The sequence below is a fragment of the Kistimonas ophiarachnellae genome, from assembly GCF_057552235.1.
Genome location: NZ_BAAJPA010000014.1, coordinates 1 through 57454, shown reverse-complemented (window position 1 = coordinate 57454; position 57454 = coordinate 1). Strand labels below are relative to the sequence as shown.

Below are 57454 nucleotides of genomic sequence, written 5' to 3'. Positions count from 1 at the left end.
AAAATTACCTTTGAAGAGATGCTGGAAATGGCCAGCCTCGGTTCAAAGGTTCTGCAGATTCGCGCGGTGGAGTTTGCCGGTAAGTACAATGTGACCCTGCGGGTACTCCACAGCTTTGAGGAAGGCCCCGGGACGCTGATAACGCTGGAGGAGCAGGACGAGATGGAGCAGCCCGTTGTATCCGGAATTGCCTTTAATCGGGATGAAGCCAAGCTGACAATCAAGGGGGTGCCTGATATCCCCGGTGTTGCTTCCCGGATTCTGGGCCCGATCAGCAAGGCCAATGTCGAAGTCGACATGATTGTGCAGAACGTGGCCGATGATAAATCCACGGATTTCACGTTCACCGTGCACCGCAATGATTTCCAGAAAGCATTGGCTGTGGTGGGGAATACCTCGGATGAGCTGGGTGCCCGTGAGTTTGACGGTGACAACAAGATTGCCAAGGTGTCCATCGTAGGTGTTGGCATGCGGTCCCATGCCGGTGTTGCGACGCGGATGTTTGAGGCGCTGGCCGCTGAAGGTATCAATATCCAGATTATCTCGACCTCAGAGATCAAGGTGTCCGTGGTAATCGCGGAAAAGTACCTCGAATTGGCCGTCAGGGCATTGCATTCGGCCTTTGAGCTGGACCAGGAACCCACCGCAGAGTAATGCGTCGCGGCGTTTTTCGTCCCGTACAAATACTCATGGAAATAGCGGTTGTTGATATTAGACTGTCGCTGTACATAGTTTGATCTATAGCGGAAACAGGTAAGACCGCATGACTGATCGTGGCGGTCTGCCCTGAGTGTTAGGGATTGGTGCGGCTTGACCCGATAGCGTTCTACCGTGATATCGACTCTGTTGCGTAGGATAGTGCGTCAGGATTTGCGTCAACGAATAACGATAGTGAGCTATGATAGTGCGGACCGGATAGTCGCACAGGGAGATTGCCAGAGACATGCGCGTTTTTTATCGCGCGGTGCTCCCGAAGGTTAGCGGAGTGTTTGAAGAATAGGGAATATGCGGGAATCTGTTGCCAAACTTCAGTCCTGTATTAATCTTATTGCTTCGGTGATATGGCACTGGCCGATTCATGGGGGTCCTGCACAGGGCTGCTGAATCAGTGAAGTGGTATGCGCTGATTAATTCGACAAGCACAAACTGGCAGATGAATAGACGATCATTGTTTGTTGGTTTTGAGACAAGGAGATTGTAATGCTGATTCTGACACGCCGTGTTGGTGAGACCCTGATGGTAGGTGATGATGTCACGGTTACCGTTCTTGGGGTGAAGGGTAACCAGGTGCGGATCGGCGTCAATGCACCGAAGGAAGTGGCAGTCCACCGTGAAGAAATCTATCAGCGTATCCAGAAAGAAAAGGAAGATAGGGACGGCCATCATTCGGGCAACCGCCAAACCTGGGTTCATGAAGTTGCAGAAGAGGAAGGCGAAGAACAGTTCTGAGCCGTGGTTTTAAAGTCGAAGTGTTCAGTCTGAAAAAACACTTTGCAAACGTCGGGAATCTGGTAATATAGCGCTCGATTCCGAGGTGAGGTGGCCGAGTGGCTGAAGGCGCTCCCCTGCTAAGGGAGTATACGTTAATCGCGTATCGAGGGTTCGAATCCCTCCCTCACCGCCAGGACATCAAACGTTCGAAGACGACGTGAAAGAGTTCTTGATTTTCTCTTCTTAAGTCTTATTCTAGGCGTCCGTAGCTCAGCTGGATAGAGTACCTGGCTACGAACCAGGCGGTCGGAGGTTCGAATCCTCCCGGACGCGCCATTTAACCCGCCAAGTTGCGGGTTTTTAATGAAATCATACGGTGAGATGGCCGAGTGGCTGAAGGCGCTCCCCTGCTAAGGGAGTATACGTTAATCGCGTATCGAGGGTTCGAATCCCTCTCTCACCGCCATAAAGAAAAAGCCCTGCATTTAATGCAGGGCTTTTTTTATTTCTGCGTTTTTTATTCCCATTGATTGTTTCCAATGTCGGCAAGATTTGATTCAGGTAAATAAATTGTGTGTCTGTTTCCTGTACAACGCGGTTTAAAATAGAAGCATGCGTTGAATCGGGAGAATCCAATGGCCCAGCATTTATTGCTTTATGCATCTCGTGATGGTCAGACTGAAAAAATTGCACGGGTTATTGCGTCTGAGTTAAAACAGTGCGGTCTGATGGTGGAATGTCTTTCGTTAGGAGGTGGGGCTGCTCATTTTAATCTGGATCAATATGATTCAGTACTAATTGGTTCCCCAATACGTTATGGCCACCATTTGCCTGAGGTGTTTGATTTTATCAGGCAGCATGAAATGTTTCTGAATCAGCATCCGTCCGGGTTTTTCAGTGTTAATCTGACTGCCCGTAAACCTGAAAAAAACAGACCCGAAACAAATCCTTATCTACAGAAATTTCTCGGGAAAATCACCTGGAAGCCTGGTATGACCGGTGTGATGGCAGGGTCGCTACTCTATAGCCGTTATCGCTGGTTTGACCGTGTCATGATTCAACTCATCATGAAAATAACGGGCGGCAATACGGATACCAGTAAGGATATTGAGTATACCGACTGGGATGCTGTGCAGCAGTTTGCGCGAAAGTATTCAGATTATCTGAAGGAATGCACCGTAAGCAGTAATGATAGTGCGTGTTGCAGCAAGCCTGTCGATGCCTGAGTGATAGGCTAGCTGCATGGTGGCTGAATGGCTCTATTGTTTGAACTTTCGAGTGCTTTGGTAACGATGAGTATCAATTGCGAGAGGGGTGAGAAGAATAGCGCCATAGGCTACGGGGAGCAGCAGTGACACCGCGAGTATAAACAGATCCATGTTGATACCTCCATCTGGTGGTGTTAAACCAGTTTTCTTACTATAGGAGTAATGTGGGTTAATGTCATGTCCGGGGGTGTCTGTGAAGATTCTCAATATATGTTGGTTTGCTGCCGCTATTCTGCTGCAGGCTTTGACGGTTTCGGCGGACAGTGGTGAGCCGTTAACGCAGGGGGCGTTGTATAAAGGGACTGTGCAACCTGGATCTGTCGTTTATTACAGGGATAATGAAGTCCCTGTTACAGAGGATGGACAGTTTGTGCTGGGGTTTGGGCGTGATGCGCAATTGCAGCAGTCTTACACGGTGGTTGCACCAGATGGTAAAAAGACTGAGAAAGTACTGAAGCTGGAAGCACGTGAATATCGGATTCAACGAATAGAAGGTGTTGCGCAAAAGTATATGGCGCCATCTGAAGCTCACCTGAAGCGTGTTCGCCATGAAAACAGCCTCGTAAGAAAAGCCCGGGAAGTGGATTCTGAATATATTGCCTTTCTGGACGGATTTATCTGGCCTTTAGTTGGGCCGGTGACCGGTGTATACGGCAGTCAGCGTGTCTTTAATGGTGAACCACGTCGCCCTCATTTTGGTGTTGATGTTGCCGCACCAACCGGTACTCCCGTCAAATCGCCTGCCGATGGTCGAGTTGTGCTGTACCACCCGGATATGTATTTCTCTGGCGGTACGATGATCATTGATCATGGCTATGGCATCACAAGTTCGTTCCTGCACCTAAGTAAGTCCCTGGTTAAAGAAGGTGATTTTGTCCGTCAGGGGCAACCTGTGGCAGAGGTGGGTGCAACTGGTCGGGTTACCGGCGCTCATCTCGACTGGCGCCTGAACTGGTACCAGGTTCGTTTGGATCCACAGCTGGTCGTTCCGCCAATGGAACAGGTTCAGAACGCGCCGGCAGCAAAGTAATGTGATCAATGGAGGTGTGGTAATGGCGGGTATCACTGTGCAGGTGTCGAGGGAAGAGGCGTTGCCAGGGCGCGATAGTCCTTTAACGATCAGTGAAAAACATTGGGTTAATGGTCATGCCATAATGCCTCCCTGGCCGGATGGATACGATGTCGCTGTGTTTGGTATGGGATGTTTCTGGGGAGCAGAACGGCTGTTTTGGAAACAACCCGGTGTCTATGTCACGATGGTTGGGTATAGCGGTGGCTTTACCCCGAACCCTGCTTACGAAGAAGTCTGCACCGGTTATACCGGTCACGCTGAAGTGGTGCGTGTCATCTTTGACCCTGAGCAAATCAGCTACGAGCAATTGCTGGCCATATTCTGGGAGAGTCATGACCCTACCCAATCGATGCGACAGGGGAATGATATCGGCACCCAGTATCGTTCAGCGATTTATACCACCAGTTCAGAGCAACAAGATAAGGCCGAACAGTCGCTACGGACGTATCAGCAGGCATTGAATGGCATTGGCAATAATGTTATCGCAACAGAAATCCTCCCAGCTGGAGAATTCTATTATGCGGAGGATTATCACCAGCAATATCTTGCCAAGAATCCTGGTGGTTATTGTGGCCTGGGAGGGGTGGGTGTTTGTTATCCCGGGAAAATAAGCCAGTAGGCTGTTAAAGCTTTTGAGCCGACCAGAAGGTCGGCTGATTGTTGTTATGGCAGAACGATTTCTGCATTACACCTTGTTTCTTGCCAAATCTCTGACCATGAATCTGGACGGGTGCAGGGCGTGACGCTGATCACGCGGCACGGGGCTGGGTTCGTTGCAAATGTAGGCGGCCAGGATTTCCGCGGCTAGCGGAGCGGTGACCAATCCTCTGGATCCATGCCCGGTTGTAATATACAAACCTGCCGGTTGTTCGGGGGTATCGGTAAACCGGTGTTTGGCATTTTTTCGCAATGGCGCGAAATGGGCTTTGAAAATGTCAGCGTCAACTACCGGGCCGACAACTGGCAGGTAATCCGGCGTCGTGCATCGGAAGCTCACTCGACCTTTAAGATGCGCGGTATCAAGTTCAGAGTCCATCAACGCATCATAAATGCCAGGTGTATACGTTTTCAGGTTCTCTAAATTGGTGTCGTGATCCTTTTGGCGGCATTCCGTTGAATCATTATCGAAATTAAAGGTGGCACCAAGGGTATGGCTATTCTTCCAGGCAGGCGCAATATAGCCGTCACTGCAAACCACTGTCTGTAGCTTTTGGCTGCTTTTTGTGGCGGGGAGTTGTGTAATCTGGCCCCGGATGCTTTTCAGTGGCAGGTACCGGGTTTGTGCCAGTTTCGAAGAGAGGTGGCCACAAGCAATCACAATGACTTCTGAACTCAATGTTGTTCCGGACGTTGTTTGAACGTGCCACTGGTTACCTTCATGCATAACACTTGTGACCTGAAGGTTACCGGTAAATTCAATGTTGGAGTGCTCAAGCAGGTGTTTGCATAATGATGGCGGGTGTACCCAGCCAGCATCTGGAAAATAGAGTCCGGATGCATTTAAAGAAAGGCCTGCCAGTGAGGAGAGTGCTTCGGCGTCCAGGCCTTGTAGCATGGCGTCAGGGTATTGGCCGGATTCAAGGATGCGCTGCTGGCGTTGATGTTCGCCTTTGCTGAAACCGAGTTGGATCAGGCCGGTTTTCTGCCATAGGGTATCGTCAGAATTTTTCTGACTTTCGAGCCGTTTCAGCAGGCTGAGCGTATGAAGATAACCTTCCGTGATGAAGCGCGTTAATACCGTGCTGTTGCCCGATAGTCGTGTATACAGCATGCCTTGGGGATTGCCTGATGCTTCGCTGGCAGGTTTGTCGTGGGAGTCGATTACACGCACTTGCCAGCCGTGTTCTGCAAGAGAGCGTGCCGTTGCAGCACCGGCCATGCCTGCCCCGATAATCAGCGCGTTCTTTTGGTTATGAACTGTTTTTGATTGCTGAAACCAGATGGGGGAATCATCTGAAAGGACGGCCTCTGCCAGCCGACCCCGAATCATATCCCGTTTGTGGCCAAATCCCGGCACTTTTTCGATCATGAATCCGGCATTTTCTAATCCATCCCGCACCAGTCTTGCGGCTGTAAACGTTGCACAGGTGGTTCCGCTGGAGGATTTATTGGCCAGTGCCTGGAACAGTTCCGGCTGCCACATATCGGGGTTTTTTGTCGGGGCAAATCCGTCCAGAAACCAGGCGTCGACAGATGCTTCCAGTTCCGGCAGTGTTTGCAATACATCGCCGCAGAGCAGTGTCAGTACAATACGACCATTCTCAAAAACCAACCGATGCTGACCAGCGGTCATCGCTGGATAATGGTTGACTAACTTTTGGCTGTAGGCCGACAGGTCTGGCCAGAGCGATAGTGCCTGTGCCAGATCAGCCGTTGACAGAGGATATTTTTCGGTAGAAATAAAGTGTAGCCGGGTACCTGCCGGGGCGTATTGATCAAAACACTGCCACGTACAGAGGAAATTAAGGCCTGTGCCAAAGCCGGTTTCACCAACAACAAAATGTTGACCGGGTTCTAACGCGGCAAACCGCTCCGGTAGAAAGTTCTGGTTAATAAAGGTGTGCCGGGTTTCATCCGGGCCTGATTCGGTTGAGAAATAGATGTCGTCGTAATGATCGGAGACCGGTTGTCCACGCTCGTTCCAGCGAATGCTGGCGGTTTCAATTACAGGCTTGTTGGTGCTTGGCAAGGCTTGAGTCTCAATAGCAACAAAATCGTCAATGGTGGCTGGTTGACCCGCTGTTAAGTCAGTAGCGTACGATAGATGGTTTCCGGACAGGTTTCCCGCTTGATCTGCTGAAACAGGGTCGCAGCCCCTTCGTGACAACGTACCATCATGCCAAGCCACTGCTTGCAACGGTCGGCCAGGTAGCGGCCGGGTTCACGGATGTTGCAATGCTCAAGGTATTCCTGGGGGCTGTGTAGTACCGTTTGGGCGAATTGTACCAGTAATGCCCGGGTTTCGAGCCAGTCAGGCATGGTACTGTCAGTATCCTGCAGAGATTTCAGTCGGGTAGCGAGCAGAGGTTGGGCGATGGCGCCGCGGCCAATCATGATGTCGCTGCATCCACTGGCCGTCTTGCAGCGCTGATAGTCGTCAATGGACCAGATCTCGCCATTGGCGATGATATTCAGTGAAACATGTTCACGTATTTTGCCGATCCATTCCCAGTGAGCGGGTGGTCGGTAGCCTTCAACTTTGGTGCGGGCATGAATCGTCAGGGTATCAGCGCCGGCGGACTCGATGGCGACGGCATTCTCTATGGCGAGGGATTTATCCTCGAAACCGAGACGCATTTTTGCCGTAACCGGTATGTGTTCAGGGACGGCCTGACGAACAGACTGGACGATACGATGCAGGGTTTCCGGCTCTTTTAGTAATGCTGCACCTCCTTTGTGACGATTCACCGTAGATGCAGGACAACCAAAGTTCAGGTCTATACCTAGCGCACCCAATTCTGCGGCGCGAGCGGCATTGTCCGCCATGGTGTGTGGATCATTGCCCAGCAACTGTATAAAGACAGGTGTGCCAGCGCGAGTGTGTCCACCCTGTTTAAGTTCTGGACATAATCTGAAAAAAACCGCTTCAGGCAGCAGGGTATTGGTGATCCGGATAAATTCCGTCACGCAGAGGTCAAAGGCGCCGTTGTCAGTCAGCAGCTGGCGCATCAGGTAATCGACAACCCCTTCCATCGGGGCGAGGACAAGTCGCATCGGCAGACACCGTTCCTGTGGCGGAAAAGGGCGGTACTCTATCACTCCTGTAAAAACAGACAACTGTCATTGGTACGGTGGGCGCTGTATGAATACGTGACGATTGATTGCACTATTCATGACATGAATCATGGAAATAAATGCTCAAATAATAAGTATAAATACAGTCAATATTGCGCGACCCCGGTATTCGGGTAAAATGGCCCCGAAATTCAAGACCGTGTAATAAGTGAAACGTCGTGTATCAGGTGTCGTCTAGCCACCCGAACGCGAACGATAACAACGTAATAAGGAAGCGCCATGTCTCCAGCGGATCTCATGAGCGAAGGCGTGAACCTGATGCTGTTCGGCATGGGCTTTGTCTTCGTATTCCTTACCCTTCTGGTCATTGTGACCAGCATCATGTCAAAAATCATTCAGGCCACGAAGCCGGAGGAACCCGAACCTGCTGTTGCCAGGGTTCCGGTCGCGACCGTCGGTGACCCTGCAAGTGATCCGGTACTGCTCGCCGTGATTCATGAAGCGGTTCAGCAGCATCGCGCGCGTCGCCAGTAGTCAGGTTAACGAGTCAAGGGGGAGTGTTACCGAATGTCTGAGAACAAGAAACCGCTAGGCATTACTGATGTAGTGCTGCGCGATGCGCACCAGTCTCTTTTTGCAACCCGTTTGCGTCTTGAGGACATGTTGCCCATCGCCGAAAAACTGGACCAGGTGGGTTTCTGGTCCCTGGAAACCTGGGGCGGCGCCACCTTTGACAGCTGCATCCGTTTCCTGGGGGAAGATCCCTGGGAGCGTCTGCGTGCGCTGAAGAAGGCGATGCCCAACACGAAACAGCAGATGCTCCTGCGTGGACAGAACCTGCTGGGCTACCGCCATTATGCGGACGATGTCGTTGATACCTTTGTTGAGCGCGCTGTCGCCAACGGGATGGATGTGTTCCGTGTCTTCGATGCGATGAATGATCCCCGTAACCTGCAGCAGGCCATGAAGGCCGTCAAGGCGCAGGGCGCCCATGCGCAGGGCACAATTTCCTATACGACAAGTCCCGTTCATAACACCGGTATGTGGGTCGATCTGGCCAAGCGTATTGAGGATATGGCGGCTGACTCCCTCTGCATCAAGGATATGGCCGGTATTCTGACGCCTTATGATGCCTATGAGCTGGTGTCGCGACTGAAGACGGAAACCAATCTGGATATTCATTTGCACTGCCATGCAACCGCCGGTCTTTCATCCATGACCATTCTTAAGGCGATTGAAGCAGGTGTTGATCGTGTCGATACCGCAATTTCGTCCATGTCCATGACCTATGGCCATTCGCCGACCGAATCCATTGTTGCTGCGTTGCAGGGCACCGATCGCGATACAGGCTTGAACATCAACGCTCTGGAAGAGATTGCGGCCTATTTCCGGGATGTCCGGAAGAAGTACGCCAAATTTGAAGGGGCGCTGCGGGGTATTGATTCCCGTATCCTGGTAGCACAGGTACCTGGTGGCATGCTGACCAACATGGAAAGCCAGCTCAAGGAGCAGGGCGCAGCCGATAAGTTTGATGATGTATTGAAAGAAATTCCGCGGGTCCGTAAAGACCTGGGTCATATCCCGCTGGTGACGCCGACCTCTCAAATCGTCGGAACCCAGGCGGTACTGAATGTCCTGACCGGCGAGCGTTACAAGACCATTTCAAAAGAAACCCAGGGCATTCTCAAGGGTGAATACGGCGCGGCACCGGCAGCGTTTAACAGTGAACTCCAGGCGCGGGTGCTGGATGGCGCAGATCCCATTACCTGTCGTCCGGCCGATGTGCTGGAGCCGGAGATGGCCCGTCTGACAGAAGAAGTGAATGCCCAGGTGAAAGAGAAGGGCATCACACTGGCTGAGAATGCCATTGATGATGTGCTGACTGTCACCCTGTTCCCGCAGATCGGTATCAAGTTCCTGGAAAATCGCGGTAATCCCGATGCCTTTGAGCCTGCTCCGACAGGTCAGGAGCTGGTGGCGCGTGAATCCGGTAAGCCTGAAGTGTATACCGTCACGGTCAGCGGTCAGGAGTATGTGGTGGAAGTGGCTGATGGCGGGGATATCTCCGGTATCAAGCCGGTATCCGTTGCGCCGGGTGGTCAGGCTGCTCCAGCCAGTGCGCCGGTCACCGGTGGCGAGCCTATGCCGGCTCCCCTGGCGGGTAACATCTGGAAGGTGCATGTCCAGCCGGGGCAGCAGGTTCAGGAAGGGGATGTGCTGATAATCCTGGAAGCCATGAAAATGGAAACGGAAGTGCGTGCGCCCCGTAGCGGTACGGTGGGTTCGGTATCCGTCAAGGAAGGTGATTCCGTTGTTGTTGGCGATACGCTGCTGATGCTGGCCTGAGGAGTGCATCATGGAAAAACTGTTAACACTCCTGTACGGGTCGGGTCTCTATAACATCACCCTGGGACAGTTTGCCATGATAATGGTGGGTTTCGGCCTGCTGTTTCTGGCGATACGGAAGAACTTTGAGCCGCTGTTGCTGGTGCCGATCGGGCTAGGCGGTATTCTTGCCAATATTCCCGAAGCGGGTCTGGCCTATTCCGCGGTTGAGCAATTGATTCACAAGGCCAATCCGGCCCACGTTGAAGCGATGGCGGGTGTGTTGGGTGTGGGCTTTGAGTCCGTCAAGCAATTGCTGCAGGTCTATGAGGCGGCACCGGCCGAGGTTCAGTTTGCAGCCTCCCAGCTGGCGCAGAACCTGACCTACAGCAACGGCATGCTTTACCAGTTCTACTCTGTGGCCATTGCCAGCGGTATTGCACCGTTGGTGATTTTCATGGGTGTTGGTGCGATGACGGACTTTGGTCCGCTGCTGGCTAATCCCCGTACCCTGTTCTTGGGTGCGGCGGCGCAGTTCGGTATCTTTGCGACCATCCTGGGCGCATTGGGAATGACGGCGCTGGGTGTGATGGATTTTTCCGTTGCGCAGGCAGCGGCGATCGGCATCATCGGTGGTGCGGATGGTCCGACAGCGATCTATGTGTCCAGCATGCTGGCGCCGGAACTGCTGGGAGCTATCGCGGTGTCCGCCTATTCCTATATGGCGCTGGTACCGCTGATTCAGCCGCCGATTATGCGTGCCCTGACCACCGAGGAAGAGCGTCGCATCACCATGACGCAGCTGCGCCATGTCAGCAAGCGTGAAAAGATTGTTTTCCCGCTGGTGTTGCTGGTGCTGGTGGCCCTGTTGTTGCCGGATGCGGCACCGCTGCTGGGTATGTTCTGCTTCGGTAACCTGATGCGTGAATGTGGCGTGGTAGATCGGCTGTCTGATACTGCGCAGAATGCGCTGATCAACATCGTTACGATCTTCCTGGGATTGTCTGTGGGTTCAAAGCTGGTGGCTGACAAGTTCCTGCAGGCGGAAACCCTGGGTATCCTCAGTCTGGGTATCGTGGCCTTCTGTATCGGTACAGCCAGTGGTGTTCTGATGGCCAAGGGGCTGAACCTGATCAGCAAGAACAAGGTGAATCCGCTGATTGGTTCTGCAGGGGTATCCGCGGTGCCGATGGCTGCCCGGGTGTCCAACAAGGTTGGCCTGGAAGCCAATCCCCAGAACTTCCTGCTCATGCATGCAATGGGGCCCAACGTCGCCGGTGTTATCGGCTCGGCCGTGGCGGCAGGTGTTATGATCAAGTACGTTTTGGGTTAAACATCCAATGACGTGTAACCGCCGATACTTCGGCGGTTACACTATCCCTTCCCGATACGCCTAACATTCCACAACCTGCAGACAACTCCCAACGCTTGACCGTGTCTGTGCCACCTCACATAAAAAATGTGAATAGTGTGCTTTCAGTGTCGTCTGGAACATGCTGATTAATGAAGAATCAAGAGTCGTGGCCTGGATGAAATTCAGATGTTAATGCGTGAATATAGGGCTTAATTGAATGACATGCGGTCAGAAATGGGCGTCATGTGAGCAGGCATCATGGTCAACATGACGTCTTTTTTTGTAGGTAACGCGCGGTGCGGTATCGCTCATTGAGAAATGTGATTCCTCCTCTTGTCTCGGTCGGGAGGGTTTGACCATATAGCTGTCTGAAGACGTGTTGTAATCACTGCTCTCCAGGTCCATGGATTCTTTGTTGAAATGGCGCTGCGGTTTTTCATTGCCTGACGTAGACGTAGTATTGTTTTGCATATTCAGGCGCATGCGGTAGGGATGTCCGTAACCACGCTTTCTTTTGGGTTTGTGTTCTTTAGGTTCGGGAGGCTTGATACCAGTAAACTCTTCGTAAACCGTGGTATACATGTATTTGCTCATTATATCGCTCCAGCGAAGGGAATCCTGTGTCTATTAAAATCGTTATGGGCCGAATACTAGTAAATGGCCAATAGAGCTAATATAGGTAGGTTTACCTAAATTGGAGTTGATTTTTCTTGTTTTTTTTAGCTTTTTTCTGTTCTTATACGCTAATTTCATAAAATGATATTTGTCGTCTATAAAATGGATTTAACCAGTCCGTTTTTTCTGTTTCCGGTGGGTAGAAATACGTTGTCAGCTTAACCCCCTCTTCCAGTGATTCTGTTCTGCTTAGGTGCTAGTACAGATAGTAAAACCTCAAAAACTATTTAGTATCCCCAACTACTTTTGATTTTTATGGCACCGTTGTCTCTGTATACCGCTGATGTATTGGCCTTGCTGGCGCGGAAAAACCAGACAATAACGATGCCGACGTGACATCCCTCATTATCTGGAGCAGGCATGCTGGGCAGAATTCACTCAACTGACTCATTTGGAACTGTTGATGGACCGGGTATCCGGTTTGTGATTTTCACGCAAGGTTGTGTGATGCGTTGCCGGTACTGTCATAACCGTGATACCTGGAGCATGAAAGACGGGGAGATGGTGTCGGTCGGTGATCTGATGGAAAAGATCCGGGCCGTAAAACACTTCCTGTCAGGTGGTGTGACTGTCAGTGGTGGTCAGCCCAGCCTTCAGCCAGAGTTTGTGGCTGAACTGTTCCGTGCCTGTCGTAAGGAAGGGATTCACACCTGTCTGGATACCAATGGCTATGTCAAAGGTATTACCAACCCTATTGCCGACATGATTGAGCAAACTGATCTTGTCATGCTGGATATCAAGCACATGGACAACGACCTGCATCGGAAACTGACGTATGTTGGCAATGAGCGTGTGCTCAATTTTGCTCGTTATCTCCAGGAGATCAACAAGCCGACCTGGATCCGTTATGTGGTTGTTGAGGGTTATACCACAGATCCTGTTTATGCCGAGCAACTGGCTGAGTTCATTGCGCCCATGAAGAATATCGAGAAGGTGGAATTGCTGCCTTATCATGCGCTGGGTAAGCACAAGTGGGATCTGATGAAAGACATTTATGAACTCGAAGAGGTAACACCGCCTTCTGAGGAATTGATGCGGGATCTGCAGGGTATCTTTCTCAATAAGGGGATTCAGGCAATTTATTAAGCCAAATAAAAAAGGCGATCATATGATCGCCTTTTTTATTATCCGTTCAGAATCAGTTATAGATACGGTTTTCCTGTTCCTGAACGCGAATGAAGGTCGTGCGTTTGGTCAGCTCTTTCAGCTGGGCTGCGCCCACATAGGTGCAGGCAGAGCGGGTGCCGCCAAGAATATCCTGGATGGTGATTGCAATCGGACCGCGATAGGGAATCTTGACGGTCTTGCCTTCCGAAGCGCGATACTCCGCCACGCCGCCACTGTGTTTGTCCATGGCTGTTGCTGAACTCATGCCGTAAAACAGCTTGAACTGTTCGCCATCTTCTTCAATCAGCTCGCCGCCGGATTCATCGTGGCCAGCGAGCATGCCGCCCAGCATGACGAAATCAGCGCCGCCACCAAAGGCTTTCGCAACATCACCCGCGCAGGTGCAGCCACCATCGGAAATAATCTGGCCGCCAAGACCGTGAGCTGCATCGGCACATTCAATGACGGCTGACAGCTGCGGATAACCAACGCCGGTCTTGACCCGGGTGGTGCAGACAGAGCCGGGACCAATGCCGACTTTAACAACGTCAGCGCCGCCCAGTAACAGCTCTTCAACCATTTCACCGGTAACGACATTACCAGCAATGATGACTTTGTCTGGCCATGCCTTGCGCACTTTGGCAACAAAATCGACAAAGTGTTCAGAGTAGCCGTTGGCAACGTCAATGCAGATGAAATAGAGCTTGGGGTGGGCTGCGAGGATGCGATTCAGTTTTTCAAAATCGCTGTCAGAGGTGCCGCTGCTGACCATGATGCGGTGATAAAAGTCATCTGTCGCATCAGTCAGGAATTCGTTCCACTGCTCTTCCGTGTAGTGTTTGTGAATGGCGGTGAGCATGCCATGCTGAGCCAGCGCGGTGGCCATTTCAAAGGTGCCGACGGTATCCATGTTGGCCGCGATGACAGGGACGCCACGCCACTCGCGCCCGGAATGCATAAAGTGGAAAGTGCGGTTCAGATCGACCTGGGATCGGCTCTTCAGGGTGGATCGCTTGGGACGAATCAGGACATCCTTGAAGCCGAGCTTGATATCGTTTTCTACACGCATGAACAGTTCTGTGCCTTTACGTTGGGCTGGTGTCGTCGTTGGCAGCCATCAGTCTTTCCGGCTTATAGCGCACTATAATGCCGACTATTCAGCGTATAAGTGATTGCCAGGCCTGACTGATCTTGCCTGACACTTATACGGGCGGAGTATCAGTGAAATACTGTGCGTTGTAAAGTTTTTAACCGGCGCCTGCCATGGTCTTCTTTTTTGCGTGAGGGCTGAATGTTGAGTGCACAGGCTGCTGTGAAGGAGTACCGTGATGAAGCTGTATAGCCGCAATGTGTCGCCTGCGGATCAGATGGTCCGACTGGCGCTGTTGTTCAAGGATATTGATCACGTTATGGCTGAGCCAGATACCGAGGCGCTGGCCGGGCTGCATTACCAGGGTGGGGCACATGAATCTCCGGTGCTTGATACCGGGGATCAGCAGCTGACGCAGGCCATGGCAATCCTTGAATATCTTGAGGATGTCCATCCTGAGCCGGCGTTATTGCCGGAGCAGCCCCAGGTACGCGCCAGGGTCCGTAGTTTTGCCCAGCTGATTTTCAGTGATATCCAGCCCTATGCCCATGCGCGGGTGTCAGGTTATATGGAAAACCGTTTGCAGATACCGAGGGAGGAACAGGCGCTCTGGTTTTGTCACTGGCTGGAAACCGGTCTTGCAAGGCTGGAATTTATGCTGGCCCATCAGGCCCAGACGGGAACCTACTGTTTTGGTGAGCAGCTCACCATGGCGGATTTGATACTGGTCCCGCTGGTGGTGACGACAGGGCGACTGGATATTGATATGCGTTCATTTCCACATATCTCCCGTATTGTGGAGAACTGCATGGAGCTTGAGCTGTTCGAGTGGTTGCAGTCCTGATACCGGTGCAATGCTTACGCATACGCACCGGTTGTGTCGTTTACGGTTGGATCAGTTGATCAATGTGTTGATCTTGGTCTTGATAAGATCCATGGCAATACGGTTTTTGCCGCCCCTGGGAATGATCAGGTCAGCATGCTGGCGCGAGGGCTCAATAAACTGCTGGAACATCGGTCGGACCGTTTCCATGTACTGGCTGATGACAGACTCCATATCCCGTCCGCGGCTGACAATATCCCGCTGCAGGCGACGAATCAGGCAGATGTCGAGTGGTGTGTCCATGTAGAAGCGCAGGTCAAACTGCTTGCGGACATCCGGGTTGACAAACAGCAGGATGCCCTCATAAATCACCACCCGTGAAGGGCGTACGGTGCGGGTTTCGCTGGTGCGGTTATGGATGGCGTAATCGTAGGTCGGAACCTGGATGGCTTCCCCTTGCTTGAGCATCTGGAGATGCTGGAGCATCAGGTTGTGATCGATCGCGTCCGGGTGATCGTAGTTGGTCAGAACACGTTCATCCATGCTCAGGTGTGACTGGTCCTTGTAATAGGAATCCTCGGAGATGACGCTGAGGTGTTCGCTTTTCAGTTCTTCAACCAGGGTTTCAGCCAGGAGGCTTTTTCCGGAAGCTGAAGCGCCGGCAATACCGACCAGGATGGGTTTCTGTGGCATGGGGAAATCTCTGAGGCAGACGCGGTATAAATACCGCCAACTATAGCTGAGCCTTGGGTTTAGCTGAATTCGTCATTCTACGTAACCCGTTGTTTATCCGCTGACGTTTGTGTGTATTGCCTGGATCGGTTATAAAACGGCGCTTTTTGGGGCCGCTATTGGCCTGTACAGGTTGTAATTGATTTCAGGGCGAGATGACAGGATACGGTATGAATGTGCTGACAAATCCCAGCCAGTTGCTGGTTAAGAACAGTGATGTGCTGGAGGCGGAACGTATTCTCGTTGTACAGCCGGAAAATGATCACTTTGTGCTGCAGCTGAGTCAGCAGGGTGTGGCGTCAGTCAACGTTTATACCACCAGTGAGATGGTTCGTTCACGGCTTGCAGATCTTGGTGTCAGTGAAGAATGTCTTGCCTATGGTGAATGCATTCCCGATCAGGAAGAAAAGCCGGATACTGTTATTGTGTATTTGCAGAAAAGCCGGGAATTCATGAATTACCTGTTGGCCATGTGTCTGCCTCTTCTGTCACACAATGGTCGTTTGTTGCTGGTGGGTGAAAACAGTCATGGTATTAAATCCTGGCAAAAGCGGCTGGCGGCGTATGGTGATGTCGATAAAATTGATTCTGCCCGTCACTGTTCGCTTTATGTGTTAACGCCAACGGTTAAATCGTCACCGTTTGTTACTGACGACTGGAAAGCTTCATTTGAAGAGGTCGTGCATGATGTTTGTATCAAGGCAGTAACATTGCCCGGGGTGTTCAATCATGGTCGTTTGGATGTCGGCACCCGGTTATTGCTGGAAACCATGGAAGCGGGTTTTAAAGGCGATATTCTCGATTTTGGTTGTGGTTCAGGCGTTGTTGGCGCCTGGTTGGCGAAGCGGTTTCCGGGCATTCGGCTGTCCTTGCTCGACAATGACGCCATGGCATTGGCAGCTACCCGGGAAACCTGTCGGATTAACGAGGTCGAGCCTGTGGCGGTGATTGCCAGTAATGGATTGGAAAACGTCCGTGGACGTTTTAATGCGATTGTTTCCAATCCGCCCTTCCATGAAGGGGTGAAAACACAGTATGAAACAACCGAACAATTTCTCAGGGAATCGAAATCACTGTTGAAACCCAAAGGACGCCTGCGGATTGTGGCTAACAGTTTTCTGCGTTATCCGCCGATTATCGAAACGGTTTTTGGTCATTGTCACGTTTTGGCAAAGCGGGATGGTTTTACGGTTTATGAAGCCATTAATGGCTGATCGCTGAGGAAAATGATGGCAGGGTTTTGTGTCTGCCATCACCGGTTTCTGTCTTTACAGTGAGCTTAACAGTGTCGTAACTGCCTGTTTAAGTCGCTTTTCCCGTTGCTCAGGGTCAAGGCCTTTAAGCATGACCCCCTGCAGTGCGCCATTCCACAGTATTTCGTCTGTCTCTGCCCGAATCAGGGTAATCCCGATGGTGAGCTTGCTGTCTTCCTGGCTGGTAACCAGTCCCGGGTTCAGGCCCATGGCTGAAGCCAGTTCAGCATCACTGAGCAGGTATTCAGAGGCCAGTCCGAATCTGACCCGGATGGTGTGTTCAGTCATTTCCCCTTCACGCAGCCCCTTGTTTTCCAGTGTCGCCTTGATCACGTTCTCAAGGCGTGTATAGGCCGCATCCCTCATGGGTACCAGTGGGTCTTCACGGGGAACGTATACCGGCTCGTAGACGGCAGCATCATAGTGTTTGATGTCGAATGGTTTCTGGACGCCGGTTGTCATGGAATAACTGGCCAGATTGTGGTCATCAGACAGGTTGGAGCAGGCGGACAGCGTGAACGCCATGCAGCCAAGGGCGAGTGCGGTTGTCAGGGATCGCATGGTTTGACTCCTGCTTTGTTCTTCTGGATTTGAATTGGTCTGTTTATTGTTGTTCTTATTGTGCCCGTTTCAGTCCGGTTTGAATATTGTTGTACCGTCAATGGTTAGAAAAGACGAAGCGATTATGGCGATTGTTATCTCGCCGTTATTACTGATTACAGCGCTTGTTTCAATGCTGTCTATTCAGTGCATTCTGGTGTTTAACTCATATTGGGCAGATGCGGCTTATGGGGCAGGTGGTTGGGCTCAAGCCTCTTTTTGTACCTGTCATAACAAGACGGTTAGAAAAAAATGAATCAATGCTGGGGTTGGGAAGGGGATTTCAGGTCGGCGCATAACTGTACCCGTAACTGTGCCGTGAATTGGGCTTTCCTAACATATGGTACGTTAGTGCGTCTTTAAGTTGTTGGTCTTATTGGCGTCCCTACCAGGACTCGAACCTGGATCGACCGCTTAGGAGGCGGCTGTTCTATCCGGTTGAACTATAGGGACATTACTTTAACCAGCGTCTATGCAATTAAGCACATATAGCTGTTGTCGCTCATCCAGATGTGTCGCTATCATAGACGATTATATGGCTTTTCATCAATAGCTTGTCTTGTTGGTATCAGTGGATTGTCGCCCGGATGGAACCCGCCTGAATCATGAAATTGTCGATCATTATCCCGGTCTTGAATGAAGCATCTGTCTTACGGCAAAAGCTATCCGGGTTGCAGTGCTACAGAGTCGCCGGGCATGAACTGATTCTGGTGGATGGCGGGAGTGATGATGAAACCCTCCTCGCAGCAGAAGGGCTGGTCGATCAGGCGATCAGTGCCCCAAGAGGGCGCAGTTTACAGATGAATGCCGGAGCAGCCATTGCAACGGGTGATGTTTTGCTGTTTTTGCATGCCGATACCACGTTGCCGGTGGATGCTGATGCGCTGATAGCGAACTGTCTATGCGCAGGTGAGGGATGGGGGCGATTTGATGTCCGGTTAACTGGGCGACATGCTTTATTCCGAATTATTGAGCGAATGATAAGTTGGCGGTCTCGACTGACCGGGATTGCTTCCGGTGACCAGGGTATGTTTGTGTCGGCCAGCCTGTTTAACCGGTTGGAAGGCTTTGCTCCTGTCCCGTTGATGGAAGACCTTGAACTTTCCCGGCGACTGATTAAGATTCAGCGACCGCATTGTCTGAAGGCTTGTGTGGTCACAGATAGCCGGCGCTGGGAAAAACATGGCATCTTGAGGACTGTGCTGCTGATGTGGCGTTTGCGTATACAGTATTACGCCGGTGTTGCCCCGGAAAAGCTGTCTAAGTCGTATCGAGTCAATGGTAAGGGCTCTGCTTGATTACTGAATACTAGGGACAGTGTATGTTTGCCTACCCTGATGCTGCCATTCTGTTGTTTGCCAAACCCCCGTTGCCGGGGAAGGTAAAAACCCGATTGATTCCTGCTGTTGGCGAAAAAGGCGCCTGTGATGTTCATGCTTCCTTGTTGAGTCGAGTGGGGGGGCAGTTAGCGCAATGGCAGCTTGCACCCTTACAGCTCTGGATGGGGATGGAAGGGGATTTTCCCTGTCTTTTCGATCACTGGTCGCGCGCGTTGCAGTGTGATGGGAATCTTGGGCAACGAATGGCGCAGGCAGCCAGAGAGAACCTGGATGGCGAAATTCATAAAATTCTGTTTCTGGGTAGTGATTGCCCGGTGCTGTCCAGAGAATACCTCGAGTCTGCGCTGAAAGGACTGGATGCCGTTGATGTTGTGCTCGGACCCGCAGAAGATGGCGGTTATGTATTGTTGGCTATGCGGCGTTATATTCCTCAATTATTCAGCGGCATAGACTGGGGAACAGACAGGGTACTGGAACAAACCCGCTGCCGATTGCGAGAGGCGCAGGCTAGCTGGTTGGAGCTCGATACGCTGTGGGATGTTGATCGTCCAGAGGATCTGGCACGTTATCGGGCACTGCCATAATCTGGCGGTAAAGTTACGTGTTGACCCCGTCTATCTCAGTGCGTTTTGGTCGTGCATTGTCAGTTTTTCGTAGCCAATATCCTTTGTCATTGATCGGGCTAAGGGTTGTTGCGGGTGTCAATATCCCGACTGGCAGTTTTTTATTTTGATGTCTCGGGCGCCGTCAATGTTTATTGATTGCCCCGCAGGTATAATTAGGTAATCAGTCCAACAGAATGCGTAAACAAACTTTGGGAGAAAACATGCGTGTTGCCTGTCTTCGGTGGACATCCGCCGTGATGCTGGTATTGGTAACCCAGTTAGCCAGCGCCTATGAACCGGTGTCCTACGATGACCCGCTGGAGCCGATGAACCGTAAAATATTCCATTTCAATGAAAAAATGGATCAGTGGATTCTTGACCCGGCAGCCAGGGGGTATGACAAGGTCACTCCTGAGCCCGTCCAGAAACTGGTGACATCCTTCTTCCAGAACCTGGGGGAAGTCCGTAACCTGGTGAACGCGGTACTTCAACTCCGGATGGGGGATGCCGCAGCGACCAGTGGTCGTTTTGTGATCAACTCCACCGTCGGCATGCTGGGGATGCTCGATGTTGCCACAGAACTGGGCATTGAGCGTCGTTACCAGGATTTTGGATTAACCCTGGCGCGCTGGCATGTGCCCTCTGGTCCCTATGTGGTGTTGCCGTTCTACGGCCCCAGAACTGCCCGCTCCACTGTGGGCTTTGTGCCTGATCTTGAGTTGAACCCCACCAACAATCTTGAATGGTGGAGCCCTGAGTTCATGGCAGTCCATACGCTGGATATCCTTGATACCCGTAACCGCCTTCGGGGCGCAGAAGGCTTGATTGTCGGCGACAAGTACGTCTTTATTCGGGATGCCTATCTACAGAGTCGTCAGTTCATGATCACCGGTGAAGTGCCGGAAGACGACTTTTAATGAAGATCGTCAATGTATAAAAATGGCCGGGTGACCGGCCTTTTTTATGGGTTTTGCGCTAGAGTATAATCCTGCTTGCAGGCACGGGCCTGAGCAGGTAATTTCATAGAATCCCTTAGCAATACTTCCTACAACCGGACGGTTACAGCCAATGGGTCAGCGTTCAGCAACATCGGGGCAACGTCAGTTGCCAGTGAAAACCGGGTATCTGTTTCGTTTGAACAAGGAAAAAGCATGACTGCAGGAAGCAGCCGACTCCTGGTGATTGATGATGACGCCATCGTGCGGGACAGTATTGTTGCCTACCTCGAAGACAGCGGCTTCGACATCCTGCAGGCGGACAACGGTGAGTCCGGCCTGGCCGTTTTCACCGAGTGCAAGCCCGATCTCGTGTTATGTGACCTCCGTATGCCGCGCATGGATGGTTTGGCGCTACTCAGAAAGGTTCATGAAATCTCGCCCGAGACACCCTTTATTGTGGTGTCCGGCGCCGGTGTCATGGCTGATGTGGTTGAAGCCCTGCGATTGGGGGCCAGTGACTACATCATCAAGCCGATTGTCGACCTTGAAGTACTCGAATACGCGATCAAACGTGCGCTCGACAGTGCTGATCTCGCTGCCCAGAACCGCAAGTACCGGGAAAGTCTGGAAGAGGCCATTCAGTCACTGAAAGAGAGTCTGGACGTATTGCGGGCTGATCAGAAAGCCGGTCGTCAGGTTCAGCTGAAAATGCTGCCGCCGACACCATTCACCTTCCAGGGCTATCAGCTGGACTACAAAATTTACCCCTCTCTCTACCTGAGTGGGGACTTTGTCGATTATTTCCCGGTCAATGACCACTGTTTCTGCTTTTACCTGGCGGATGTTTCCGGGCATGGGGCGTCGTCTGCGTTTGTGACCGTATTGCTGAAAAACATGTTCCTGACCCTGTTGCAGGAATACCGCTCCAAATCACGGCAGGGCGTGGTCAAGCCTTCCTACGTGCTGACATATCTGAACCAGGGGCTGCTGACAACAGGCCTTGGCAAGCACGTCACGGTGTTTGGCGGTATTGTCGATACCCGGGCGCATACGCTGACCTATGCGTTTGGCGGCCATTACCCTTTCCCGATACTGGCCAGTCGTGATAAAACGGTACTGATTGAGGGCAAGGGGTTGCCGGTCGGTCTTTTTGAAGACGCCAGTTTCGACGATGTGACCATTGACTTGCCCCGGGACTTCTCTTTAACTGTGTTCTCCGACGGTATTCTGGAGGTGCTTCCCCAGGAGACACTGAAGGAAAAAGAAGCGTATCTGTTATCGGTGATTAGTGAGGGTGCTACGACTGCAGAGGCGTTGATGAGCCGGCTCAACCTGGAAGATATCCATGAGACGCCGGATGATATTGCCCTGCTGGTACTGGCTAATACAACAGAATGAGTGCAGGAAAGATTCAGTTTGCCGAGAATGCCGGCACCTATGTCCTGAAGTTTGTGGGTGATGTGCGCATGACGCTCTGCACCACCCTCGACAAGGCGCTGGAGCATGTCTTGGCACAGGAAGGGTTCAAATCCATCCTGGTGGACCTGACAGAAACGGAAGGCATTGACAGCACATCGCTGGGATTGCTTGCCAAGTTATCCATCCAGGCCCGTAAACGGTATGGGATGATTCCCACGATTATCTCCTCCAATGAGGATATCAATCGCATTTTGCTGAGTATGGGCTTCGACAAGGTGTTTGTGATTGTCAAGGAAGGTCAGGACGGTTCCCAGCTGCTGCGGGATTTGCCCAGTGTTGAATGCAGTGAACAAGCGGTCAGGGAAAAAGTATTGGCTGCGCATCGCGAGCTGATGAGTCTCAATGAAGAGAACCGGGTCGTCTTTCAGGATCTTGTCCGTACGCTGGAAAATGAAAACGGTTAGACGATGAATCTGATTACCCTGTAACAAAAAGCCCGCTATCATGCGGGCTTTTTGTTACAGACAGGTTTGTCAGGCCATACTCCTGAGAGTGTCTTCCAGTGAGACCTGGTCTTTGGCAAAGTTACGGATCCCTTCAGCTAGTTTCTCGGTCGCCATGGCATCCTGGTTCATTGCCCAGCGGAATTCGGATTCCGATAAGCTGATTTTTTCTTCCTGGCCGGCTGGTTGATTAGCATTCAGCTTGATGTTGAGCGGTGCTTCGGAAGCGCTTAATTCTTCCAGTAAGGCCGGGCTGATTGTCAGGCGATCACAGCCAGCCAGTTCATGAATCTCTCCAATATTACGGAAGCTGGCACCCATCACAACAGTGTTATAACCATGGGCCTTGTAGTAATTGAAAATGCGGGTAACTGATTCTACGCCAGGATCTTCATGGGGCTGATAACTATCGCGTCCGGTGTGCTGTTTGTACCAGTCCAGGATTCTGCCAACAAACGGTGATATCAGGAAAACACCGGCTTCGGCACAGGCGACGGCCTGGGCAAAGCTGAACAGCAGGGTCAGGTTGGTCTGAATGCCTTCCTTCTCCAGGTGCTCTGCGGCGCGAATGCCTTCCCAGGTGGATGCGATCTTGATCAGTACACGATCTGACGACACGCCGGCCAGCTGGTAGAGTTCAATCAGGCGATGAGCACGCTCAATGGTGGCGGCCGTATTGAATGACAGGCGGGCATCCACTTCCGTGGAGATGCGGCCAGGGATAATATTGACGATCTCACGACCAATCAGCACGGCAAGTTTGTCCGTTGTAAAGGCCATTTTTTCTTCAGCGCTGCGACCATGTTCCTCTCCCCAGAGGATTGCCTCTTTGACGAGGGGCTGATACTGGGGCATCGTGGCGGCTTTCAGCAGCAGGGTTGGGTTGGTTGTGGCATCCTGTGGCTTAAACCGGCGGATGGCTTCAATGTCTCCGGTATCCGCTACCACGGTCGTCATGGTGCGTAATTGGTCGAGTTGGGTTGGCATGCTGGTTAGCGGTTATCTTGTCAAAACCGACAGTTTATCATTGCATTTCGGGAGGCGGGTAACGGAATATGCCTATTCCTGAGCGAGGTTTGATTATTTTGCCAGGCGCCATAACCCGTGTTGCCACCGATGAGTCGTATAGGTTCCAGCGACCGTTGACGATATAATCGCTGGTTTTTTAGTGCTAACTTCTATCGCCGGATGACTGTGAAAGCGCATAACGAACCTAACCGACTGTTTTCTGTAGCACCCATGATGGACTGGACTGACCGTCACTGTCGCTTTTTTCTTCGACAGATTTCCCGGTCAGCCCTCTTATATACCGAGATGGTGACAACCGGTGCACTGATTCACGGTGATCGGAACCGCTTTCTGGATTTTCACCCGGAAGAACAACCGGTTGCCCTGCAGCTGGGGGGCAATGACCCGACGGCACTGGCGCAGTGCGCGCAATATGCAGAACAATGGGGTTATAACGAGGTTAACCTGAATGTCGGTTGCCCCAGCGATCGGGTACAGAATGGACGGATCGGCGCCTGCCTGATGGCAGAGCCTGAAACCGTTGCGGCCTGTGTCCGGGCCATGCGAGAGTCTGTTGATATTCCAGTGACCGTCAAGCATCGCATTGGGATCAATGGTCGGGATTCCTGGGAAGCGCTGGCGGATTTTGTGGGCCAGGTGGCCGAGGCGGGTTGTCGCACCTTTATTGTTCATGCCCGGATTGCCATTCTGGAAGGGCTCAGTCCAAAGGAAAACCGGGATGTTCCCCCCCTGCGTTATGATGTTGTCTATCGCCTTAAGGAAACCTTTCCGGCGCTGGAAATTATTCTCAATGGCGGCGTTAAGACCATCGCTGAAACACAAGCCCATTTACAACACGTTGATGGTGTGATGGTCGGACGGGAGGCGTATCAGAATCCCTGGTTGCTGGCCGACGTTGACAGCGTCATTTATGGGCAGGATGCCTCCCCTGATCGTTTGCTGACCCGCCATGGCGTGATGGAAGCCATGTTCCCCTATGTTGAGCAATGCCTGGCCAATGGCAGCCATCTCAATCATATCACCCGCCACGTACTGGGCCTGTTTAATGGCGAACCCGGTGCCCGTCGTTTCCGTCGTCATCTCAGCGAATATGCCCATCGGGCAGGTGTGGGTATTGAGGTTATTCGTGATGCACTGGCGCAGGTGCCTGACAGTTTGCTGATTGGTCAGATCCGGGAAGACAATTCATCCGCATGCTTGAGAAACTGAGTGCTCTTGCGATTCGTCTGATGCCCTGGAAACCCTTGCTATTCCTGGCGCTGTTCGGCTCAGTGTTGGCTATTGGCGTGGCGTTGTTCCGGTCAGTATCGCTGGAAAACAGCCCGGTATTTATGTTCGGGCTGGTTGGCATGCTGTGGTCCCTGACCGGTTTCATGTTAATCGCCAGTTTTCAGTACATCCCTGAGAAACCGGAAACATGCCCCCGCTTTTTTCGGCGGCAGCTACTGAAAATCAGACGGCTGGGTTATTGGTGCCTGGCACTGATTTTCTTGCTGACAACGTTCGGGGTGCTTGTAACGAGCTTTCGCCTGATCAGGCTCTTGCTCTGAGCTGCAGTGTAAAGGCCATCCCGTTTTTGCTGGCGGATGGCCTTTACGGTGGTATTCAGAGTGTGGCCAGGCGTGCGGCCAGACCAGAATCCCGAACGGTAGCGCGGCAGATCGCCTGTTCCAGAATGGTTTTGTTGGCGAAGAGGTCCAGTTGGTTTTTCGCCCGGGTAATACCGGTGTAGACGAGTTCCCGGGTTAATACCGGCCCCGACTGGTCCGGCAGTACCATCACGGTATGATCAAATTCGGATCCCTGGCTTTTGTGGATGGTCATGGCAAATACCGTTTCATGCTCAGGCAGACGGCTTGGCAGGAAAGTGCGAATTGAACGATCCGGCATTTCAAAGGCTACCCGTAAGCGTCCGGTTTCATCCGGCAGGGTAATGCCGATATCACCATTATACAGACCGAGCCCATGGTCATTACGTGTAATCAATATCGGGCGACCGGCATACCACGGCGTATCCGTTCTGATCAGTCCAGCCGAGGCCAGCGTTTGACTGATGGCCTGGTTTAAACCCGCAACCCCGTAGCGCCCCTCACGAACAGCACATAACACCCTGAACCGGTTGAAGGCGGCAATAATCGTCCCTTGTGAACCTTGCTGGATGATTTCGTTCAAATAGTGGCGATAACCCGCCAGTGCCAGTGTCATCAGGTAGGGATAGTCTTTTTCACCCTTTGTATGAAGTGTGATATCGCCATAGTTAGCATCGATTAACGCGTTAACCTGCGATGGGTTGCCGCTGTTGACAGCACTGGCCAACTGTCCAATACCTGAACGTGCATCAAAACGGTAGCTCTTGCGTAACAGGCACAGGCTGTCACGCAGGCTTGAACCGCTGCTCTGCTGGCAAGATGAGAGGTCAAAACCGGTTAATTGTTGCAACTGCTCGCATTGGGCAGGACTGTAGCCTTCACTGGCAAAACTACAAATGTCGCCCAGTACACTGCCCGCTTCAACCGACGACAGCTGATCTCTGTCTCCCAGGAGAATCAGGCGGGCATGGTCCGGCAAAGCGTCCAGAAGCCGTGCCATCATGGGCAGGTCGACCATGGAGGCTTCGTCGACAACCAGGATGTCGAGGTGTAAGGGGTTTTGCCGGTTATGCTTGAAACCGGGTTGATTGGGAATGACTCCCAGTAGCCGGTGCAGTGTACTGGCCATGGCAGGAATGCCCTGCTGGACAGCCTCACTGCAATTCAGCTGGGTACGGGCATTACCGATGGATTCTGTCAGGCGCGCTGCCGCCTTGCCCGTCGGTGCGACCAGTCGTATATCCGGTACTTTCCCCTGTGCGATACCCTGTTCAACCAGAAGGGCCAACAGGCGGGTAACCGTCGTTGTTTTACCGGTTCCGGGACCACCGCTGATAACTGCAAACCGTCGCATGGCCGCGACAGCCGCCGCGACTTTCTGCCAGTTGAGGCAGGTTGTGTCAGGAATCAATTGATCGAGTGCCTGCCACTGATCTTTTTGAATGGCATCAGCAACGGCTCCCCAATCAATCTTTTCAGGTCTTTCAATATCAAGCCACTTGGTGAGTGTCAGGCGGATATCATCGATAGCGAGGGACGCCAGTTGTTGACGGACGAAGGCATAATTTCTCGTAAAGAGCCTTGAGAGTGTCTCTTTCATGTCCGTTGAATGAACCGGCGTGCTTTGACTTTTGGCCAGCCAGTCACTGATCGCTTTTTCGTAAAGCCAGAAGCGTCGCAAATAGAGTCGATGGTCCTGGAGTACAAGCGGGGAAGGTGAACTGCCATCAGTGATAACGGGCAATGTTTTCAGTGTGCTGTGCCATGCTGACGGAGCAACGCCAGACTTTTCGATCAACTGCCGACTCTCTGCCTCATTGCTGCCAAACAGGTTTGTGGTGTCGAGAGCATCCAGCTTCAGGCAGACATTGCCATGCCCGAGCTGATAGCTGACCAGTGCGCCGACCAGTGCCAGCAGGTCATTGTCGTCGAGCGATTGAAGAAACCGGGCAAACTGATAATCCAGTGGGCGAATATGACCGTTGTCGACCAGTGCAGATAAAGCCTTCAGCATGACAGGTCTCCTGCTGGTGCAACCCCATGGCTGAACAGTTCATCCAGTTGTGCAATCAACGACAGTGATGGACGACAATGAAATACACCGTTTCGACCGGTATCACCGTCCTTCATGCCCCGCAGGAACAGATAAAAGACACCGCCCATATGTTGCGCATAGTCATAGTCCGGCAGCCGGGTGGACAGTAGTCGATGCAGGGCCAGCGTGTAGAGTTGATACTGGAAGTCATAGCGGTGTTCGATCATGGCGTGTCGCATGGCATCGGGTGAATAGTCGGCGGTGGTATAACCCAGGTGATTGGATTTGTAGTCGAGCACGTAATAACGACCATCATGCTCAAACACGAGGTCAATGAATCCTTTGAGCATGCCCTGCACCTGCTGGAAATTAAGCTGCCCGGCATCCGCGGAAAGGGGATCACCGTTACGGATAATCCGGTTAACAGAGGGCGCGTCAATCCTGGCCATGGGCAGGAAAAAGGCCATCTCAACCCGGCGTTTGTCATCGTTGACGGTGCGTAATGTCAGGCCTGCATCATTGAGCGGACAATCCAGTACATCATCGATCAATTGCACGGCAACCGGTTCCCAGAACGAGTCGTATCCGCCCAGCAGGAGTTGTTCCTGGATAAACGCCTGGTGATCCGGTCCGCTGGCGGTCGGGAACGAGATCTGTTCAAACAATCCATGCAGGAAAGTGCCGGCCTGTGCACCCCTGGGAAAGGTGAAAATGTTGTGTCCATCCGGACTAACGGCGGGTTCCGTGCTATCGGTGGCAGGTTGATCAATACTGGCATCAATATCCAGTCCCGGCTCTTCCAGGCTGGCGTCTGGCGTATCCGTTTTGATCGGTGTCGCCTGCGTACTGTGCATGGACAGTGCCGAATAGCTGGTGACCCACCAGTTACGCTCAATTTGGCCGTCAAATGCCGGGCTGCTCAATTCCGAGGTGTCATCCACTACGGGCTGGTAGGAAGGTGGAATTTCCTTCGGTGGTGAGGAGACAGAAATACAGGGATTGTCGTTTGTCAGGGTGTCCAGTTTTTGCTTGAGTTCTGTCAGTCCACCGGGTTCTCTTCCCTGTAACAGGTAGCCTATCGCCATGCGGTGCAGATCAGAGGCTTTTCCTCTGCCGCCCTTGCTGACCGGCGCCAGACCGATATAGCAGGTGTGTACCGGTCGGGTGAGGGCAACATAAAGCAGACGCAAATCTTCAGCCAGGCGCTCAGTGTCGGCTTTTTCTAATGCCTCCTCGTCGCCTGTCAGGTCGAGAATTGCCCGCTGGTGATCATCGTGATAGAGGGCCTGGTCCTGTTCCCGCCAGGTGCAGATAAACGGCAGAAAAACAACATTGTACTCAAGCCCCTTGGATTTATGGATGGTGACGATCTGTACCAGCTTACGGTCACTTTCCAGGTGTTGCTGTTGCTCTTCGGCGCGATGGTTCGGGTCAACCCGGTGGTCGGATAACCAGCGTAACAGGGCGTGAAGGTTGTTGACTTCCTGGCTGGCGGCTGCCAGCAGTTCGCCGAGATGCAAAAAGTCAGTCAAGCGTCGTTCACCCTGTGGTGAGGCCAGCAGGTGCTCCGCTATCTTCCTTCGTACCAGTAGTCGCCTGAGCATGGCCAGCACGCCTTGCTGCTGCCAGAACTGGCGGTATTGCGTGAATTCCTCAACGGCCTGCTCCCAGGCGCGCTCATTATGATTCAGTTGATCCAGCTGTTCCGCATTGAGGTTAAACAATGGGCAGGCCAGTGCGGCACGCAGGGTACGGTCATCGGTCGGGTTAAGGCAGGCCGACAGGATCAGTTGCAGGTCGGCAGCTTCAGTCGTGGCGAATACGCTGTCACCACCGCTCAGGTAGACGCTGTCGATATTTTGCCGTGCCAGTGCCTCACGGATCATGCGACCCTGGGTGCCTGTCCGGACCAGGACGGCGATGTCACCGGGCGACAGTGGTTGTTGGGAATCCGTGGAACCGATAACGCACTGGCCATTCTTTGCCGCCGTCAGCAACGTATTGATTTGCGTTGCGGTGGCATGGGCCATGGTGTCTTCATAGGCGCCTTTGTTGACGACCTCGCCACTGTTCTCGTCCAGCCAGAATTCGACAGCGGGCGACGGCTTACCCTCAACACGTAGTGTTTTTCGGTCTGCATGGGGGGAGGGGGCCACGGCATGGAACGGGATGTCCCTGTCATAGATAAAGGGGGCGCGGGCCTTTTGGAAAAGCTGGTTTACGGCAGACACCATGGCGCTGGTGGAGCGCCAGTTTGTGCCCAGCGTATAGTGATGGGCGACACTGTGCCGGGCGCTGATATACGTGAAAATATCGGCGCCGCGGAAGGCATAAATGGCCTGTTTGGGGTCGCCAATCATGAACAGGCCACTTTGCCGTGTGGATTTGTCGTTGGTATCAGCTTCCGGATAAATGCAGCTGAATATCTGGTACTGCAGCGGATCGGTATCCTGGAATTCATCAATCATGGCGACCGGGAACTGCTCATTGAGTCGTTGTGCCAGTTCCCGATTGCCCGGATCATTGAGTGCAGCTGCCAGCCGGGTCAGCAGGTCATCAAAAGACATGGCGCGATGCATCGTCTTGTGAGCGAGCAGGCGCTCCCTGACTTCTGCCAGTGCTTCGGCCTGCAGGGCGTCTCTGAAATTGGGCAAATTGTCCTGCAACTCACAACAGGCGACGAAAATCGCATGTTCAGGTGTGGTTCCTTTGGTGGTTTTTTCCGTCAGTCTGTCCTGCCGGAATTTCTCCAATGCTTCGGGAACTGCCAGTGATTGCGTCGGCGTATTGGCCCAGGATGAGACGGCATCAAGCCAGCGGGGTAAGTTGCTTTTTGAGTAGCTGCGTTTGTCAACGCCGGACTGACTGATGATATCGGCAAACTCACCGACCGAAGACAGCCAGGCCTGTTTGAACGCTGCGATGGTCTTTATGGCTTCATCATGGCGTTCCTGCAGGTCGTCGGCCTTGCCCGCTTTAACGGTTAACCCGTGGCTGGCGAGCCAGGGTCGTATGTCGGCCAATAGTTCGGCAGGGGTGTTCCAGTAGCTTTTGAGGGTCGTGGAAAGGGCGGCGTTGGCCGGGTAAAACCGGTGTCGCCAGTAGTCGGCCACGGCCTGGTGCAAGAGGTCCGATTCATCCGTAACCAGTTCGCAATTAAACAGGGTGCCGCTTTCAAAGGCATGCTGTTTCAGCATGCGCTGGCAAAAGCCGTGAATCGTGAATATCGCTGCCTCATCCATTTGGCGCTCTGCCAGCAACAGGCGTTCTGCCTGTGCCGGATGATCATCGGAGGCATCGAGCAACGCCTGCGTTAACGCATCGCCCGCTTCGCCGGAGAGGAAGGCCTGGCGGGTATCATGAATCCGGGCGCGAATACGGTCTCGCAGTTCAGCGGTTGCGGCTTCGGTAAAGGTCACTACCAGTATTTTATCGACGGTCAGCGGCACGTCGTGGGCCGTGTGCTCGTCACCATGGCCCAGCAGCAGTCGCAGGTAGAGACTGGCAATGGTATAGGTTTTGCCAGTGCCCGCACTGGCTTCGATTAACCGGCGACCGAACAGGGGAAACGTCAGCGCATCCAATGCGACCGGAGCGGTTGGCTGACGATGGTCGTCTGTCATGGGCGTTGCCATTAGCCGATCTCCAGTTCGTTAAAGGCTGGCAGTAGCAGTGCTTCTGCAAGTTCTGTCATACGTTCAAATACGGTGTCATTCAATTCCGGGTAAATGCGCTGGATATAGCGATCTTCAGACTCTCCGGTGAGCCTGAATCCACCGCAATAGGCGGTTTGCGCTTTATCCCGGGCTTTTTCGGACAGTTTGGGATCGGTGCTGATGACCTTGTCTTGCACAATCGTTTCCAGCCAGGCCCAGGCGGTGGCTGGAAACAGGGGCTGGGGCTCGTTGTGGCCAGACAGGTAGCAGTCAACGAGGGTTTCAAGGTGTTGTTTGGCGACATCAGCAGGAATAGCCTCTAAACGCCCCTGTTTGTCGGTGCCAAATATCAGGGTGTTGGCGGGGGTTTCTGCGCAGGCGCAATAACAGAGATGTTCTATCCAGTAACGCAGATAATCCCTGGGCTTGAGTTTGGCGGGACGGAAACGCACCAGGCCATTGCGGGTGCATTGTGTCAGCCAGCCCGTTAGCGGGATTCCTGACGTCAGGACAAGATTGATCTCGAGGTCGTCTGTGGGTGAGTTCAGGGCAACAGTCAGAGAATGGCCAAGTGTTTTCAAAGCTTCTTTCTGCTCTTCCAGCGTCAGTTGCCCGAAGTGGCCATGGGGTAACGCGCCACTGGCACGACTGCGCGATTCGCTTTGCTTGGTATTGCCGCTATTGAGCAGGTCATCAAGCAATGATTCCCTTAACTGGTAAGACTCAAGTGGATCAAGGCTGAACGGTTCGTCGCTTTCAAGCATGTCATTCTGATCGCTGAACCAGACCTTGAGCCGGCGGTTAAAGAAGTACTGGCAGGGATTCCGGTAAAACCTTAGTAACTCGGTCAGTTCAATTGATTCCGGCCTGGATTCAGCGTTCAAAGGCTCAATATGGAAAGGCTGGGCAGACTCGCCTTCACCTTTTGCTGCCGGCAGCCATTCCCGGGCAAAACTGAACAATGCGTTTTCATTGGGCAACGCTGTCTGGTTGAAATAGGCCTGGCTGAAAGGTTGCAGCGGATGTTCTGTTATCAGCCATTGGGTGATTTTTCTTGTGGGTTGTCCCTTGATAGTGAAGGCCTGCTCGCAGTAATTGAGTAATTCTGTGACCAGTACCGAGGGAATACGTTCACTGTTATCGGTAATACTTCGGCCCACGTAGCTGATATAGAAACGTTCTCCGGCTGACAGTAACGCTTCAAGAAACAGGTAGCGGTCATCATCGCGGCGAGACCGGTCTCCACGGCGGGGGTGGCGGGAGATCAGGTCAAACCCGGTCGGCGCAATGCTGCGTGGGTAGACACCGTCATTCATGCCCAGCAGGCAGACGACACGAAAGGGGATGGAGCGCATGGGCATCAGCGTGCAGAAATTGACCTGTCCGGCCAGGAAACGCTGGCTGCCACGTTCACTGTCCAGTTTGGCGGCCAGGTAATCGACCAGGATATCGCGACTCAGGTGATCGCTGTAACCGGCATCGAGCAGTTGCTGGCGCAGGTTTTCCAGGCTGGAGCGAATCAGCTGGAGAGGGCGTTCATCATCAATATCGGGCTCAAAGAAGCGATCCAGCAGGGTGTTGAGGGTTTGTATCCACGCATCAACAGACCGTTGCTGCTCAATGGTTTCTGCCAGTTGCCGGATGGCTTCAATGAAATCGGCCAGCTGGCCGCACAGTGCGGCATCCAGTCCCTGGATCGCCTCATAAGGCAGAATGCCATCATAGAGACCATCGGATTCTGGCATGGCATAGCCCAGCAGCATACGCTGCAGACCGAATAGCCAGGTGTTCTCGTGGCGATCCGGCAGGGTCAATCCGGCCTGGTGTTGAGTATCCAGCCCCCAGCGGATACCCGCTTCCTCAACCCAGTGGCGCAGGGTTTCATAGCCCTGGGTATCCAGCCTGAAGCGGCGCATGACCGCCGGGGTTTCCAGGATTTCCATCAGTTCCGGTGCGGTGCAGCGGCTCTGGTTAAGCGTCAGGAGTTGCATCAGGGCATTCAGCAGTGGATGTTCTGCCTTCGCACTTCGGTCTGACAGCGCCCATGGTATAAAGCGTTCCCCGGGCGTGCTGCCGAACACGGCCTGAATGAAGGGGCTGTAGCGATCAATATCGGGCACCATGACCACAATATCCCTCGGAGTCAGGGTTGGGTCAGTGTTGAATAATGCCAGTAGCTGGTCATGCAAAACCTCAACTTCACGCAGCGCACTGTAGCAGGCGTGAATCATGAAAGAGCGGTCGTCTGGATTAACCTCTGCTACAGGAGCCGTGCACTGGGTTTGTTCCCCCCGGTCCTGGAGGTTCAGAATGTCCGCCTGGAGGGTATGAAGCAGCGTGTGGTCATCGGGTTCTGCAAAGGCGTCAATCTCGGTTGCTGACAGTTCCTGCAGTTGGTAAAGATAGTCCCGGCCCAGCTTGCCCATGGATGCCAGCAGGGGGTTGCTGAACGTGTCGCAGTTCTCGGGTGTCATCCCGTCCCGGTTGAAGCGTTTGGCATTCAGGCGGGCCAGGTACTTCGGGTCACGAATGTCGCCCCAGAAATATTGGCAGGGATTAGTCACCATCAGGTGAACATCACAATGCTGACCCAGTGCCTCCAGGGCTTCGACATAATAGGGAGGCAGCGCGGATATACCAAAAACAAAGACCCTGTCAGGCAAGCCTGCGGGTTTCTGGTCAGCCTGTTTCAGGGTTTGAATGAATTCGCGGTAAAGATTGGCCCGGTGCCAGGCCGGTTGTCCCAACGCTTCCGTTTTTTCCACCAGGGCTCGCCATAATATCGGTTGCCAGGGTTGGGAATCGGTCATATCGGAAAGGTTGTCGCCCTGTTCCCAGGCCGTGATCCAGTCGGGTCGGTAAACCAGGTACTGGTCATAAATATCGGCAATCTTCTCAGCCAGCTGGTAGCGACGCAGTCCCGACGTATCATCGCGCAAATACTGCTGCAGGGGCGCAAAATCCGGCTGCTCCAGGCATTCAGGCAGCAGTGTGATGACCTTCCAGGTCATGGCTTCCTTGTTGAAGGCGGATCGCCCGGGGATGCCGTCGAGCACTTCAGTGAATTTTTTCCAGAGAAAGGAGGCCGGCAGCGGAAATTCCAGTCCTGCGGCAATGCCCAGGGCAGAGGCCAGTTCCAGTCGCAGCCATTGCGCCATGCCCGGGCTCTGCACCAGTATCTGCTCATCGGCAAATGGATCGGATAACGGCTCGCGGCGGATTCTGTCGACCAGCAATTCCTTGAGGATATCGAGCTGGTTGGATTGGTAGACGGTGAACACACAGGCTCCGGGAAATCAGCAGTGAATAGCGCCATTTTCCGGCAAGGCTGGCATGGCTGCAAGCCAATGCGTGATTAGCGCCAGATGCGGAGCAGGCGCTGGATTTCACCCTCTGTCATCAGTTGTTGCAGGATTCTGTCGACCAGTTTTCCGGAGGCGACTTTCTGGGCGCTGAACATCATGGAGACCGGGACGCAGTTCAGTGTGGGACCGGTTTCGATGATGTCCTGGTAGTAATGGTTGATCAGGTAGCGGGCCTGGGTTTCACCGGCAATGGCAACGTCATAACGGCGCTTTTGCAGCATATCGAAGACCTGTTGCTCATTCCTGAGACTGATGCGGGTAATCAGACCAGTCCTGAAATAATCATCAAGGCCCTGGTAGCCGTAGTTGCGGACAGTACCAACGACCTGACCATACAGGTCGCGAGGATGATAGACCGGCAGGCCCTGATCTTTCCTGAACAGCAACACATTGCAGTGTTCAGCAAAGGGGCGGGTAAAATAAACGTTTTGTTTGTCTTTATGCCAGTGTTCGGAGGTCCAGGGCATGAGATCCAGGTCGCCCTGGTCGAGCTTTTTAAGTAGCCGGTTCCTGGGGTAATAATGGGATTCAAACCTGACATCAGCCCGGTCTCGAATCAGTTTCAGTAATTCCCGGACAATGCCTGCCTGGTTATCCATGGCAGAGTAATAGGGAAGGTGATTGTCGGGCAACAGGGCAACCCGCAGGATCCTGTCTTCAACCCTTGCCTGGGCAGAGAAGGCTACGCCCAGTGCCAGCATGAATAATATGACTGCGCGAACTGACATTATTATTGTTATATCTCGCCATGATTACGCCGGATGCACAGCATTCATGCTAACGACACTTTGACAGGATAACAATGGCCTGACCGGGTTGATTTGTCCTTAATCAGCCCGGTCAGGCATCAGGCAATATTGATGACTTTGTGACTTTGCAGGTTGAGGCGCCATTGGGGGTGGGTCAGGCAGTAAGCAATGGTCTCTGCGGTGATGCTGTCCCGGTAAAGCGAGGTGTCGTTACCGGCATGGGGATCAGCGACCGGTGTCAGGTAATAATACTGCGCCCGGATATGGGAAAAACGGTCTGGCATGGCATCGGGCTGGGGATAGACCAGCTTGAGTTCATCACATTCAGTAATGATGACTTCAGACTTTCCCTTGGGGCTGACGCAGATCCAGTCTATACCCTCGGGAGGGGCGAGGGTGCCGTTAGTTTCCAGGGCAATTTCAATGCCCCGCTCATGCATGGCGTCGACCAGCGCTTGATCCAGCTGCAGCAGCGGTTCGCCGCCGGTGCAGACAACAAAGGGGCGACCTGTTTGATCGGCAGGCCAGTAGCTGATCAGTGTATCTGCCAGCTGTTCTGCACTGTCAAACCGACCGCCGCCCGGTCCGTCAGTACCGCGGAAATCGGTATCGCAAAAGTTGCATACCGCGCTGGAGCGGTGCTTTTCCAGGCCACTCCAGAGGTTGCAGCCACTGAAACGACAGAATACGGCTGGCCGACCCGTGTGGGCGCCTTCTCCCTGGAGGGTATAAAAGATTTCCTTAACGCTATACATCAGTGAGCTTCGTAGGCTAGTGGATCAATGTGCCCCTGTGCTTCAAAGGCCTTGAGGCGGGAATGACAGGCGCCGCAAAGACCGCAGGCTTTTTCACGTCCGTTATAACAGGTCCAGGTCTGGCTGTAGTCAAGGCCCATGGTCAGGCCGTCCCGGAGGATGTCGCCTTTACTGGCGTTCAGATAGGGAGCAACAATCTCTACGGGATTCCAGTCGGCAATTTTCGTGACAGCGTTGACTGCATGCACAAACTCCGGGCGACAATCCGGATACACGGCGGAATCATCATGGTGTGCACCGTAGAACACTGCGCCAGCCTGCAGGGAAATGGCATAACCGGTGGCCAGTGAAAGCAGGATCATGTTCCTGTTTGGCACCACTGTCGATTTCATGTTCTCAACGGAATATTCCCCTTCGGGAATCGCGATGTCCGAGGTCAGAGATGAGCCCTGCAACAATGGGTTGATGGCCGTGATATCGACGATTTTATGGCTGATATCCAACTGTTCGCAGACCGCTTTGGCGAAATCCAGCTCTTTTTTATGACGCTGCCCATAGTCAAACGAAAGGGCGTGGACTTCATAGCCTTCCCTTAAGGCCTTGTGGAGGACGGTAAAGGAATCCATCCCGCCGGAATAGATAACGACTGCTTTTTTCATGACGCTTGAGCCTTGCCATAACAAATGTCGGTAGTGACTGGTGACAGCATACTAACGACCAGAAAATCAAACCGGCGATAATAGCAGAGTTGTGCAATGAATGATGCTGAGAGTTTATGGCGAAGGCTGTTTGGATAGCGTATGAGCCTCTTTATTGTTATGCCTCTACACCCGATTGATCTGCTCTATAGTGTTTTTATGAATAGCGAGAAAAGAGGAGGGTTGGGATGGCGTTGACAGAATCCACCATGATGCCTCTGGGCACAAAGGCACCAGTCTTTAAACTGCCGGATGCGGTTTCCGGACGAACGTTATCGCTGGCAGATATCAAGGGTAAGAAAGGGACACTGGTGATGTTTATCTGCAACCACTGTCCTTATGTCAAACACCTGCATTCGGCGCTGGCCCGCCTGGGGCAGGATTATCGCGGTTCAGGCATTGGTATTGCCGCGATCAGTGCTAACGATGTCAATCAATACCCGGAGGATAGTCCAGAGCATATGAAGGCTCTGGCGGAATCTCTCGGGTTGGTTTTTCCATACTTCTACGATGCTTCACAGGTGGTGGCCAAAGCGTATGGCGCGACCTGTACGCCAGATTTTTTCCTGTTTGACCGGTCTCTCACCTGCGTTTATCGGGGGCAGTTTGATGATTCCCGTCCGTCGAACAATAAACCGGTCACTGGTGCCGACCTGCGTGGGGCCATGGATGCACTGGTGAATAAAGAGCAGGTCAGCCAGGTTCAGAAACCCAGTATCGGTTGTGGTATCAAATGGAAGGCCTGAAAAGGCCGTAAGACTGGAAATGGTTATTTCTGGTTAATAAATATCAGTGATGCCAGCAGGGACGTACTGATCGTATGGGCAGTCATCAGTCCGTTCCATTCATTTGCCCACATGGCAAACCATTCACCCCCGATAACACAGAATCCCAGGTGCCAGAGCATCAGAGCGATGCATGAGCCTGCATTGTAGAGTGTTTTCCCTGCACTGAACTTTTCCTGCCATAAAAGGCTGCTAAACATTGTGATGGCGCCGGACAGGCAGAGCAATCCGGCAATCAGTTCTGTCGCAATAATTAAATAATACGCCACAAGATGAGCACTGTTGGCATGGATAGCCCTTGAATCGATTAGCGCCTGGGAAAAGAAAGGCTTCATTGAATCCATGGCCAGGACATGACGGACAAAATGAAAATTTGAATCAAAATCCAGAAGATTGCTGATTCCTGCCAGCAGCGCATACAGCCCAAAGGAAAGGGCAACAGTCGATTTCGTGAATAAGAGCATAGTATGGCTCGATGGCATGGTGTTTCCCCGCAGGGACTGCAATGAGCCATGAATCATAGTCACAAATGTTTGTAATGTTTTATCCATTCACCATTTCAAAGAAGGCTGTTGTCTGACCGGGGGGCGGATCTGACTGTCAGTTTTTTACATTATTGGCTATCACTTAATTGATAGATCTTGTTTTGAATGTATAGCGCGATAGCAGCATCTGTTCAGGTTGTCCGGTGTCGAAGAGAACTGTCTATCTGAGACTTGGATCGCTACCAGAACGGTGCTGTTTCGGCATATGCGTCAGCCGGCGGGCGGTAGCGTGCCTGATAAAACTTTCAGGTTGGGCTGTGTTGAAACTGATTCAACTCGCTAAACCCGTCTTGATGACGGCAGGCGGTACCATGGCAGGTCAGATGGTTATGCTGTTTGCCCTGCCACTGATTGCTATGGGCTATGAGCCTGAAGAGGTTGGAGAATACAATTTTCTTTTTTCATCCGGTTATTTGCTGGCTTGTATACTGTGCTTCAAACTTGAGCTGGGCATTCTCAAAGAACGGGAGCAGGATGCACTTTTAGCCTATCGATTATGTCATCGAGTGGTCTTAACCAGTATGTTTGTTTTGTTTTTTCTGGTTATGATGTTTTCACAACGATCCAGTAGTGATTTTCTTTATTTGGTGTTTTTAGCTGCATTCTGGCACCTTGTGGCGGTTGGTCATTATTTCACTGTCAAACGACAGTATTTGAGGCTGTCCATACTGAAAGTCGTTCCCCCCATGCTTTTTCTGGTAGTTATAACTATTTCGGTATTCTCAGGGTTGCGTATACCAATATTTGATTTGCAGGCTGTCAGTTGGGCGCTGGGAATGCTGCTGTTTTGTGTGCCGGTATTAACTAAAAAGGATTCAGATAAAAAACTGGTCAGTTTTGAGGGATGTCGCCTTTATTATCATAAATACAAGAAACTTGTTTTGTATCAGCTGCCCGCTGATTTTTTCAGTGATATCTCAAAATTCTCAATGCCGTTACTTATTCCATTGTTTTACGGTCATCATGCAGCGGGTCTTTACATGCTTGCCAGTAAGTTGCTCTTTTTTCCATTAACACTTTTGAGCGCAAGTTTGGGGGTAGTGTATCGTCGGGAAGCGATTTCTGAATATGGGCAACCTGATAAATTTCTAAAGCTATTTAAAGAGGTTTTTGTGTTGTTGTTGGTTTTGATGACGTTTTATTTTTTAGCGGGCTATTACCTTGTTGAGCCAGTTATGCGTTTTATTTTTTCTGATCTCTGGGGTGAAGCGATAGATGTTGCTATTGCTCTAGTGCCTTTTGCGGCGATAGGTATTATGTATGACACAATGTCGAGTGTGTTTTTTATCCTTAATCGACAGTATTACCATTTGATAGTGCATGGGGTAAGTGTCTTTGTCGTTATGATGGTTGTGATGTTATCAGGTGTTTTTAGCCTTGAATTTGTTGAAAGTCTCCATGTGCTTTCATGGTCCATTTTTATAGTTCAATTAATTGGAGTGTTTTTTAGTTATCGCTGTGTTATTCGGTATTGTAATGCAGGTGAAATAAGTGAGTTGGGAATTTTATCATTAAAGCCTGAAATAGACATGAAGTCGTGAATGCGGCATGCCTAAAATACTTTATGTGACAACGGTGTATCAGACATTGGAAGTATTTATCTCTCCATTTGCTGAGCATTACAGGGCGAAGGGCTGGCAGGTTGATGGCATGGCTGCCGGTGTATTGCAAAGTGAAGTCTGTAAGAATAAGTTTGATAATTTGTATAATGTTCCGTTAAGTCGGAATATGTTCGATATATGCGGACAAATTAAATCATCAAAAGTGATCAGGGACGTTGTAATTAAGAATGATTACGATATTGTCCATACGCATACTCCTATTGTTTCTTTTTTAGTGAGGTTGCAGCTCAATAGCATTAAGGCGTCGATGAAAGTGAAAGTTGTTTATACGAGTCACGGGTTTCACTTTCACGATCATGGTAAATGGTTTAAGAACTTATTTTTTCGTTGGTGTGAAAAGATAGCCGGACCTTGGACAGACTATCTTGTTGTGATTAATCAGCATGATTACCAGTTCGTAAGAGAGAATGCTGTTGTGGCAACTGATCGATTAGAAAAGGTGCCGGGAATAGGTGTCGATTTATCATTATTTAATGAGGGTGTTGTTAGTGATTCATTATGTGTAGACAAGCGTCAGTCAATTTCTATTGGTGAGTATGACGTTGTTTTATTGATGGTTGCAGAGTTTTCTGTGGATAAAAGACATGTTGATGTTTTAGAGGCGTTAACTCATGTTGAATCTTCAAATGTCAGGGTTTTATTTGCAGGGGCTGGTCGTCTTGAAAGTCAATTAAAGACCGTGGCTAGTCAATTAGGTGTGTTGGATAAAGTCAGGTTTCTGGGCTTTCAACGTAATGTACCTTTGTTACTGAAATTGGCTGACTGTGTGTTGTTGCCCTCTGAGCGGGAAGGATTACCCCGTTGCTTACTTGAAGCCATGGCCATGGGGAAAGCCTGCCTGGTCTCTGATATTCGTGGTTGCCATGATCTGGTTTCTGATTCTAATGGATACCTTTACCCATGCCGGGATGTGAAGGGACTGGCGAGTATGATGGATTGGATCGCTAAGAATCCGCAGGAACTAAAGGATAAAGGGATTGCCGGAAAGAAAAAAGTTGCAGGCTATTCACTGGAAACCGTACTTGATTATCACGATGCTATCTATGAAGTACTTTTGACTGAAAAGGGATCAATGTTAGACAGGAATCAAAAAGATGAAATGGTGCCGTAGTAAGCGACTGTTTGATATCACTATTTCACTCAGCGCGTGCCTGATTTTATGGCCTGTGTTTTTTATTATTGCTGTGATTGTTTTGGTTCGTGATGGCTGGCCTGTCATTTTTGCCCATGAACGTGCTGGTTTGGCAGGGCAAGCGTTTGTTCTCTATAAGTTTCGTACGATGGCACCTCTTTCTGATAAGTCAGAGCTTGATCAAGATGCGCTGAGAATTACCCGACTCGGCAATTGGCTTCGTCATACGAGCCTGGATGAATTATCTCAACTATGGAATGTGATAAAAGGCGACATGAGCCTTGTTGGACCAAGGCCTTTACCGATGGCCTATGTGGATCGATATAACAGTGAGCAAAAGGAAAGACTGTCAGTGTTGCCAGGAATCACAGGTTGGGCACAAGTTAATGGCAGGAATGCCTTGAACTGGGATGAAAGGTTTGCGTTGGATATCTGGTATGTCGGGCATTGCTCATTCTGGCTTGATATGAAAATTCTCGTTCTGACAGTCGTAAAAGTGATGCAGCGAAAGGCAATTGTGCATGGAGGTACAGCGTCAGGTATCACAATGCCTGAGTTTATGGGAAGCGAACGGCAGTGTTGCGACAGGGAGGCAAGTGACTGATGCCGATAACATCCTGGCCGTCATTTACTCAGGAAGAAGCTAATGCGGTTTCCAGTGTTCTGTTGTCTAACAAGGTGAATTATTGGACAGGTAATGAAACACGCTTGTTTGAAAAGGAATATGCGCAATGGATAGGGGCCGGTCATGCGATAGCGTTGGCTAATGGAACTTTAGCGCTTGAGTTGTCATTGCTGGCATTGGGAATTGGTGCCGGGGATGAGGTGATTGTAACACCGAGATCTTTTATCGCGTCTGCCAGTTGTATTCTGCGTTGTGGTGCAGTGCCTGTTTTTGCAGACGTTGACCCCGATAGTCAGAATATAACAGCAAATACCATCGAAACGGTTTTGACTGACCGTACAAGGGCGATTATCTGTGTCCACATGGCCGGCTGGCCTTGTGACATGGACCCGATTCTTTCCCTTGCAAGGACACGTGGTATTTTTGTCGTTGAGGATTGTGCCCAGGCTCATGGTGCTTGCTACAAGGGAAAGCGAGTAGGAACGTTAGGTGATATTGCTGCCTGGTCTTTTTGTCAGGACAAGATTATGACGACAGGTGGCGAAGGGGGGATGGTCACAACCAATGACCCAAAACTCGCTCAAGCGGTCTGGTCTTTGAAAGAGCACGGCAAAACACCTGACGCTTTGGTGCCTCATACTTCCAAAACTACGGGGTATCGCTGGTTGCATGAGTCATTGGGCACTAATGCGCGAATGACTGAAATGCAGGCGGTAATTGGTCGTATTCAGCTGAAACGCGTTGATGACTGGGTGGTGCAGCGACAGGCTAACATGGCATCCATTTCAACGGTCTGCTCTCGCTATGCTGCATTCCGTATACCGGGCATACCCGATGATTTTGTACATGCGGGTTATCGTTTTTATCTGTTTGTGAAGCCGGAGCAGCTCGATAAAGGTTGGAGCCGTGACCGGATCCTGGCGGAAATTAACGCGCTTGGCGTACCCTGTTTTACGGGATCCTGTCCTGAGTTATACAGAGAGGCACTGTTTAATTCCCATGTATGTCATGTGAATGGTGGGTTGCATAATGCCGTAGAGTTAGGTCAAACGAGTCTTGCGTTTACTGTGCATCCATCATTATCAGTTGAAGACCTCGACAAAATTGAATCTTCGATTGAGTCGGTGATGAAGTATGCTGTGAAATAGTAGTGCTTAATTGCCTCGCTTATCATTATGCTGACATCTCAATTAATACATAAAATAAACAGTGGTCAGATATCTCGTGTTGAGAAAATAGATGGTTTTCTTAAGGCGAAAGTGTTGCCGTTAGGTTTGTTGTTTCAGATGACCGGAATGCTGTGGGTTAGTTCTAATGACCTATACATTATGTATACCTACATTTTTTGTTTTATTCCTGGGCTGTTATCTCTTTGTGCTCATTTATACTGTCATGGTTTTTTGAGTTCTCTTCGTGGTATGACAGCAGGCGAAAGACTGCTTTTGCTTCTTTTTGCCTGGATCTTTATTCATTCCTTTATTGTAGGTACAGATACAAATACAGATGTTGTGATCATTCGCTTGATCACACTGTGTCTTTATTTGTATGTTGTGCGCACAGTGGTTTTATATAGTGATAATGCTGAAAAAATGTTTCTTTGGGCTTGCGCTATAGCCACATTCTTTGCGCTCATAACCATGATTTATCACTATGGTGTTTTAGGTCGTTCTATGGGGTTGAGAGCTTTTGGTATTGAAGGTTACAGGGTTGGAAGCTTAGAGATTAAAGAGTTTGCCTATCTTGTCAGCCCTATTCTTGCGTCACTCTATTATGGTGTTTTTGCTGCAGTTTTATCTGCTTTCCTTATAGGTCACTCAAATAGAAGTGGTTTGGATGTTGTTTATATGTTTCTGGCTGTTTCTGTTATTGCTGTTTTTATTCTTCTCTCGGGATCGCGTGGTCCACTTGTCGCGTTAATGTGTATGTTGGGAATGGCTTTAATGCTCTTTGATAATCCTAGAAAGTCATTACTTGTTTTCATGCTGCTCGGCTTTTTTAGTCTGATTGTTTTTTTGTTTCATCAAAGAATAATAGATGAAATTAATAATGTGTTTTTAGGTGGGTTTAGTGGTCGTTTTGTTATATGGGAAAAAACGTTAGAGTATATATCTAAATCTCCATTGCTTGGGTATGGCAGTTTTGCTGAATACCAAGGGCCAGTCATAGGGGGACGTATTATGAAACACCCTCATAGCATGATCCTCGGAATTATATTTTATTGGGGGGTGCCAGCCGCAGTTGTTTACCTTGTTACAGTTGCATGGGGTGTGATAACGGCTTTTTTAAATAGGGAACAGCAGCATATGAGAATAGCTGGTTGTATACTGGTATTTGGTTTTGTTGGAATGTTAACTGATACGTATAACTTGCTGACGAGGCCTGGTTTAGAGTGGTTGCTTTTCTTCTTTCCTGTTGCTTTGTGTGTATCAAAAAAGCGCAAGTTTTGTATTCGTAATAGCTGATTTGCACTGGTTTTTACTTTGATGTCATAAAGGTTTTAAAGTAATAGCATGCTTTGGAAATGATGGTTTTTAGTAAATTCTCGTGTTTCTGTAATGAATGAAAAATTGATGAAGAACGGACTCTCTAATCAATTGCTTATTAGTGCATCGAAGATTATACAAATGCCTCGTGATACTAAGCATGCGATATTCGCCTGTCTTGATCTTGTGGCGGTATGGCTATGTTTGTGGTTGTCGCTATATATCCGGTTAGGTGACTATGAGCGTATAAACCCGTTAGGCGAGGCAAAACCTTTATACTTGTTGGCAACATTGTCAGCACTGGTAGCATTTAATTATGTAGGAATATATAAGGCACTTTTGCGTCATATGGATATCCATTATCTCGTTACTCTGTTTAAAGGGGCGGGGTATATGGTCTTTTTGATGCTTGCGTGTTATTTCCTTCTTCAACTGTCTGTTGTTTTACCTCGTTCTATTCCAGTTCTATTTGGCTTGCTTACCTTGGTTGTCATTGCGGGGTATCGTTATCTTTGTCGGTTATGGTTTTTAGATTTTGATAGAAATAATCTGATGCAACGAAAAATACTTCGTTCTAAATCATCCAGGAATGTACCTGCTGTTATTTATGGTGCTGGTGAGGCCGGTGTACAGCTGATGGAAGCCTTACGGTCAGGTGATGAATATGAACCTGTCGCATTTCTGGATGATGGTGTGGATTTGCATGGCCGATCTATCTCAGGTTGTCGTATTTATAACCCTGAAATTCTCGCTGAAGTGCTTGAAACATTCGAGTGCTGTGATGTGTTTTTGGCGCTACCGTCACTCTCACGACATCATTTAGCCAACATCGTTACTGGCATTGAAATGCCTGGGCTGAAGATCCAGTCCATACCGTCTTTGAAAGAGTTGGCTGGTGGCAAGTTTACGATTAATGATGTGCGAGATATTCGTGTAGAAGATGTTTTGGGGCGTGATGAGGTACCCGCGATAAATTCCCTGTTGGAGGAATCTGTCAAAGGCAAAGTAGTAATGGTCACAGGTGCTGCAGGTTCCATTGGCTCTGAGTTATGTCGGCAACTATTGGTGCTTAAGCCAAAAAAGCTGATTATGTTTGATCATTCAGAGTATGGTCTTTATAAAACAGGCGAAGCATTGAAAGCATTGAGTGTCGAACTGCAAAGCAGCACGTTGCTTGTTTCACTTTTAGGCACTATCACAGATGCCAGAAGCCTTGTTGACGCCATGACAGCTCATCATGTAGAAACGGTTTACCACGCTGCTGCCTACAAGCATGTGCCGCTGGTTGAAGACAATGTATTTGAGGCATTTCGTAATAATGTTTTGGGTACGTTGTTCTGTTCTCAAGCGGCCATTATCGCCAATGTCCAACGATTTATATTGATATCATCGGATAAGGCTGTTCGACCTGCCAACGTCATGGGGGCCTCCAAGCGAATGGCTGAAATGATTCTGCAGGCCATGAGCAGTCTGAATCTCATTACCTTATTTTCTGTGAGAAGTGACCCTCTATCTGGGTCAAAAACCACGTGCTTTGATACTACGCGTGTTAACCGTACCTCGTTTGCTATGGTGCGGTTTGGCAATGTTCTGGGTTCCAGTGGTTCCGTAGTGCCGTTGTTTCGTGAACAGATTCGAGCAGGTGGTCCGCTAACAGTGACACATCCGGAAATGAATCGCTTTTTTATGACGATTCGTGAAGCGGTTGAATTGGTCATTCAGGCCGGGGGAATGGACACGACTGGTGAAGTGTTTGTGTTGGATATGGGGGCACCTGTCAATATCACAACACTGGCAAAACAGATGATCAGGCTTTCAGGGTTAACGTTGAAAGATGATGCTCATCCTCAGGGGGATATTGAAATTGTTTATACCGGGCTAAGACCCGGTGAAAAACTGTATGAAGAGCTACTGATTGGTGATCAGTCTTCGCCCACTCGTCACGCCAAAATTTTTCATGCCAATGAAACTGTCATGAGTTGGTCTGAGATCACGTTTCTGCTTGATCGTATGTTGGCAGCTTATGCTGAAAGGGATATTGTGCAGTTAAAAGCGCTGTTTATGTCGGCAACACATTATTCACTGCCTGTCTCTGATAGCACTACTAACTCATCACTATAATTGAAACTCAGTAACCGATGGTGACTGCATTACATAGTCGTATGTGATTTTCCGCCCTGTTTTCTGCATTTTACCCTATCCTGTACTAACTCCCTTCAGCAATAGCGCCTCCATTAATCCAATGACCTTCGGTGTTTTCCATGAGCATGCTGATCAGTCTTGCAGGTATTCTGGTGTTAATTGGCATAGCCTGGCTTTTGTCGTCTAACCGTAAGGCCATTAACTGGCGTACGGTACTTGGGGCATTCCTCATCCAGGTCTGTTTTGGTGCATTTGTTCTCTACATTCCTTTTGGGAAAGACGTACTGGGAGGCATATCGTCTGCGGTTCAGCAAATCATGAACTATGCCAATGACGGGATAACCTTTGTTTTTGGGGATCTTGCACGCTTCAAAGTTGGGTTTATCTTCGCGATCAATGTCCTTCCCATGATTATCTTTTTTTCAGCATTAATATCGGTGTTGTACCACCTGGGAATTATGCAGCGAATTATTCAGTTGATTGGTGGAGCCCTGCAACGGGCGCTTGGTACCAGCAGAACGGAGTCATTGTCTGCCACGGGTAATATTTTTGTAGGTCAAACTGAAGCACCACTACTGGTAAAACCCTATATTGCCACGATGACACGTTCGGAATTGTTTGCTGTCATGGTGGGTGGCCTGGCATCTGTTGCGGGGTCAGTGCTTGCAGGCTACGCCAGCCTGGGTGTGGAGCTGAAATACCTGATTGCAGCAAGTTTTATGGCTGCGCCTGGCGGATTGTTGATGGCCAAGGTGATATATCCTGAAACATCACAGATTAATGAGGCTGTCACTGAGCTGAGTCGCGAGGAACATGCCAACCTTCTGGATGCGGCCGCAACCGGTGCTTCTTCGGGTATGCGCCTGGCGGTAAATGTTGGCGCAATGCTGCTGGCCTTTATTGCCTTGATTGCTTTGCTCAACGGGATCATTGGCAGTATTGGCGATCTGTTCGGGTTTGAGGATCTGAGCCTTCAGGAAATTCTGGGTTATCTGTTCTCACCTATCGCTTTTATCATCGGCATACCCTGGGATGAAGCGATTATGGCCGGTAGCATGATTGGGCAGAAGGTCATTGTTAACGAGTTTGTCGCCTACATTGATTTCATCAATATGCGGGATGTGTTGTCGACACATAGTCAGGCCATTATTACCTTTGCCCTGTGCGGGTTTGCCAACCTCTCGTCGATTGCCATATTGCTGGGGGGGTTGGGTGTGCTGGCACCGAGTCGACGTCATGATATTGCGTCAATGGGGCTGAAGGCAGTCATTGCGGGTACACTTTCTAACCTGATGAGTGCAGCGATTGCAGGTTTTTTTCTTTCATTATGAGCCCATCCCCCGATTGCCTTGATGTTTCGGTAGTTGAGCAGGCTAAAGCCGTCATAGTAGACTGGTGTCTGCAACAGATTTAATCGAATAATAATGAGTCTTATCCCGGATGGATAGCCAATGCGATGTAAAGGGATTGTTTTTGTTTTCATCATCGCTGCGTCGTTAGTTCAGCTCCCGCCAGCGTATGCAGCCAAACCTCCCAAAGGGTACCAATGGGAAGCCTGTGAACTCATCACGTGTTCCTTTCTTGTGCCTGATGGTTGGGAGTTTGAGCGCATTGAGAACAATAATACTGTACGGTTTGTGATCACCAAAAGGCGGCATAAGCAGCCACTGGCGCCACGAGTGCGGGTGAATGTATTGCAGCAGGCCCAATCCCGGACAGGCATTCCTGCCGAAAGGCATCTTGACCTCTTCATGAAAGATTTATACAAGTCATCCCGCGTGCTGGAGACCTGGCAGCGAAAAGGGGGGGCTTTTAAAAGTGTGGCTGCAACGGCTATTCATTATACCAATGCCAATAATCCAACCCAGCAATTTAATCTGCTGATAGCCAATGTTGTTACGGGTACCTTGTATGTGATGAGTTTCGAGGCAGTGCCTGAATTCTGGGACCAGGAATGGATTACGGTAGAACAGATATTCGAGCAGTTACGGCTGGATGAGCGGGTTTAGCGACTAATGGAAGAAGGGGAGTGTGAGAAAACCTTTCAAGACCATTGCATTTAAGATATCGGTAAAGAATGAGCCGAGTAACGGGATAATCAAAAGCGCTTTTGGTGAAGGGCCAAATTTCGTCGTGATCGTTTCAACATTAGCCATCCCTACTGGGGTTGCGCCGAGACCTGAGCCGATAAATCCGGAAGAGATAACCGCGGCATCATAATCACGACCAGCAAACCGGAAAACAATAAAATACACGAACAGTACGCTAATTACCGTTTGGGCAAGGGTGATAATAACCAGAGACGATGCAGTATTGGCCAGCAATCCCAGCTGAAGTGACAGCAGGCTCATGGCGATAAACAACTCCAGTGACACGTCACCCCATAACGATAGCAGTCCGGTATCCGATTGACGTTTATAGACAGTTCCCAAATTGGCAATGATGATGCCTATGAGTAGTACAGGAAGAAATTCCGGCATGATGATTTTGTGGCTTTCCAGCCACTGGTGCAGGTAGAGGCCTGCACTGATGGTGATGCTGATTTCCAGAAGAACACGGAACAGGCTTGTCATATCAACCGGTACATATTCTTTTTGTGATTGGGTTTCTATAACGTACGGTGCACGATGATGATTGCCGTACAGTGAATTCTGGTTGATAAGGTTGTGAGCCAGCGGTCCACCCAGTATGCCGCCCAGAATGAGCCCCAGTGTCGCTGCAATCAGGCCAAACTCTTGTGCCCCTATATGGCCATTCTGTTCAAAGTAACTGCCCCAGGTGATGGCCGTGCCATGACCGCCTGCAAAAGCGATGGAACCGGCCAGAAGCCCATTGACGGGGTCCTGGCCCAGCAGCAGGGCGAAAAGAACGCCCGTTGTATTTTGCAGAATCAGGAACGCCAGCATCACAAAGAGCAAAACCATCAGTGTTTTGCCGCCACTAAGGAGCAGGCTGAAACGCGCATTAAGGCCTACGGTACTGAAAAACATCAGAAGCAATAGATCCCTCAGTTCCAGATCAAAATGAAAGGAGAGGGAGGTTTCACTGGCAATCAGTGTCAAAAGTACACTGCTGAGTAGGCCGCCGGTGACAGGAGCAGGAATATTGTATTCCTGCAGAAACCGGCTTTTTCGGGTGAGATAAAGACCTATATACAGTACAACAATGCTGGCCAGTAGAAGATTTATGCCGGCAAGTGTGATTGTCATGATAGAAGAGTCAATCTCAAATAAATTTTACCTTGTTCTAAAAGTATTAGAGCACGTGGGCCAATAGTGCCAACTCAGTTGATGATGCGTCATTATTCATAACGAGCCGTCTATCTTTCAACGCATTGTATCGGTTGCTAATGGGACATAAAGAAAAGATCCCGGATTGGTTGATAGCTTTTCAAGGCAGGTGTCACGGCGCTGCAGTCTCGCTTGTTTCATGCTGGCCACCCAGGGTTTGATGGCATTGAATTCTGGCAATGGCTGGTTGGGGCTGAGCTGAATAAACAGTGGTAGTGGTGTGTTGATTTGTCCCGGGTATTGAGAGCGTAGCGACTTATCGCTTCGTCTCAGGGTTTCAATGTGATCAGACCAGCTAAGGTTAGCCCGCAAATGCGGTGCGAGTGGTCGCTTGATGACGACGATGGTTTCTTTGTGCATTTGTTCCAGTTGTTTTATGTCATCCAATATCACCTGGCTTGGTGTAAATTTGTCTTTTAGATGCTGAATGGCTTTTTCAGCGGTTAATCTGACGGTTCCATGGGTGCCTGACGCCCAGCTGAAACCGACCCGTGAAGGGGCTTGTTCAAACAATTTTACCTGGCGATAGCATTGCACAAAGTGCAGATGTTGCACTTTAAGGTGCCCCAGTAAACCATCGCGTAATTCTTTTGAGCTGAAGTCAGTCATTTTGATCGATTCGCCAAACAGGTGGCGGTAGTGCAACATGGCTGCCTTGAAATCTGCTTTGCTTTGGTTAAATGACTGCCCCAATTCCAGCGTTTTATTTGAGATGCCAATGAGTCCTGTGAGTTTCAGGGTTTGCTGGCGTTGTTGGTCATCCTGATAGGTCAGACTGCTTGCAGCCTGTGCGGCCTGTTCCCGTGCTGAAACTGATGATTGATGCTCTTGTTCCATAACCCATGCTGGCAGGTCACGATCATTGGTAACGGCATCCCGAAACAACCTTGCATGATCGATCAGTGAAAGGAGGGTATCTCTTACAGCAAGTCGGGCTGCGGTTTTTAAATTCGACATAATATACAATCATTAGTCTTGACTCATTCTTTGTACTCCTGAAAGGCCTGTGATGCAACAGGCAGATATAGGAATCACATCAAGACCATTTGATCGCTGGTGGTAAATAGGTCAACAGGCTGTCGATCGGCGAGTAGATCTGATTATCAATAATCAGCCTCTTTCGATAAGAGGGGCAAGGAAGGCCTTCTGTTCCCTATGAGCAATGAACTGTTCGAGTAAGTCAAAATAGCCGGCTACATTGAAAAAGGCGCAAGGCTTACGATGATAATTCGGAATTCCCCACGTCCAGGTTTCAAAAATCTCTTCCATTGTGCCGGCACCGTCAGGCAGGGCAATAAAGCCGCCTGAGAGGTCAGTCATCAGGGCTTTGCGTTTTGCATATCCTTTACCACATGCAGTTGTGTTAATCCCTGGTGTGCCAGTTCCCGAGATTTAAGGGGCTCCGGAATCACTCCAATGACTGACCCGCCGGCTTCCAGTGTGGCATCAGCCGGAATGCCCATCAAGCTGACATGTCCTCCACCGTAGACAAGCTCTATATTCCTGTTTGCTATTTCTCTTGCTGTCAATTTGGCGGCATCTGTATAAATGGTGTGATTACCTGCAGCTGATCCACAAAACACCGCTAAACGTTTCATGTGTCATTTCCTTTTCAGCTCGCTTGATAATTGTCATGAGGTGTGGCCTGGAGAGATAAAACAATATCTCCTATTCATCGTTTCAGGCAGCATAAGGTATGTTAGATTTTGGGTTATCAGAAAGGTGTTTGCTTTTCTTGCGACAAAAGTAGTAGGGATGACATTGCCCTTTTGGCCGGAACTTTTTAGTCCAACAAGTCTCTAATCCCATAAGCAAGCATAGTCTGCTCGCCAACGATCAACATGAAGCATAAGGATTTGCAGGACAGAACTGCATCGGCTCCATGAGTTTTCAAGGGTTTTCCCTGAAATACCACCATTTAACGGACTTGTGGTGTACATCTCGGCATTGGCTTTGTTGTGCGTGCATCCTGCGATCCGGTTTGGTGCTGGGTGTGACATTAGTTCTATGTTTTAACGGTGTCAGGGAGTGCAATATGTCATTGATGATACGATTGATAAAATCCCGCAGAGAGAAGCGGCTATCGCAGCAGGCGCTGGCTGATCTGATCGGGGTGTCCAGAAGTGCGCTGGCCCAGTGGGAAACCGATATGAGCCGTCCCAGCCTGGACAATTTACGCAAAATTTCTGAAACATTGGGTGTGTCGTTTGAATGGATAGCGACAGGAAGAGGAAATCAGTACATCACCAGTAATACCGATGAAATCAGCGATGATGAGCTGGATGATGAAATCAACCGCCTGCTGGGGCGTTTGAATCCGCGCCACAAGAAAGCATTGTTGGATGTGATCCGCGTAATGCACTAAACAATAAGAAAAATGATCAGATACAAAAAAAGCACCGAGATGGTGCTTTTTTTGTTGCGGACAACAACCTTAGTTGTTGACTGCGTCCTTCAGCTTGCTTCCCGCCTTGAACTGGGGGATTTTAGCGGCAGGGATGTCGATCTCTGCGCCAGTCTGCGGGTTGCGGCCCTTACGTGCAGAACGGGTGCCAACACCGAAGGTACCGAAGCCGATCAGCTGAACGGACTCACCGCGAACCAGGGCTTCCTGGGTAGAATGCAAAAATGCATTGATGGCCATTTCGGCCTTGCTCTTGGGCAGGTCTGCCTGTTCAGCAACTGCTTCAATCAGCTCTTTTTTGTTCATGTCGAGTCCTGGAAATAACTACAGCCAAAGATGCAAGGCGGGCGATAATACACGAAATAAATTGAGGCTCATAGCGGTTTAACCCTTATTTTTAGCGACTTGTCATAAGACCATGGTCACGTGTCAGCTGTTTCAGTCGGTGTTTTTCAGGGGTGTAATATTGTTGGGTCGTGGTGATGGACTCGTGTCCGGCAAAAATCGACAGGTCTTCAATGTCCATGATTTTGGCAAGGTGCGATAACGCAGTATGACGCAGGGAGTGAAACGTTTTACCCCTTAGTCGGTTGGCAAGATCCGGATCCTGTGGTTCAACACGACGTGCGCAGAACTCCATGAACTGACTGAACCATTTCCTGATCTGGCGCGGTGTCATGGAGCGGTAGCTTTCAGCATCAGGTGTGACAGGGCAGAGCAGTGGAGCCAAAGGAAAATTGTCCCTGGCAAAGTCAGATATGCCATGAAAACGACGGTATCGAATAATCGCCTGAAGCATGTGCTCGTTAACGGGCAACGTCCGCAATCGACGACCTTTACCGTGTATTTCCAGGGTCAGGTCGCCCTGGTTGTCAGTGCGAATATTCTTGCAGGTATGTTGTGCGAGTTCAGATTGTCGCAGAGCACCACCGTAGGTAATGGCAATGACATAGTGCAGGCGTGCTTTTTCCTGTTGCTGTCGCTTGGTTTTCTCGGGGTAGCTGGCAAGTGAATCCAGCAGTGCCTGCCATTCATCCTCAAAGAAGTACCTTGGCTCACTATGGCCTCGTGCAAACTTTTCACCGGTTTTATCAAAGCCGCTGACCGGGTTTCCCTGGAGATAGCCTGTTGTATGCAGGTAGCTGAAAAAGCTGCTGAGTACGGTAATGATCTGGTCAGTACTTTTGCCCGGTTTGACCGGGTTCGGGAAATACACTTTTTGCGGATTGTTGTGATCGATGCCCGGCTGGCGCCAGTGTGGCCAGGGCGCCTGCATGAAATGCACGTAAGTTTCCACATCGGCCACCGTAATGTCGGCATAGCCTTTGATCAGCTCCTTGCGAATAAAGGCCGTAAATCGCACCAGTTCACGGGTATAGCGGCGCAGCGTTTCATCAGAACGTCGTGCAGCACGGCGCAGGAACAGGCTGAGAGCCTCTTTGTCCGATGAAACGCCGAGCCGGTTGTGGCTCGTTCGCGTTTCAGAGACAACGTCGTGTGTTTGGGAGAGTGTTGAAATGTCATGCATGGCGAGACTATATCAGCGACTCAGGCTGACTGTCTTCAGGACTCAGCGTGACAGAAACGCTTCAACGGTGTCATTGAAGGCAGCCATCTGGTCGGCGGGTGTACCATGCCCGGAATCTTTGATGGTATGAAGCCTGGCTTCCGGGATCGTGTTACAGCATGCCATCGCTGAAGATAGTGAAAAGAAGTCACGATCCCCGCGAATGAACAGTGTCTCAGCGGAAATGTCCGGTAACCAAAGTGACAGGTCTGTGGCTATCAGGCTGTCGAGACAGGCCGAGAGTAACTTTGGATCATTCTCCTGCCAACGTTGTCGTAGAACCTCTCTGACAGGATGAAGATGATCGCCTGGCAGTAATGAATGCACCATGATTTTTGCGAGTGTTGGCATGGGGATTAGCGGCATTAGGCGGCGAAATTTAAGTAATGTTCGGTAGGGCAGTGTCGTGTGATGCAGGGACGTCGCTGTATTCACCAGAATGAGTTGGTCGACCCTGACCGGGTATTTGGCAGCCAGGGCCATGGCCACCATGCCCCCCATGGAAATTCCCATGACATTGCAGGCTTCAATCTTCAGGCTTTCGAGGAGATGGTGCAGATCATCCGCCATCACCGGGATGCTGTAATCAGTAGCGGCGCCGGTTTTTCCATGACCCCTCAAATCCACCAGAATCAGTTGGTGTTGTTTTTTCAGCGTGGGAATTTGCAGTTGCCAGTCCTGCATGCTGGAAGCAAGCCCATGGATCATCATCAGGGGCTTGCCTTCACCGATCACATCATAATGGAGTTCCGTTCCATTAATGCTTGCCTTAGCCATACATTGCCTCCGTTCTACTGTTAACTGTAGAACGGTTGACCAGAGTATGGGGGATTTCAGCGGTGGGAGTGACAGAGGGCCAGGAAAGCCTCCAGTGTTGGTTTACGGTGCTGGTTGTGATGAGTCAGCAGATAAAAGTGCCTTTTCAGATCCAGAAAGGGGGTTTCTATCAGGCTGAGCTTGCCTTCCTGGATGGCGTCATTGACGGCGAGTTCCGATAAACAGGCAAGCCCCAATCCGGCAATCACGGCTTGCTTGATGGCTTCCGTTTGTTCAAGTTCCAGGAGAATTTTAATGTTCGGCAGTTTGGATACGATCGCATAATCAAACAGTGCACGGGTGCCGGAACCGGCTTCACGGACAATCCAGGGATAGGCGGCCAGTTGCTGCGGGCTGACCTCCGGCTCTTTCGCCAGGGGATGGTTCTTGGGCGCCACGATAACCAGGCGATCTTCTCGCCAGGCTTCAACCGCAATGGACGGGTGGTGGCAGATACCTTCGATTATTGCGGCATCCAATTCATGACGCAGGAGTTTGTCGATGATTTTTTCTGAATTCTGAATGCTGTAACGGCCATCAATGCCCGGAAATTCCTGCTGCATGGTGGCAATGATGTCAGGTAACAGGTAACTGCCAATCGTCAGGCTGCTGCCAATGGATAAGCTGCCGGAAAGTGTATGACTGTCATGCAGGAACAGATTTTCAAGATCACTGGCGCGACCCAGCAGTTCGCAGGCCAGGGCCAGCATGCGTTGACCCTGATCGTTGAGTGTCAGCCGGTTGCTGTAACGGTCAAACAGTTGCGTATTTAGCTGTTTTTCCAGTTCTGCCAGCGCCATGCTGGCTGCCGGTTGTGACATATGCAAAGCCTCCGCCGCGATCCGTACCTGCTGGTGTCTGGCTATGGCGGTGAAGACTTCAAGCTGTCTCAGGGTAATGTGCATGGGAAGCGTCGTAGGTTGAAAGAATCCTGTCAGGCCAGGAATAAGAATAACTTATACAGCCTATTTAAAACATCGAATATTCTTATTCGAATTAGCGTATTAGGATCACCGGGTTAACGCTTTCGAGGTAAATTCGTGATGGCTGATATAAATGCCCCCGGTTGTATGATGTCGACAGCACAGGTTCCTCTTCGGGAGCGCTTGAAGAATGTCCCGACCCCGTTAGGCGGACTTGGTCTGGCAACTGCCAGCCTGGGTGGAACCTGGGCGTTGTACGCGCCCCGTTTTGCGGAACAGTCTAAGCTGCTCGCGGCCCTGATTGGTGGGCTGTTTATCCTGCTGGTCGTGTCAAAGTTTGTCGTTAATTCAAAGCTACTGAAGGATGATATTTCCCATCCGGTAGCGGGCAGTATTATGCCTACGATTGCCATGGGTACCATGGTGGTGGCCGCATCCTTGTTACCCTATGCGCCGGCGTTTGCCCGTGGTTTGTGGTTAGCTGCGATTGCCGCCCATATCACCCTGCTGATTTTATTTGCTGTCTACCGGATAAGAGAGTTCCGGTTGGAACATATGGTGCCCAGCTGGTTTGTGCCGCCGGTCGGTATCATCGTTGCTGCGGTGACCTGTAAGGGTATGGGTTATGACGCGCTGGTCCATGCCATTTTCTATTTCGGGCTGGTGGCTTACCTGATTAAACTGCCGCTGATGATGTATCGCCTGATTTTCAAGGATTGCATCCCCCAGGCGGCCTTGCCCACGATCGCAATCATGGGCGCACCGGCATCACTGACGCTCGCCGGTTACCTGGCCGCTTTTGATGAGCCTAACCTGATTCTGGTTGGTGCGCTTGTGCCGCTGGCGCTGTTCATGACCCTGTTGGTCTATGTCGCCTTTTTCAAACTGCTTCGATTACCGTTTTCACCGGGCTATGCGGCTTTTACGTTCCCGATGGTGATCGGCGCAACAGCGATGTTCAAATTTGCAGCGCTGATCCAAAGCGAGGTGCCAGCACACATTTACAACCTGTTTTATGGAGTGGCTGTCTTTGAGATGTATATTGCGTCAGCGATTGTCTTTTATGTGGCGCTTCGCTACGGAATGCACTATCTAATACGTCGTTAAGTCATTGTGAAACCATCCTTTGAAGCCCTGATCTTGGTCAGGGCTTTTTTTGTGTACTGCAAAAGGGGAGTGGTGACGTATAATTCCCAGTTTCGACGTGATGCTTCAGCCGTTTGCTGTCCGAAAGTACGCACTGCTGACCTGTCATGCTGTATGAACCCCCGAATTGTTAACGGAAAACAATGACTGTCCGTACCCGAGTGGCCCCGTCGCCGACCGGTGATCCGCATGTCGGCACCGCTTATATCGCCCTGTTCAACCTGGCTTTCGCACGCAGTCAGGGTGGTGAGTTTATCCTGCGTATTGAAGATACTGACCAGCAGCGCAGTACCCCGGAATCTGAGCAGATGATCCTCGATTCCCTCCGCTGGCTTGGCCTTGAGTGGAGTGAAGGGCCGGATGTCGGTGGTCCTCACGGCCCTTACCGGCAGAGCGAACGTGGTGAAATTTACGCGAAACATGCGGACATCCTGCTGGAAAAAGGGCATTCATTCCGTTGCTTCTGCTCCGCTGAGCGTCTGGACGCACTGCGTGCCGAACAAATGGAAAACAAGCAGACGCCGGGTTACGACGGCCACTGTCTCCACCTGAGCGAAGCTGACGTGCAGGCCAAACTGGCGGCAGGCGAGCCCCATGTGGTGCGGATGAAAGTGCCGGAAAGCGGTACCTGCGTTGTTGACGACATGCTGCGCGGCACCATTGAAATTGATTGGTCCCAGATTGATATGCAGGTGCTGGTCAAAGCTGATGGCATGCCAACCTATCACCTCGCGAACGTGGTGGATGACCACCTGATGGGGATTACCCATGTGATTCGTGGTGAGGAGTGGATTAACTCCGCACCCAAGCACAAGCTGCTTTATCAGTACTTTGACTGGGAGATGCCGACGCTTTGCCATATGCCGCTGCTGCGTAATCCGGACAAGAGCAAACTGTCCAAGCGCAAGAATCCGACCAGTATTAACTACTACCGTCGTATGGGTTATCTGCCGGAAGCGGTGCTGAACTATCTTGGCCGGATGGGTTGGTCCATGCCGGATGAGAGGGAGAAGTTCACCCTTAACGAAATGGTCGAACACTTTGATATTCAAAGGGTTTCACTGGGTGGTCCGATTTTCGACCAGGAAAAACTGGCCTGGTTAAACGGCAGCTGGATTCGTGAAAACCTGACCGTGGATGAATTTGCCGATCGTCTGCACGGTTGGCTGATCAACGATGATTACATGCGTCAGTTTCTGCCGTTTGCCAAGGAGCGTGCAGAGCGGTTTACCGATTTCATGGCGCTGTCCGGCTTTATGTTCACCGGTATGTTGAACCTGGCGCCGGAATCATTCGCCCATAAGAAGCTGGATGATGCTGGTGTGAAAAAGGCGCTGCAGTTTGCCCTATGGCGCTTGGAAGCGTTGCGCCAGTGGGATAAAGACGCCATCTTTGCCGAAATCAAAACACTGGCCAAAGCCATTGATCTGAAAGTAGGGGAGTTGATGCAGCCCATTTTTGTGGCCATCGCCGGTACCCCGAATTCGTGGTCTGTGGTGGATTCCATGGAAATACTGGGTCCCGATATGAGCCGCGCACGTATCCGTCATGCCATCGAGATTCTGGGTGGTGTGTCCAAGAAAGAAGCCAAACGACTGGAAAAAGAGTACAAGCAGCTGGCTGACGCTTGATCTGATGGCCAGCAGTGACGATTGTTGCTGCTGGCCTGTCTGTTTTATCGAATCCTTTTCTGTTTCTCTTCGCCATTCTCGGTAAGTACGTTCGTTTCGTTCTTAAAAGAGCGAATCGATATGCTTGACAGGTTATAAGCGCGCCCATAGAATTCGCCCCGCATTCCGGCACTGACTTCACGCCGGACAGCGCGGAA

At 50.8% G+C, this 57454-nt stretch carries 51 protein-coding genes, 4 tRNA genes and 1 pseudogene (1 of these 56 cut by a window edge); 34 read left to right on the top strand and 22 right to left on the bottom strand.

Features of this window, described 5'->3' with window-relative positions:
- The 8 genes from AC27K1_RS17035 to msrA all read left to right on the top strand — a co-directional run.
- Positions 1-654 carry the 3' portion of an aspartate kinase gene (locus AC27K1_RS17035; protein ID WP_487151997.1) on the top strand. It extends 579 nt beyond the left edge of the window, so the window shows 654 of its 1233 coding nt (coding positions 580-1233); its start codon lies beyond the left edge, outside the window; it ends in the stop codon at positions 652-654.
- 546 nt (positions 655-1200) lie between these two features.
- Entirely contained in the window at positions 1201-1449 is a 249-nt protein-coding gene (csrA, locus tag AC27K1_RS17030; RefSeq protein ID WP_395178721.1) for a carbon storage regulator CsrA, read from the top strand.
- An 84-nt stretch (positions 1450-1533) separates the two neighbouring features.
- Positions 1534-1624 (top strand) — tRNA-Ser (locus AC27K1_RS17025).
- Between the two features lie 66 nt (positions 1625-1690).
- Positions 1691-1767: transfer RNA gene (locus tag AC27K1_RS17020), tRNA-Arg, on the top strand.
- 39 nt (positions 1768-1806) lie between these two features.
- A tRNA-Ser gene (locus tag AC27K1_RS17015) sits at positions 1807-1897 on the top strand.
- Between the two features lie 169 nt (positions 1898-2066).
- The gene (gene hemG / locus AC27K1_RS17010; RefSeq protein WP_487151996.1) at positions 2067-2657 is read left to right on the top strand and encodes a menaquinone-dependent protoporphyrinogen IX dehydrogenase; all 591 of its coding nucleotides are present in this window, start codon (positions 2067-2069) and stop codon (positions 2655-2657) included.
- Positions 2658-2892: 235 nt separating this feature from the next.
- Positions 2893-3729: a M23 family metallopeptidase gene (locus AC27K1_RS17005; protein ID WP_487151995.1), complete on the top strand. Its 837-nt coding sequence runs from the start codon at positions 2893-2895 to the stop codon at positions 3727-3729.
- Positions 3730-3751: 22 nt separating this feature from the next.
- A complete protein-coding gene (msrA, locus tag AC27K1_RS17000) occupies positions 3752-4390 on the top strand; it encodes a peptide-methionine (S)-S-oxide reductase MsrA (protein WP_487151994.1) in 639 nt (212 codons plus the stop codon).
- 66 nt (positions 4391-4456) lie between these two features.
- Here the strand turns inward: msrA and mnmC are convergent, their stop codons facing one another.
- A complete protein-coding gene (gene mnmC / locus AC27K1_RS16995) occupies positions 4457-6460 on the bottom strand; it encodes a bifunctional tRNA (5-methylaminomethyl-2-thiouridine)(34)-methyltransferase MnmC2/FAD-dependent 5-carboxymethylaminomethyl-2-thiouridine(34) oxidoreductase MnmC1 (protein WP_487151993.1) in 2004 nt (667 codons plus the stop codon).
- Between the two features lie 53 nt (positions 6461-6513).
- A complete protein-coding gene (locus AC27K1_RS16990) occupies positions 6514-7485 on the bottom strand; it encodes a tRNA dihydrouridine synthase (protein ID WP_487151992.1) in 972 nt (323 codons plus the stop codon).
- Between the two features lie 300 nt (positions 7486-7785).
- Here AC27K1_RS16990 and AC27K1_RS16985 point away from each other — a divergent pair, with 300 nt between their 5' ends.
- The 3 genes from AC27K1_RS16985 to AC27K1_RS16975 are packed head-to-tail and all read left to right on the top strand — an operon-like array spanning position 7786 to position 11164.
- On the top strand, positions 7786-8040 hold the full coding sequence (locus tag AC27K1_RS16985; protein ID WP_487151991.1) for an OadG family protein: 255 nt from the start codon (positions 7786-7788) through the stop codon (positions 8038-8040).
- A gap of 33 nt (positions 8041-8073) precedes the next feature.
- Entirely contained in the window at positions 8074-9852 is a 1779-nt protein-coding gene (gene oadA / locus AC27K1_RS16980) for a sodium-extruding oxaloacetate decarboxylase subunit alpha (RefSeq protein ID WP_487151990.1), read from the top strand.
- A gap of 10 nt (positions 9853-9862) precedes the next feature.
- Positions 9863-11164, top strand: coding sequence for a sodium ion-translocating decarboxylase subunit beta (locus AC27K1_RS16975; RefSeq protein ID WP_487151989.1), 1302 nt, complete (start codon positions 9863-9865; stop codon positions 11162-11164).
- Positions 11165-11413: 249 nt separating this feature from the next.
- Here AC27K1_RS16975 and AC27K1_RS16970 read toward each other — a convergent pair whose 3' ends face one another.
- A complete protein-coding gene (locus AC27K1_RS16970) occupies positions 11414-11779 on the bottom strand; it encodes a hypothetical protein (protein ID WP_487151988.1) in 366 nt (121 codons plus the stop codon).
- A 441-nt stretch (positions 11780-12220) separates the two neighbouring features.
- Here AC27K1_RS16970 and pflA point away from each other — a divergent pair, with 441 nt between their 5' ends.
- Positions 12221-12946: a pyruvate formate-lyase-activating protein gene (gene pflA, locus AC27K1_RS16965; RefSeq protein WP_487151987.1), complete on the top strand. Its 726-nt coding sequence runs from the start codon at positions 12221-12223 to the stop codon at positions 12944-12946.
- 52 nt (positions 12947-12998) lie between these two features.
- On the opposite strand, the gene AC27K1_RS16960 is transcribed toward pflA, so the two are convergent.
- Positions 12999-14036 carry a GMP reductase gene (locus AC27K1_RS16960; RefSeq protein ID WP_487151986.1) on the bottom strand — a complete coding sequence of 346 codons (1038 nt, stop codon included), beginning with the start codon at positions 14034-14036 and terminating at the stop codon, positions 12999-13001.
- A 259-nt stretch (positions 14037-14295) separates the two neighbouring features.
- Here AC27K1_RS16960 and AC27K1_RS16955 point away from each other — a divergent pair, with 259 nt between their 5' ends.
- Positions 14296-14901: a glutathione binding-like protein gene (locus tag AC27K1_RS16955; protein WP_487151985.1), complete on the top strand. Its 606-nt coding sequence runs from the start codon at positions 14296-14298 to the stop codon at positions 14899-14901.
- A gap of 51 nt (positions 14902-14952) precedes the next feature.
- On the opposite strand, the gene udk is transcribed toward AC27K1_RS16955, so the two are convergent.
- The gene (gene udk, locus AC27K1_RS16950) at positions 14953-15573 is read right to left on the bottom strand and encodes a uridine kinase (protein WP_487151984.1); all 621 of its coding nucleotides are present in this window, start codon (positions 15571-15573) and stop codon (positions 14953-14955) included.
- A 209-nt stretch (positions 15574-15782) separates the two neighbouring features.
- Here udk and AC27K1_RS16945 point away from each other — a divergent pair, with 209 nt between their 5' ends.
- Positions 15783-16826: a methyltransferase gene (locus tag AC27K1_RS16945; protein WP_487151983.1), complete on the top strand. Its 1044-nt coding sequence runs from the start codon at positions 15783-15785 to the stop codon at positions 16824-16826.
- Positions 16827-16880: 54 nt separating this feature from the next.
- Here the strand turns inward: AC27K1_RS16945 and AC27K1_RS16940 are convergent, their stop codons facing one another.
- Entirely contained in the window at positions 16881-17426 is a 546-nt protein-coding gene (locus AC27K1_RS16940) for a DUF4136 domain-containing protein (protein ID WP_487151982.1), read from the bottom strand.
- 124 nt (positions 17427-17550) lie between these two features.
- Between AC27K1_RS16940 and AC27K1_RS16935 the strand changes: the two genes are divergently transcribed.
- Positions 17551-17721 (top strand): hypothetical protein, encoded by a 171-nt coding sequence (locus tag AC27K1_RS16935; protein ID WP_487151981.1) that lies wholly within the window; start codon positions 17551-17553, stop codon positions 17719-17721.
- A gap of 121 nt (positions 17722-17842) precedes the next feature.
- On the opposite strand, the gene AC27K1_RS16930 is transcribed toward AC27K1_RS16935, so the two are convergent.
- A tRNA-Arg gene (locus tag AC27K1_RS16930) sits at positions 17843-17918 on the bottom strand.
- Positions 17919-18070: 152 nt separating this feature from the next.
- On the opposite strand from AC27K1_RS16930, the gene AC27K1_RS16925 reads away from it, so the two are divergent.
- The 5 genes from AC27K1_RS16925 (at position 18071) to AC27K1_RS16905 (ending at position 22231) form a co-directional block, all read left to right on the top strand.
- The gene (locus AC27K1_RS16925; RefSeq protein WP_487151980.1) at positions 18071-18763 is read left to right on the top strand and encodes a TIGR04283 family arsenosugar biosynthesis glycosyltransferase; all 693 of its coding nucleotides are present in this window, start codon (positions 18071-18073) and stop codon (positions 18761-18763) included.
- 23 nt (positions 18764-18786) lie between these two features.
- Positions 18787-19389, top strand: a complete 603-nt coding sequence (locus AC27K1_RS16920) for a TIGR04282 family arsenosugar biosynthesis glycosyltransferase (RefSeq protein WP_487151979.1) — start codon at positions 18787-18789, stop codon at positions 19387-19389.
- 242 nt (positions 19390-19631) lie between these two features.
- Positions 19632-20327, top strand: coding sequence for an MlaA family lipoprotein (locus tag AC27K1_RS16915; RefSeq protein ID WP_487151978.1), 696 nt, complete (start codon positions 19632-19634; stop codon positions 20325-20327).
- A gap of 234 nt (positions 20328-20561) precedes the next feature.
- The gene (locus AC27K1_RS16910; RefSeq protein ID WP_487151977.1) at positions 20562-21746 is read left to right on the top strand and encodes a SpoIIE family protein phosphatase; all 1185 of its coding nucleotides are present in this window, start codon (positions 20562-20564) and stop codon (positions 21744-21746) included.
- Positions 21743-22231, top strand: coding sequence for an STAS domain-containing protein (locus tag AC27K1_RS16905; protein ID WP_487151976.1), 489 nt, complete (start codon positions 21743-21745; stop codon positions 22229-22231). Before AC27K1_RS16910 ends, AC27K1_RS16905 begins: the two co-directional genes overlap by 4 nt.
- Positions 22232-22300: 69 nt before the next feature.
- Here AC27K1_RS16905 and tal read toward each other — a convergent pair whose 3' ends face one another.
- Positions 22301-23257, bottom strand: coding sequence for a transaldolase (tal, locus tag AC27K1_RS16900; RefSeq protein WP_487151975.1), 957 nt, complete (start codon positions 23255-23257; stop codon positions 22301-22303).
- Positions 23258-23458: 201 nt separating this feature from the next.
- Here tal and dusA point away from each other — a divergent pair, with 201 nt between their 5' ends.
- Together dusA and AC27K1_RS16890 are read left to right on the top strand one after the other, a co-directional pair.
- Positions 23459-24508: a tRNA dihydrouridine(20/20a) synthase DusA gene (gene dusA, locus AC27K1_RS16895; RefSeq protein WP_487151974.1), complete on the top strand. Its 1050-nt coding sequence runs from the start codon at positions 23459-23461 to the stop codon at positions 24506-24508.
- Positions 24493-24849 carry a hypothetical protein gene (locus AC27K1_RS16890; RefSeq protein WP_487151973.1) on the top strand — a complete coding sequence of 119 codons (357 nt, stop codon included), beginning with the start codon at positions 24493-24495 and terminating at the stop codon, positions 24847-24849. The genes dusA and AC27K1_RS16890 overlap by 16 nt, the downstream gene beginning before the upstream one ends.
- A gap of 55 nt (positions 24850-24904) precedes the next feature.
- On the opposite strand, the gene recD is transcribed toward AC27K1_RS16890, so the two are convergent.
- From recD to queC, 6 genes are all read right to left on the bottom strand, one after another.
- Positions 24905-26902 carry an exodeoxyribonuclease V subunit alpha gene (gene recD / locus AC27K1_RS16885; RefSeq protein WP_487151972.1) on the bottom strand — a complete coding sequence of 666 codons (1998 nt, stop codon included), beginning with the start codon at positions 26900-26902 and terminating at the stop codon, positions 24905-24907.
- Complete coding sequence (recB, locus tag AC27K1_RS16880; RefSeq protein WP_487151971.1) at positions 26896-30558, bottom strand: exodeoxyribonuclease V subunit beta; 3663 nt, start codon at positions 30556-30558, stop codon at positions 26896-26898. The genes recD and recB overlap by 7 nt, the downstream gene beginning before the upstream one ends.
- On the bottom strand, positions 30558-33860 hold the full coding sequence (gene recC, locus AC27K1_RS16875) for an exodeoxyribonuclease V subunit gamma (RefSeq protein WP_487151970.1): 3303 nt from the start codon (positions 33858-33860) through the stop codon (positions 30558-30560). Before recC ends, recB begins: the two co-directional genes overlap by 1 nt.
- A gap of 74 nt (positions 33861-33934) precedes the next feature.
- Positions 33935-34672 carry a substrate-binding periplasmic protein gene (locus AC27K1_RS16870; protein ID WP_487151969.1) on the bottom strand — a complete coding sequence of 246 codons (738 nt, stop codon included), beginning with the start codon at positions 34670-34672 and terminating at the stop codon, positions 33935-33937.
- Positions 34673-34791: 119 nt separating this feature from the next.
- A complete protein-coding gene (gene queE / locus AC27K1_RS16865) occupies positions 34792-35448 on the bottom strand; it encodes a 7-carboxy-7-deazaguanine synthase (RefSeq protein ID WP_487151968.1) in 657 nt (218 codons plus the stop codon).
- Entirely contained in the window at positions 35448-36107 is a 660-nt protein-coding gene (gene queC / locus AC27K1_RS16860; RefSeq protein ID WP_487151967.1) for a 7-cyano-7-deazaguanine synthase QueC, read from the bottom strand. Before queC ends, queE begins: the two co-directional genes overlap by 1 nt.
- A 227-nt stretch (positions 36108-36334) precedes the next feature.
- Between queC and AC27K1_RS16855 the strand changes: the two genes are divergently transcribed.
- Complete coding sequence (locus AC27K1_RS16855; protein WP_487151966.1) at positions 36335-36892, top strand: thioredoxin family protein; 558 nt, start codon at positions 36335-36337, stop codon at positions 36890-36892.
- 23 nt (positions 36893-36915) lie between these two features.
- Here AC27K1_RS16855 and AC27K1_RS16850 read toward each other — a convergent pair whose 3' ends face one another.
- Positions 36916-37413: a DUF2165 family protein gene (locus tag AC27K1_RS16850; RefSeq protein ID WP_487151965.1), complete on the bottom strand. Its 498-nt coding sequence runs from the start codon at positions 37411-37413 to the stop codon at positions 36916-36918.
- A 320-nt stretch (positions 37414-37733) separates the two neighbouring features.
- Here AC27K1_RS16850 and AC27K1_RS16845 point away from each other — a divergent pair, with 320 nt between their 5' ends.
- The 8 genes from AC27K1_RS16845 to AC27K1_RS16810 all read left to right on the top strand — a co-directional run bounded on the left by AC27K1_RS16845 (position 37734) and on the right by AC27K1_RS16810 (position 47489).
- On the top strand, positions 37734-39017 hold the full coding sequence (locus AC27K1_RS16845) for a lipopolysaccharide biosynthesis protein (protein WP_487151964.1): 1284 nt from the start codon (positions 37734-37736) through the stop codon (positions 39015-39017).
- Positions 39018-39024: 7 nt separating this feature from the next.
- Positions 39025-40209, top strand: coding sequence for a glycosyltransferase (locus tag AC27K1_RS16840; protein WP_487151963.1), 1185 nt, complete (start codon positions 39025-39027; stop codon positions 40207-40209).
- Positions 40193-40834, top strand: coding sequence for a sugar transferase (locus AC27K1_RS16835; RefSeq protein ID WP_487151962.1), 642 nt, complete (start codon positions 40193-40195; stop codon positions 40832-40834). The genes AC27K1_RS16840 and AC27K1_RS16835 overlap by 17 nt, the downstream gene beginning before the upstream one ends.
- A complete protein-coding gene (locus AC27K1_RS16830) occupies positions 40834-42003 on the top strand; it encodes a DegT/DnrJ/EryC1/StrS family aminotransferase (protein ID WP_487151961.1) in 1170 nt (389 codons plus the stop codon). The genes AC27K1_RS16835 and AC27K1_RS16830 overlap by 1 nt, the downstream gene beginning before the upstream one ends.
- A 27-nt stretch (positions 42004-42030) precedes the next feature.
- A complete protein-coding gene (locus tag AC27K1_RS16825) occupies positions 42031-43317 on the top strand; it encodes an O-antigen ligase family protein (protein ID WP_487151960.1) in 1287 nt (428 codons plus the stop codon).
- Positions 43318-43410: 93 nt separating this feature from the next.
- The gene (locus tag AC27K1_RS16820; RefSeq protein ID WP_487151959.1) at positions 43411-45459 is read left to right on the top strand and encodes a polysaccharide biosynthesis protein; all 2049 of its coding nucleotides are present in this window, start codon (positions 43411-43413) and stop codon (positions 45457-45459) included.
- A gap of 140 nt (positions 45460-45599) precedes the next feature.
- Positions 45600-46811: a NupC/NupG family nucleoside CNT transporter gene (locus AC27K1_RS16815; protein ID WP_487151958.1), complete on the top strand. Its 1212-nt coding sequence runs from the start codon at positions 45600-45602 to the stop codon at positions 46809-46811.
- Positions 46812-46931: 120 nt separating this feature from the next.
- Positions 46932-47489 carry a hypothetical protein gene (locus AC27K1_RS16810; protein WP_487151957.1) on the top strand — a complete coding sequence of 186 codons (558 nt, stop codon included), beginning with the start codon at positions 46932-46934 and terminating at the stop codon, positions 47487-47489.
- A gap of 3 nt (positions 47490-47492) precedes the next feature.
- Here the strand turns inward: AC27K1_RS16810 and gltS are convergent, their stop codons facing one another.
- From gltS to AC27K1_RS16795, 3 genes and pseudogenes are all read right to left on the bottom strand, one after another.
- Positions 47493-48689, bottom strand: a complete 1197-nt coding sequence (gene gltS / locus AC27K1_RS16805) for a sodium/glutamate symporter (protein ID WP_487151956.1) — start codon at positions 48687-48689, stop codon at positions 47493-47495.
- A gap of 117 nt (positions 48690-48806) precedes the next feature.
- Positions 48807-49727, bottom strand: coding sequence for a hypothetical protein (locus AC27K1_RS16800; RefSeq protein ID WP_487151955.1), 921 nt, complete (start codon positions 49725-49727; stop codon positions 48807-48809).
- Positions 49728-49880: 153 nt separating this feature from the next.
- Positions 49881-50368 (bottom strand): annotated as a pseudogene (locus tag AC27K1_RS16795) (LOG family protein).
- 437 nt (positions 50369-50805) lie between these two features.
- Between AC27K1_RS16795 and AC27K1_RS16790 the strand changes: the two are divergent.
- A complete protein-coding gene (locus AC27K1_RS16790; protein ID WP_345193147.1) occupies positions 50806-51135 on the top strand; it encodes a helix-turn-helix transcriptional regulator in 330 nt (109 codons plus the stop codon).
- Between the two features lie 69 nt (positions 51136-51204).
- Here AC27K1_RS16790 and AC27K1_RS16785 read toward each other — a convergent pair whose 3' ends face one another.
- From AC27K1_RS16785 to AC27K1_RS16770, 4 genes are all read right to left on the bottom strand, one after another.
- Complete coding sequence (locus tag AC27K1_RS16785) at positions 51205-51480, bottom strand: HU family DNA-binding protein (RefSeq protein WP_211829214.1); 276 nt, start codon at positions 51478-51480, stop codon at positions 51205-51207.
- Positions 51481-51571: 91 nt separating this feature from the next.
- Complete coding sequence (locus AC27K1_RS16780) at positions 51572-52702, bottom strand: tyrosine-type recombinase/integrase (RefSeq protein WP_487151954.1); 1131 nt, start codon at positions 52700-52702, stop codon at positions 51572-51574.
- Positions 52703-52744: 42 nt separating this feature from the next.
- On the bottom strand, positions 52745-53518 hold the full coding sequence (locus AC27K1_RS16775; protein ID WP_487151953.1) for an alpha/beta fold hydrolase: 774 nt from the start codon (positions 53516-53518) through the stop codon (positions 52745-52747).
- A 56-nt stretch (positions 53519-53574) separates the two neighbouring features.
- The gene (locus AC27K1_RS16770; protein WP_487151952.1) at positions 53575-54462 is read right to left on the bottom strand and encodes a LysR substrate-binding domain-containing protein; all 888 of its coding nucleotides are present in this window, start codon (positions 54460-54462) and stop codon (positions 53575-53577) included.
- 138 nt (positions 54463-54600) lie between these two features.
- Between AC27K1_RS16770 and AC27K1_RS16765 the strand changes: the two genes are divergently transcribed.
- Both AC27K1_RS16765 and gltX read left to right on the top strand, forming a co-directional pair.
- Positions 54601-55587, top strand: coding sequence for a TDT family transporter (locus AC27K1_RS16765; protein ID WP_487151951.1), 987 nt, complete (start codon positions 54601-54603; stop codon positions 55585-55587).
- Between the two features lie 182 nt (positions 55588-55769).
- Positions 55770-57257: a glutamate--tRNA ligase gene (gltX, locus tag AC27K1_RS16760; protein ID WP_487151950.1), complete on the top strand. Its 1488-nt coding sequence runs from the start codon at positions 55770-55772 to the stop codon at positions 57255-57257.
- Positions 57258-57454: the final 197 nt, after the last annotated feature.

Excerpts from the sequence above, each read along its gene's own strand:
- AC27K1_RS16920 (WP_487151979.1), top strand. The coding sequence starts at position 18,787 with ATGTTTGCCTACCCTGATGCTGCCATTCTGTTGTTTGCCAAACCCCCG.
- AC27K1_RS16765 (WP_487151951.1), top strand. The coding sequence starts at position 54,601 with ATGGCTGATATAAATGCCCCCGGTTGTATGATGTCGACAGCACAGGTT.
- queE (WP_487151968.1), bottom strand. The coding sequence starts at position 35,448 with ATGTATAGCGTTAAGGAAATCTTTTATACCCTCCAGGGAGAAGGCGCC.
- AC27K1_RS16915 (WP_487151978.1), top strand. The coding sequence starts at position 19,632 with ATGCGTGTTGCCTGTCTTCGGTGGACATCCGCCGTGATGCTGGTATTG.
- recD (WP_487151972.1), bottom strand. The coding sequence starts at position 26,902 with ATGCTGAAGGCTTTATCTGCACTGGTCGACAACGGTCATATTCGCCCA.
- dusA (WP_487151974.1), top strand. The coding sequence starts at position 23,459 with ATGACTGTGAAAGCGCATAACGAACCTAACCGACTGTTTTCTGTAGCA.
- AC27K1_RS16850 (WP_487151965.1), bottom strand. The coding sequence starts at position 37,413 with ATGCCATCGAGCCATACTATGCTCTTATTCACGAAATCGACTGTTGCC.
- AC27K1_RS16780 (WP_487151954.1), bottom strand. The coding sequence starts at position 52,702 with ATGCATGACATTTCAACACTCTCCCAAACACACGACGTTGTCTCTGAA.
- recB (WP_487151971.1), bottom strand. The coding sequence starts at position 30,558 with ATGGCAACGCCCATGACAGACGACCATCGTCAGCCAACCGCTCCGGTC.
- AC27K1_RS16925 (WP_487151980.1), top strand. The coding sequence starts at position 18,071 with ATGAAATTGTCGATCATTATCCCGGTCTTGAATGAAGCATCTGTCTTA.
- AC27K1_RS16775 (WP_487151953.1), bottom strand. The coding sequence starts at position 53,518 with ATGGCTAAGGCAAGCATTAATGGAACGGAACTCCATTATGATGTGATC.
- oadA (WP_487151990.1), top strand. The coding sequence starts at position 8,074 with ATGTCTGAGAACAAGAAACCGCTAGGCATTACTGATGTAGTGCTGCGC.
- AC27K1_RS16890 (WP_487151973.1), top strand. The coding sequence starts at position 24,493 with ATGCTTGAGAAACTGAGTGCTCTTGCGATTCGTCTGATGCCCTGGAAA.
- hemG (WP_487151996.1), top strand. The coding sequence starts at position 2,067 with ATGGCCCAGCATTTATTGCTTTATGCATCTCGTGATGGTCAGACTGAA.
- tal (WP_487151975.1), bottom strand. The coding sequence starts at position 23,257 with ATGCCAACCCAACTCGACCAATTACGCACCATGACGACCGTGGTAGCG.
- AC27K1_RS16855 (WP_487151966.1), top strand. The coding sequence starts at position 36,335 with ATGGCGTTGACAGAATCCACCATGATGCCTCTGGGCACAAAGGCACCA.
- gltX (WP_487151950.1), top strand. The coding sequence starts at position 55,770 with ATGACTGTCCGTACCCGAGTGGCCCCGTCGCCGACCGGTGATCCGCAT.
- AC27K1_RS16935 (WP_487151981.1), top strand. The coding sequence starts at position 17,551 with ATGGCGATTGTTATCTCGCCGTTATTACTGATTACAGCGCTTGTTTCA.
- AC27K1_RS16815 (WP_487151958.1), top strand. The coding sequence starts at position 45,600 with ATGAGCATGCTGATCAGTCTTGCAGGTATTCTGGTGTTAATTGGCATA.
- AC27K1_RS16970 (WP_487151988.1), bottom strand. The coding sequence starts at position 11,779 with ATGAGCAAATACATGTATACCACGGTTTACGAAGAGTTTACTGGTATC.
- csrA (WP_395178721.1), top strand. The coding sequence starts at position 1,201 with ATGCTGATTCTGACACGCCGTGTTGGTGAGACCCTGATGGTAGGTGAT.
- AC27K1_RS16790 (WP_345193147.1), top strand. The coding sequence starts at position 50,806 with ATGTCATTGATGATACGATTGATAAAATCCCGCAGAGAGAAGCGGCTA.
- AC27K1_RS16940 (WP_487151982.1), bottom strand. The coding sequence starts at position 17,426 with ATGCGATCCCTGACAACCGCACTCGCCCTTGGCTGCATGGCGTTCACG.
- AC27K1_RS16910 (WP_487151977.1), top strand. The coding sequence starts at position 20,562 with ATGACTGCAGGAAGCAGCCGACTCCTGGTGATTGATGATGACGCCATC.
- AC27K1_RS16985 (WP_487151991.1), top strand. The coding sequence starts at position 7,786 with ATGTCTCCAGCGGATCTCATGAGCGAAGGCGTGAACCTGATGCTGTTC.
- AC27K1_RS16905 (WP_487151976.1), top strand. The coding sequence starts at position 21,743 with ATGAGTGCAGGAAAGATTCAGTTTGCCGAGAATGCCGGCACCTATGTC.
- AC27K1_RS16975 (WP_487151989.1), top strand. The coding sequence starts at position 9,863 with ATGGAAAAACTGTTAACACTCCTGTACGGGTCGGGTCTCTATAACATC.
- AC27K1_RS16870 (WP_487151969.1), bottom strand. The coding sequence starts at position 34,672 with ATGTCAGTTCGCGCAGTCATATTATTCATGCTGGCACTGGGCGTAGCC.
- AC27K1_RS16810 (WP_487151957.1), top strand. The coding sequence starts at position 46,932 with ATGCGATGTAAAGGGATTGTTTTTGTTTTCATCATCGCTGCGTCGTTA.
- AC27K1_RS16830 (WP_487151961.1), top strand. The coding sequence starts at position 40,834 with ATGCCGATAACATCCTGGCCGTCATTTACTCAGGAAGAAGCTAATGCG.
- AC27K1_RS16785 (WP_211829214.1), bottom strand. The coding sequence starts at position 51,480 with ATGAACAAAAAAGAGCTGATTGAAGCAGTTGCTGAACAGGCAGACCTG.
- AC27K1_RS16820 (WP_487151959.1), top strand. The coding sequence starts at position 43,411 with ATGAATGAAAAATTGATGAAGAACGGACTCTCTAATCAATTGCTTATT.
- AC27K1_RS16800 (WP_487151955.1), bottom strand. The coding sequence starts at position 49,727 with ATGTCGAATTTAAAAACCGCAGCCCGACTTGCTGTAAGAGATACCCTC.
- AC27K1_RS16945 (WP_487151983.1), top strand. The coding sequence starts at position 15,783 with ATGAATGTGCTGACAAATCCCAGCCAGTTGCTGGTTAAGAACAGTGAT.
- pflA (WP_487151987.1), top strand. The coding sequence starts at position 12,221 with ATGCTGGGCAGAATTCACTCAACTGACTCATTTGGAACTGTTGATGGA.
- AC27K1_RS16990 (WP_487151992.1), bottom strand. The coding sequence starts at position 7,485 with ATGCGACTTGTCCTCGCCCCGATGGAAGGGGTTGTCGATTACCTGATG.
- queC (WP_487151967.1), bottom strand. The coding sequence starts at position 36,107 with ATGAAAAAAGCAGTCGTTATCTATTCCGGCGGGATGGATTCCTTTACC.
- udk (WP_487151984.1), bottom strand. The coding sequence starts at position 15,573 with ATGCCACAGAAACCCATCCTGGTCGGTATTGCCGGCGCTTCAGCTTCC.
- AC27K1_RS16840 (WP_487151963.1), top strand. The coding sequence starts at position 39,025 with ATGCCTAAAATACTTTATGTGACAACGGTGTATCAGACATTGGAAGTA.
- AC27K1_RS16835 (WP_487151962.1), top strand. The coding sequence starts at position 40,193 with ATGAAATGGTGCCGTAGTAAGCGACTGTTTGATATCACTATTTCACTC.
- AC27K1_RS16955 (WP_487151985.1), top strand. The coding sequence starts at position 14,296 with ATGAAGCTGTATAGCCGCAATGTGTCGCCTGCGGATCAGATGGTCCGA.
- gltS (WP_487151956.1), bottom strand. The coding sequence starts at position 48,689 with ATGACAATCACACTTGCCGGCATAAATCTTCTACTGGCCAGCATTGTT.
- msrA (WP_487151994.1), top strand. The coding sequence starts at position 3,752 with ATGGCGGGTATCACTGTGCAGGTGTCGAGGGAAGAGGCGTTGCCAGGG.
- AC27K1_RS16960 (WP_487151986.1), bottom strand. The coding sequence starts at position 14,036 with ATGCGTGTAGAAAACGATATCAAGCTCGGCTTCAAGGATGTCCTGATT.
- AC27K1_RS16825 (WP_487151960.1), top strand. The coding sequence starts at position 42,031 with ATGCTGACATCTCAATTAATACATAAAATAAACAGTGGTCAGATATCT.
- AC27K1_RS16770 (WP_487151952.1), bottom strand. The coding sequence starts at position 54,462 with ATGCACATTACCCTGAGACAGCTTGAAGTCTTCACCGCCATAGCCAGA.